The sequence below is a fragment of the Nocardia sp. AB354 genome (assembly GCF_049538315.1).
In the GTDB taxonomy this organism is placed as follows: domain Bacteria; phylum Actinomycetota; class Actinomycetes; order Mycobacteriales; family Mycobacteriaceae; genus Nocardia; species Nocardia nova.
Genome location: NZ_JBMVFU010000002.1, coordinates 1 through 56233, shown reverse-complemented (window position 1 = coordinate 56233; position 56233 = coordinate 1). Strand labels below are relative to the sequence as shown.

Sequence of the window (56233 nt, the reverse complement as noted above, 5' to 3'; positions counted from 1 at the left end):
TTCGGCGGCGAGCGCCGCGAAATCGTCGAATCGGGTTGCGGTGCAATCGGTCCGGCTCGCGAGTGCCGCCGCGATCTGCTCGTCGGAGTATTCCGGGCCGTTCAGCGGTGTCGCGATACCCGCGATCGGGGCGGCCCCCTCGCGCTGGTGGTGCACATACAGCGCCGCACCCAGCGCGGTGCCGTCGTCACCGGCGGCGGATTGGATGAACATGCGCTTGAACTGGCGGCTGCGCAGAATCACGCCGTTGGCCGTGCAGTTGAGCGCGACCCCGCCGGCCATGCACAGATTCTTCGCACCGGTCTGTTTGCGGAAGTACCGCAGCGTGTGCAGCAGGGTCGCCTCGAGCGCCGCCTGCAGGGCGGCGGCGATATCGCGGTGGTGGTCGGTCAACTCGTCGTCGGGGCCGCGGGCCGGGCCGAAGATCTCCTCGATCGCTTTCAGTGTGCCGCGGTAGGTTTCCCGGTCCAGATCGGTTTCGTTGCGGTACAGGATGGGAATCGTGAAAGTACCGTCGGGCCGCAGATGAATGAGATCCATCATCGCCGCGAAGTGTTTGCGGTGGTCACCGTAGGGCGCCAGCCCCATGATCTTGTACTCGTCGAGGCCGAACGCGAAGCCCAGATAGTAGGTGAAGACGCCGTAGAGAATTCCGAGGGAATTCAGTTCCGAGACCGTCGCGATCGGTTCGATGCCCGCATCCGTTCCGAGCGCGACGGTCGCGCTGTGCCGCTCTCCCATGCCGTCGGCGACGAGGATCAGCGCCGAATCGAATCCGCTGGGATAGAACGTGCTGGCCGCGTGGGCAAGGTGATGCGGTACCTGCACCAGCCGGTCGTCCCAGTCGCCGCCGAAGGTCTCGGTGAGTTTGTCCAGCAGCACCTGCCGGGCGAAGACCTCGCGGAACCGCGCGCGTCCGAGTTCGCTGTGTTCGAATTCGGCTCGCAGCGGCTCGTAGGAGAAACCGTGGGCGAGCACGTCGAGCGAATCGACCGAGATTCCGGCTCGTTCACAGCCGAATCGGATGGCGTGTTCGGGAAAGGCGCCGGTCGCCTTCTCGCCGGTGAACCGCTCCTCGGCCACCGCGCTGACCAGCTCGCCGTCGTGCAGCAGTGCCGCCGCGGAATCGAAGCCCTGGGTGATGCGGTAGTCGCGCCACTCCAGCCCCGGGAAGCGGGCCTGCTTGAACGGCACACTGTTGTGCAGACCGCTGATCCCCATGATCGACTTCGGTTGCGCGGCTGGTGTTCTCACCATGGCGGAGGCTCACAATCTTCGTGCCCGCGGACGTTTGCGGGCGAAATACTGGCTGGTCGCATACAGTTCGACGGCGATGTCGGTATCCGGGACGACGCGCTGCAGGAAGGCGCGATGGGCATCGATGGCCGCCGGATCGGCGCCGGCGTGTTCGAGGTAGACCGGCACGCACTGTTCGAATCCCAAGGCGTGCAACATCTTCGCCTCGGGCATCGCCGAGACCGGCTGGAAGCGGTCGCGACGCGCGATGATGAAGCCGGCCTCGGTGAGCAGCTGTGGGGTGCGCTCGTAGATGTCGTGGGCGGCGCCGCGCGCCCGGCCGAGGGCGAACCACCACTCCCGCCACAGATCCGCGGCGGGATCGTCGGCGGGCACGAATCGCAGCGCCCCGACATCGGACATCTCCAGCAGCAGCGCGCCGTCGTCGGCGAGCATGCGCTCCATCGCGGTGAGCGCGGCGGCGGCGTCGGCCACGTGCATCAGCAGAAAGCGGCTGTACACCCAATCGACCGAACCGGGTTCGAGCGGTGCGTCTTCGATGCGCGCGTGCACGTAGCGCACCTGCGGCAGATCGCCCACCAGGCGGCGCGCGATCTCGAGCTGTTCGGCGGAGGCGTCGACGGCGTAGACGACGCCGTCGGGTCCGACCCGCTCGGCCAGCCAGGCCGTCATCGCGCCGTGCCCGCAGCCGATATCGGCCACCGTCGCGCCGGCACAGAGCCCGACCGATTCGAGGAAGGCACGCGAACTCGGGTTGTAATGCTGATCGAGCAGGGCCAGGCGCGCCGCGTCGCGATCGCCGACGGCCATGCTGTAGGTCATCGCTGCAGCCATATCGGATTCGTCTCTCTACGAACGCGCGGCCGGTTCGTGCTCGAGTGTGGAGGCCCACTGCAGGCTGTGCGCCCGCTCGGGGTCGGGCAGCAGATAGCACCCGTCCTGGCGCGGCCGGCGGCCCGGCGTCACCAGACCGACCGGCGGCCCGGCGCCGAAATCCAGCCAGGAGGCGGGGATCCGGGACAGATTGCTGACCAGGAAGCCCGACTGCGGCGGATATCCCCAGACCCGGTCGAGTCCCGCGATGCCGTGCACCTGCAGGAACGCCTCGAGTTCGGCGATCGCGTCGTCGATGCGTCCGGGCGCGGTGGCGATCGCGTCACGCACCCAGCCGGCGATCTCCGGCACCGAGGCGTTGCGGACGCGCTCGGTCTCGACATCGATCAGCACCTGCACGAAGGCGTTGCCGAAATAGGTCGGGCCGAGTTCGCGGACGAAGCGGCGGATGTCGACCGGGCAGGCCAGGGTCACCAGGTCGGTGTCCTTGGTCGCGGCGTAGTCGCGAAACAGGCCCGCCGCCACCAGATCCGCGGTCGACAACCCCGAAACCTCGGCTTGCGCCTCGCATTCGGCTAGATCCAGCCGGCCGGTGTGGACGTCGAGTTCGGGCAGTTCCAGATCCGGCTCGACCGTCACGAATCCCGCCCGGCGCAACGCGTCCGAATCGACGCTGTCGCGGTCGCGTGCCTGCGGGCGGGTGAGCACCTCGCGGTCGCAGCGCGGCGACAGGAAGCGAGCGCCGCGGGCCCGGGCCGCCCAGGCCGCCAGGAAGAAGAACATGCCGTAGCCGTCGGCCAGGCCGTGCGACATCGACAGCCCGACGGCCGTGCGGTCGCCGCGGGTCACCACCCGCCCGCGGGCGAGCACATGCCCCACTCCGATCTCGACCGGATCGAGGCATTCACTCAGCGGCACGGTGGATTCGGCGACCGTGGCCCGGATCGCGGGGCGCGGGTCGTCGACATCCATCGCCAAGGTGCGCTCGTCGAGTTGCACCAGCGCCGCGTCGGCGCCGACGAATTCACGGGCCGTCTCGACATAGGCCTCGACGATCCGATCGGCGTCGAGCACCTCGCCGAACTCCACCACGAACTGCAGCGGACCGGCCATATTCGCCGTCCACATGTGGTCGACGGTCGACAGCGGTACCGGCGCCATCGTCAACTCCTCTCCAGGGCGTCGAATTCGCCCTGCAGCAACTGGTTCCACATCACCCGCCGCCGCGGCTTACCGCTGGTGGTGCGCGCGATGAGTCCCCGGTCGCCGATGAACAACCGCAGCGACGTATCCGTTCCCAGCTGCCCGGCCAGGACCTGCCGCAGCCGCACAGCCTCGACCGGCTTGTCCTCGACCAGCACGGCGACGCGTGCGGCGCCGAAGGCGTTGCCGGCCAGCGCGACCACTCGGTTGGCGGGCACGCCGAAGGCCTCCACCACGGCCGCCTCGATGTCCTCGGCGTAGATCGTGCGGCCCCGCACCTTCACCGCGTCGCCGACCCGGCCGATCGGATACAGCTGCCCACCCACCAGCAGCCCCGCATCACCGGTCGCCAGAGCACCGTCCTCGGCACGCGACAGATCGCGGGTGCCCTCCGCCGTCTGGTATTCCCGGGCGACGCTCGGGCCACCGACGATCAATTCGCCCGGCGCTCCGGCATATTCGTCGGTCGCCGCGGTCCGCACCGTCACTCCGTCCAGCGGCGCGCCACACCCGACCAGCCACCGCCGGCCGTCCTCGAGCGGCGCCGACATCAGCTCGAACGGACCGTCCACGGCGCCGGTTTCGGGTGTCACCGCGGCGGCCTGCACCGGCTCCGACGGCCGTAGGCCGGAGACCGCGAGCGTGCCCTCGGCCAGCCCGTAGGCGGGACACGGTGTGCGCGAATCGAATCCGTAGGGCGCCAATCGCTCGGCGAATCCGCGCAGAATCGCCGGATCGATCCGTTCGGCGCCCACGATCATCACTCGCCAGGGATCGAAATCCATTCCGGCCAAGGCCTCGTCGGTCATCTTCCGCAGCAGATACGCCAGCGCGAAGTTCGGCGTCGCGGTGATCGTCGCGCCGTCGCGGCCGAAACAGGACAGCCACGACAACGGATCCCGAATGAAATCGATCGGCGTCATAGCCTGAATGTCCAGATTCAGAATGGTCGGCGTGATGATGCAGCCGATCAGGCCCATATCGTGATACGGCGGCAGCCAGGTGGCGATCCGGTCAGTCGGGCGAAACTCCAGCCACCGGTCGATCGCGGCGCAATTGGCCTCCAGATTCGCCACCGATACCCGGACCGCTTTGGGCGAACCACTACTGCCGGAGGTGAATTGGAGCAAACCGATGCGGTTCGGCGCACACCCCGGCAGTTCGGTCACGGCGGGAGTCGCATTCGACGTGCCGACAATCGTGACCCCGCCCACGGATTCGAGCACCGGATGAACCACTCCGGCGAGTTCCTCCGCCACGATGATCGCCGAGGGAGCGGCCGCGGCCAGCAATGCGGACAGTTGCTGCCGATACGCCGACTCGTTCTGCAGTGGTAGTGGCGGCGCCAGCGGATTGGGAGTGGCTCCCGCGGCCAGCACGCCGAAGAAATTCGTCATGAATCGTTCCGGGGCAGATTCCACGATGGAAACCACCGCACCCGGACGTACCCCGGCCTCGATACAGGCCGCGGCCACCCGCCGCACCTGTTCACTCAACCGGGGATAGGCGACGCGGCGCCAGTCGCCGTTGTCGGCGATGGTCCAGCCTCGTTCCTCGCCGTCGTAGGCCAGCCAGTCGAGCAATTCGGTCATGGCTGTTTCGCCCGCAGCGCGTCACACACCATCTGCTCGATATCGCCGACGGTCACCACATTCGTCGCACCGGAATCGCCGCCGGCGTCGATGCCGAAACGCACCTGCAGGCCGAGCGCGAGTTCGATCAGGGCCAGCGAGTCGTAGCCCAGCTGTTCGGCCAGCACATCATCGGAGGCCAATTCCGCCGAAGGCTGGGGGGCGTGCCGACGGACCAGTTCCCGTACCTGGTCGCGCACTTCATTTTCGTCCACGAAATGCTCCCGAGTTGTTTTTTTCATCGAACGAGGTACGTGATGGGATGTGATTCACCGTGCAGATCGGCATATTCTCCCGCGGCTGCCGCACAGGATTCCCGCCAATTCTCCGTGAGTTCCGAAATGGTGTCCGAAGGAATTCCGATCGACGTCATTCTCCGGCCGAGAGAACTCTCCGCGAATTCCCATTGCTCCTGAAGTATTTCGGCGCGTTTCCGCAACACCGGCACCAATCGCGGAAATGGATCACGCGTTTCCGGATCGACCAATGTTCGGGCGGCCGCCGGAATATGTTTGCGAATCATCGCGACAATATGGTCGCGCTGTCCGCCGCGCACTCCGTTGCGCAATGCCAGCACACCGAAGGAAATATGCCGCGATTCGTCGCGGGCGACATTCGTGATACCGGTCCGCAGAATGTCGAAGCGTGGCAGCGCCCGCACGGTTCCCAGCACGGTGTGCAGACCGGTCATCGCCACCGCACCCTCGACCAGCAGGTGGTAGACCACCACGCCCTCGTACCAGGCGGCGATGTCGCCCGGGTCCGCCCGCACCCGCTCGACCGCGTCCACGAGCGCCTTCTCGAACAGGTCACCCACCCGATCGACGCCACTGACCTGCGATAACTCCTCGTTGCCGAGGGTTTCCGAGAGAAAGGCGAGGTAGCGCCGGAAGAAGACGGTGTGGCGCGCCTCGTCGGCCAGCTGGGTGGCCAGGTACATCTTGTAGTCGACCTCGGGCGCGGCGTAGGCCAGCGGCGCCAAGGTCTCGGTCACGGTCGTCTCGCCGACCAGGAAGCGGGCCAGGGTGGCCAGCAGCGGCAACCGCGCGAAGGACGGCAGCCGGGTCCAGCCCTCGGCATCACGCTCGTATTCCAAGCTCTGCGCCTGCCATTGCTGCATTTCCCAGCGGCGATAGAGATCGAGCGCGGTTACCCGTTCGGCAAGATCGATCTCGATCTCGTCGATGACCGTTGAATTGTTCATCGCGATTTCTCGATCTGTTACGCGAGCAGGCCGGTGAAAATCGATAGCAGAGTGCTTTCATACACGTCGATCAACCCTTCCAACCGCCCAGCTACCCCACGCGCAGCGTCCTCACCTGCTGCGGCGTGTCAATACCCGTGACCACGCATCCGTACCGGAAGGATTAAATCCTTCGATCTTGTGGACAGCGATTCTGCACGGTGCCCGAGCTTACTCCGGAAATAGCTCGCGAGCCACTCGTAACGGGGAGATCACAGCGACAAAAGGTTACCTATGAATTTGCCGCCTTCTCGGCACTCCCGGTGAGTGGACACGGACGTTTCACATTCCGGCTGACAGCCCACCACACCCCACCTCCCCTATGCGATGCGGAGAGTTAGCCACGAGCGCCGATTCGTCCGGCCACAGCCGCGAAAAAACGCCAGGGCACACCGAAACGGCCGCCGCTCGCAGCTCCTGGCTACGATGCGGCGGCCGTCGACAACCGGCTCCCCGGCTCCTATTCGCCTGCGGCGCGGCGGATTTCACCACCCGCGGCCCGGTTCCGGGTGGCCCGGGCAGCGGCGGCGTCGAAGTGTTCCAGATGGTCGAACAGCGGGTCCTCGTCGTCGACGTCGAGCACCACCGCGCGCCGGCGCAGCGCGCGGGCGGCATCGCGATCCATCCCCGGACGACGCTCGGCCCGGACCCTTTCCTGCGCAACGGCTTCGGCGTTCTCGGCGGGGCGCTGCCGTGCTCCGGGCAGCCGTGCCGCGCGGCGGCGGCGGATGTCCTCCTCGAAGCGCACCTGCCGCCGCAGGTAGGCCAGATAGCCCCCGAAGGCCACCACCGAAAGCGCACACCCCCACCACAGGGTCGCGCTCACGGCGATCGCGAAGGCGCCGAAAAGCAGTGTGCTCAGGATCAATCCGAGTGCGGTGCGCTGCCGGAAGCGATACCGGGCCGCGCGCGCGATGGCGTCGGCCTCCGGATCGAACCCGCCGCGGCCACGCCGGGAGGGGACGAAATCGCGTACGGCCGATCCGGGTTCGCCGTCGGCGCCCTCGTCGAGATCATCGAGCTCGTCGTCCGGATCCACATCGCCGCGCCGGGCCGGAACAGCCGCGTTCGGTGCGGGTGGGATGCGGGCCATGCTCGCCTGCGGGCGATCCTCGGTCTCGGCGGCGGCCGGGACGTCGTCGGCCTCTCCACCTTCCTCGGCATCGTCCGGATCGTCGGCGCGAGCGTCTCCGGCGAGATCGCCGTCGCCGTCGCCGTCGCCGTCGACTTCGCCGAAGTCGTCGTGCTCGTCGCCCGGCTCGGCATCGACGGCGTCGCCGGGGGTTTCACGGGCGTGCTCCTCGCCCCCGTGGGCGCGACCGGGCGGATCACCGGCGCTCCGGTGTGCCCGCGTCACCTCCGATTCGGCGCGCTCGGGTGCGTTCCGGTCGTCCTCGATGACGGGCTCATCGGCCGATGTCGTCATCCGGTCCTCCGCATCATCGCCGTGGGAAAGCCTTTTCTGCCGAGGGGTCGGCACCCAGTCCGGATCGGTCTCATGCCCGGTGGCCGGCCCTTTCTTCGCACGTCGTCTGGTACCACCTCGATGCAGCACCCGGGTTGCCAGGGCCACGTCCGTGGTGCGGCGGATCCGCGGATGCCGATCGGCCAGCATCGGGAACAGCACGAAGACCCAGAGCACGACGAGCGCGATCCACAAGATCGAATTCGGCATCGCGCTCCCACCTCCGTCCCCGCCTGACCACTGTCCCTTCTCGACCGCTGGGCAGGTTCTCGCCACCTGTTTCGTCCTGGCACCGGACGCACCACCGACGTCCGTAGGTTAATGCGGCGTCACAGGAATATCCCGCAGGCGCGCCGCCCACACCTGCCCCACCCGTCACAAGGCGGTCATCACCAGGCCCGGGCGCGTCGCCGCCGGAAACGCCGCGCGACCGGGCCGCTCAGGGCGGCGTGGCACGACCCGAGCGGATGAGGCGATCGACGACCGTGCCGGACACCTCCTCGACGGTCATCGCGACCAGCAGATGGTCGCGCCACGCGCCGTCGACGTCCAGGTAACGCCGCAACGTGCCCTCCTCGCGGAAGCCCACATTGCGCAGTACCGCCTGGCTGGCCAGATTCTCCGGCCGCACCGTCGCCTCCACCCGGTGCAGGCCCACGGGCCCGAAGCAGTGGTCCAGTCCCATCGCCAGCGCGGCGGTGGCGACACCCTGGCCGCCGACGTCCTTGGCGACCCAGTAGCCGATCCAGGCCGAACGCAACGCACCCCGCACGATGTTGCCGATGGTCAGCTGGCCGCCGAAGGATCCGTCCACCTCGATCACCAACGGCACCATCGCCCCCCGGCGCGCCTCGGCCTTCAGGCTCGACCACAGCGAGGGCCAGTTGGAGGCGTGATTGCGCGCCTCCCAGCTACCCCGGCCGGTCGGCTCCCACGGCTCCAGATGTTCGCGGTCGCGCAGGCGGATTCGCGACCAGGCCGCCGCGTCCCGCAGCCGGATCGGGCGCAGGGTCACTCGCCCACCCGCGACTCGAACCGGACCGAGATGTGCGGGCCAGCCCGGATGCTGGGCGGCCCGGAATACGTTCATGTCCACAGATCACCCGCGCTGTGCGAGAAATGCGACCTGGACCTCGTCACCGGTGCGAATATCGGTGACCTCCGGGTCGATGACGATCAGGCTGTTGGCCTCGGCCAGGGTCGAGAGCAGATGCGACGAGCCGTTCACACCCAGCGGCTGCACCAGGTATTCACCGGTCTGCTCGTCGCGCATCAGTTGGGCGCGCAGGTAACCGCGGCGGCCCTCCATCGAGGTGATCGGCATGATCGTGCGGGCCCGCACCACGCGGCGCATCGGATGCCGGCGGCCCAGCGCGATCCGGATCAGCGGCCGCACCATGATCTCGAAAACGACCAGGGCGCCAACGGGATTCGACGGGAGGAGGAAGGTCGGCACCTCGTCGCGGCCGAGCCGGCCGAAGCCCTGTACCGAGCCCGGATGCATGGCCACCCGGTCGATCGTCAGTTCACCCAGCCCCTCCAGGGCCTCGCGGATCTGCTCGGAGGCCCAGCCGCCGACCGCACCCGCGATCACGACGACCTCCGAACGCACGAGCTGTCCCTCGACAACATCGCGCAGGCGCTTGGGATCGGCGCTGACGATGCCGACCCGATTCACGTCGGCGCCGGCGTCGCGGGCGGCGGCGGCGAGCGCGTAGGAGTTCACGTCGTAGACCTGTCCCGGGCCGGGCGTGCGATCGATGTCGACCAGCTCGCCACCGATCGAGATCACCGACAGCCGCGGCCGGGGATGCACCAGCACCTTGTCTCGGCCGACCGCCGCCAGCAGGCCGACCTGCGCCGCACCGATGATGGTGCCCGCCCGGACCGCGATATCGCCGGGTTGCACGTCGTCACCGATGCGCCGCACGTAATCACCGGAGCGAACCGGCTCGTAGATCTTGATCCGGGCCCGGCCACCGTCGGTGAAATCCAGCGGCAGCACGGCGTCGGCGAGGGTCGGCAGCGGCGCGCCGGTATCGATGCGCACCGATTGCCGCGGCTGCAGTCGGATCGGCTGGCGCGAACCGGCCGCGACCTCGCCGACCACCGGCAGCGTCAGCTCGATGGGATCGCCGTCCTCGGTGCGGATGTCGGCGCCGGCGCCCTGCACGTCCACGCTGCGCACGGCATAACCGTCGATGGCGGCCTGATCGAATCCGGGCAGCGGACGCTCGGTGACCACGTCCTCGGCACACAGCAGACCCTGAGCCTCGGAGATCGCGACCCGGACCGGCCGCGGGGCCACGGCCGCCGCGGTCACCTTGATCTGCTGGTCCTCAACCGAGCGCATGCCGCCCTTCCCCTTTACTCCGACTGATCACCCGGTCCCGCGGTGACGGGACCCGGCCGACCCCGTCGTCACGACGAGATCAGCTGCGGGTTCCAATCCGGAGCAAGCCGACGCTGCAACCACTCGCGCAAGGCGGGGCCGTATTCGTCTCGCTCCAAAGCGAAATCGACCGCAGCACGAAGATAACCGCCAGGGTTGCCGAGGTCGTGGCGCGACCCACGGTGGACAACGACATGTACCGGATGTCCCTCCGCGATCAGCAGCGATACGGCGTCGGTGAGCTGCAGCTCACCGCCCGCACCCGGCTCGATGCGGCGCAATGCGTCGAAGATCGCGCGATCGAGCAGATACCGGCCCGCGGCGGTGAAGGTCGACGGCGCCGCCTCGAGCGCCGGCTTCTCCACCATGCCGACCACACGCAGCACGTCGGGGTTCGTACTGTCGGTCACCGGCTCCACGTCGAAGACGCCGTAGGCGCTGACCTCCTGCTTCGGGACGTCGATCGCGCACAGCACCGTGCCGCCGCGTTTGCGGCGGACACGGCTCATCACGTCGAGGACGCCGCAGGGCAGCACCAGATCGTCGGGCAGCAGCACCGCGATGGCGTCCTCGTCGGGGTCGAGCGCCTGCTCGGCCTGGGCGACGGCATGGCCCAGCCCGAGGGGCTCGTCCTGCACCACCGAGGTCACATCGAGCAGGCCCGGAGCCTTGCGCACCTTCTCCAGCAGCTGGAACTTCCCGCGCTCGGCGAGCGTGCTCTCCAGCACCAGGTCCTCGACGAAGTGGGCGACGACCCCGTCCTTACCGGGCGAGGTCACGATGACCAGCCGCTCGGCGCCCGATCCGGCGGCCTCGGCGGCCACCAACTCGATACCGGGCGTGTCCACCACCGGCAGCAGCTCTTTCGGCACGGTCTTGGTCGCGGGCAGGAACCGTGTCCCGAGTCCGGCCGCGGGGACCACCGCGGTACGGAAGCAGGAACTCACGGCCTGCGTCGCGTCCGATCCGGCGTCAGCTGTCATAAGTGCACACCCTATCCATCGCTCTTGTCGTCGGACCGGCTCACCACCGGCACGGCATCTGGGAAGCCTAGGCGGCCGCGGCGGCGCCGTCGCACCGAAACGGTGCGGCAGCAACCCTGCCGAGGTCCGCCGCCGACCCCCGCTACTACCCGTCGGGGAACCGGCCGCAACCATGGTTTCACTGCGTTACCAGCGTGTTCGCGATACCGCGTCGGGTCAGCGATTCCCCGCCGAGGGCACCTGGAAACACGGGAGCGGGCAAACTCACCGTTCGCCCACCTAGGGTGAGCCTGTGGAGATCGCCGGTCAGCGGGACAAGGGGCGGTGGCGAGCGGAATTGCTGGCCGCCCGGGCGGCGGTGCCGCCGGAGGTCAGGGCCGCGGAGGCCGACGCCCTGGCCCGTTCCGTGACGCGGGTACTTGACATCGACCGGTCGCGTATCGATGGGTCCGGTGGCGAGCGGCGCCGCCCGGCGGGCGGATCCGGCTCTGGCGCTCCGGGCTCGGTGTGGGTGGCCGGGTATCTCCCGGTCGCGGGTGAACCCGGTTCGGTGGCGATGCTCGACGCGCTGCGGGCCGCGGGGGCTCGGGTGATGGTCCCCGTGACCGGACCGCCCGGACCACTGGACTGGGCGGAGTACACCGGAATCGAAGGGCTGCGGCGCGCCCGCTACGGCCTGCTCGAGCCCGAGGGACCGCCGCTGGGCGTGGCGGCGATCGAGTGGCCGGAGGTGATCGTGATACCCGCGCTCGCCGTCGATCGGCGCGGCGTGCGGCTGGGACGAGGCGCCGGCTACTACGACCGGACACTGCCCGCGGCACGACCGGACGCACGCCTGGTGGCCGTCGTCCGGGACTCGGAACTGCTGGATGTGTTGCCGGAGGAACCCCACGATCGGCGCATGGGCTGGGCTCTGCTGCCGGAGGCCGGGCTGTGCACGCTCGACGCGGACGATCGCCGGATCGACGTCCGCCCGGTGCCACGGTGAGAGCGAGACCACCGCACCGGCGCCCGACCGCACCGGCACCATGGGAATCAATACCGGATTGGCACTGTTGGCACTGTCGGCTGTAGAGTGCTAAAAGACGAAAACCGTGGAGGTTCGCAGGTGCCTACTTACTCGTATCAGTGCACGCAGTGTGGCGACAAGTTCGACATCGTGCAGTCGTTCTCCGATGACGCCCTGACCACCTGCGAGAAGTGCAACGGCAAGCTGCGCAAGCTGTTCAACTCGGTCGGCATCGTCTTCAAGGGCAGCGGCTTCTACCGCACCGACAGCCGCAACGGCTCCTCGTCGGCCAGCGAGCCCGCCGCGAAGTCGAGCGAATCCAAGTCGAGCGATTCGTCCGCCTCGAGCAGCTCGGCCGGCTCGTCGAGCAGCTCGGGTTCGTCGTCGAGCTCCTCGTCGACCAGCACCGCCGTCGCCTGACCCGGCCCACACCGGACGGCCACGGACCGCCCGGTCGGCCATTGTCTTCTGTTCGCGCCGGTCTCCGGTTGTCCACAGCCTCTTCGTTATCCACAGAGAAGTTTTGACCTGCTCTTTTCCGGGATGACCGAGCTGCTGCGGCCCCTACGGTGGCCGGTATGCGGACCTTGCGATTCGATCGTCTACGCCCCCTCGACGCCGATCTCGGCCGTGCTCGCGGCACCGAATTCCTGTCCCGGATACGGCCACCCTGGCTCGACGTGACGCTGATACGGCGACTGTCGGCGGTCGGACTGGCCGCCGCCGCGGCCGTCGTCGCCCTGCGCGGCGACCCCGCCGGGCATCGCACGCCGGTCGTCGTCGCGGCGCGGGATGTGGCGCCCGGACAGGTGCTGTCCCCCGAGGATCTGCGCCGCGCGAACCTGCCACCCGGCGCGATACCGGACGGCGCCGTCACCGATCCCGCGAAACTGCTCGGCGCGACCTCCACGGGCGCCGTGCACGCCGGGGAAATACTGACCGATCTCCGGATCGTCGGCCCGCGGCTGGCAGCCGCGGCGACCGGTGTGCCGAATGCCCGGATCGTGCCGATGCGATTGGCGGACAACGCCATTGCCGATATTCTTCGGCCCGGCGACCGGGTGGACGTGGTCGCCGCGGAAGAGACCGGCGGCCACGGCGATCCGGATACGGTTGCGCCACGGGGGCGTTCACCGTCCGCGCACACCCTCGCCACCGATGCCGCGGTCGTCTTGATCTCCGGCGCCGCCGACGCGGGCTCCCGGACCCGCGCCGCCCCCGAACGAATCGTGCTGCTGGCACTCGATCCGGGCCATGCAACCACCGTCGCGGCCGCCTCGTTGCAGACGGCGCTGACCGTGGTGTTTCACTGATGTTCGCTGTGTTCGCCAAGCATTTGCCGTAACTGTCCGTTAGCATCCCGAGTACCTCATTCGATAGCGGAAAGCGATCGCATCGGATGCCACGACCAGACCGAACGGCGAGGCGGGGGCACGCCGGATGAGACAGGAGCCGCAATGCTGAAGGGTTTCAGGGATTTCCTGCTCCGTGGGAACGTGATCGATCTGGCGGTTGCGGTGGTCATCGGTACCGCGTTCACCGCGGTCGTCACCGCCATCGTGAACGGAATCGTCAATCCCCTCTTGGAATTGTTCGGCGGCGCGAACGAACACGGCTGGGGCTTCTATCTGGATTCCAGTAAGCCGTCCACGTTCATCGCACTCGGCCCGATCGTCACCGCCGTGGTCAACTTCATTCTGATCGCGGCGATCTTGTACTTCATCCTGATCCTGCCGGCGGGCCGCCTGATGAAGCGATTCGGCACCGAGAAGGAAGCGGTGATGACCGAGGTCGCACTGCTCGCCGAGATCCGCGATCTGCTCTCGGAGAGCAGCAAGAGCGCCGGCGGCCGGCACGAGTTCTGAGATCGAATCCGCAGGCCGCCAGGGGTATCCGGCTCGGGCTCAGCCCAGGCTGAACGGCTCGCCCCACAGCGTCACCCATGAGATGACGTTGTCGGTCTCGACCTCGACGCTGACGAATGCGCGCGCCTGCGCGTCACCGCCACATCCGGTCAGGCCGATGGTTTCGTCGGACCAGGCCACCGAACCGCTGTCACCCCGGAACTTGTTGCGGGGCTTGTGCACATCCTGGCCGACGTCGTCCTTCTCCTCGATGTCGAGGACATAGAACGACTTCGCCTGGCCCGGCGCGAGAATCAGGTTGCCGCCGACATTTCCGCCGGCATCCGGCTTGGCGTTCTCGCCGTCGCTCCAGTCCATGCTCGCGCCGGGACCGCCGTCGACGCCGACACCGGAGATGTCGACCTGGCAGCCCACGGTGTACCCGGGGTAGATGCTGCCGCCCACGACGGTCGTGTCGCCGGACAGTTCGACACGGGCGTTACCCGAGACCCGGGCAGTGCGGTGCACCGCCGGGACAACGATCGCCGGATCGATGGTCGCGGATTCGCCGTCCAGCCGGACATGCACCACGGTGCCGTCGGACAGCGTCTTGGACAGGTCGCCGCCGGGCAGCGGGACGAAGGTGCCGGCGTTGGCGGCGCCGGTGGAGAACAGGCCGAGCGCGGCGGTCGCCACGGCACCGATGCCGGCGATGCGCGCACCCCAGACCCGACCGTTCGTATTCATATTTCTCTCATCAGCTTCTTGCGGTCGGCCGCGATGAACGTCGAGATTCACGGCTGCCGACAGGGGACGGTGACATGCCTCGGCATCCGAGACACCGCAAAGTCCGATTATCCGTGATGTGGCGGGACCTGCGCGCGCAGCCAGTCGTCCCCGGAGCGGGGCAACTCACCGTCGGGGGCGCGCTCGTCGCTGCTGGTGCGCGGCAGCGCCTCGCCGAAGATCCGCGCCAGGCGCGCGGACTCGGCGGCCGAGCGGGTGCGCCCCTTCGCCGGGCGTTCCGCCGATTGCGAATCGTCCGGGCGCTGCGCCCCCGCCGGCCGGTCGGTCATACCGCGATTATTCCGCCAATCCGGACAGTTCGTCGACGACCCGGCTCACGAGCGGACCGAGCGTGGCCATGCCGTCGCGAACGGCGTCGCGCGTGCCGGGCAGGTTGACGACCAGGGTGCTGCCCGAGACGCCGGCCAGACCACGGGACAGACCGGCGTCGAGCGAACCGGCCGCGAGTCCGGAGGCGCGCAGGGCCTCGCTGATTCCGGGCAGTTCGCGATCGAGCACCTCCAGGGTCGCCTCCGGGGTGACATCCCGCGGCGACATACCGGTGCCGCCCACGGAGATCACCAGGTCGACCCCGCCGATGACGGCGGTGTTGAGGGCATTGCGAATCTCGATCTCGTCACCCGCCACCGACACCGTGGCATCCACGAGGAAGCCGAATTCGGTGAGCAATTCGGTCACCAGCGGGCCCAGCGAGTCCACTCCGCCGTGCGCGGTTCGATCGTCGACGACCACAACAAGTGCCCGGCCCGCCACGGGAGCATCGATTTCCATATTGCTCACCGTAGCGTCCGTGGGCGACAACCACTCCGGTCCCCCGGGCTCGTCGGCGTCGGGTGTCGGAAGCACTGTCAAAGGACGCGGTTCACGGATCATCGGCCACCCTCCGCCGGTGCGGCGCCGAGGGTCACCTCGACGGTTTTCGGATTCTGTCCCTGTGGATCGGTGTAGGTGACCTTTACCTTGTCACCTGGTTGGTGCGACCGCACGGCGGCGATCAGCGAATTGCCCGAGTCGATGACCTGATCGTCGACGCGGGTGACGATCGCGCCCGACGGGATGCCCGCCTTGGCGGCCGGACCGTCGGGTGTCACGTCCAGGACCCGGGCGCCGTTGACGTCGTCCTGCGCGCGCACCGAGATCCCGATCTGAGCATAGGTGGCGTGACCGGACTTGGTCAGTTCGTCGGCCACGCGACGGGCCTGATCGACCGGAATCGCGAAGCCCAGGCCGATCGATCCGCTCTGCGAACCGGGCATCTCGGAGGCGCCGAGTGTGGCGATCGCGGTGTTGATGCCGATCAGCTTGCCGTTCGTATCGACCAGCGCGCCACCGGAATTACCGGGGTTGATCGCGGCGTCGGTCTGGATCGCGGAGATGACCGTGCCCTGTGAGCCGGCCTCACCACTGGTCGACACCGGGCGGCTGAGCGCCGACACGATCCCGGTGGTGACGGTTCCGGCCAGGCCCAGCGGCGAGCCGACCGCCACCACGGGCTGGCCGACCATCAAATTGCGCGAGGTGCCCAGTTCGATCGGCGTCAGGTTGGTCTTACCTGCCGCCTTGATGACAGCCAGATCCGACACCGGGTCGACACCGACGACCGAAGCATTGGCGGTACTGCCGTCCTGGAAGGCGACCTCCATCTTCGCGTTGGGACCGGCACCGCTGGCGACATGGTTGTTGGTGAGGATCAGCCCGTCCGAGGACAGCACCACACCCGAGCCCTCGCCCTCCGCGCGGGCGCCCGCGACGCGGATCATCACCACGCTGGGGAGGACCTTCTGCGCGACCGCGGGGACGGATCCGGGCGGCGCGCTCGCCGAGGCCGGATCGACCGGAGCGGGCGCGTTCAGGGCATTGTTGACCGGCGCGTTGTTGTCCGAGCGCGTGGCGAGGGTGCCGACCGCACCGCCGATACCACCCGCGACGAGCGCCAGCACGACGGCGCCGGCGAGCAGCCCCGCCCGGCCGCGGCGGCGAGGTGTCCCGGCGTGGACACCGGTGGGACCGGCACCGGGGGGATACGGTTCACCCGCACGATATTCGCCGGTGGCGGCATAGGGCGTACCGGAGGGGTACGAGCCGGGCTGCTGATAGCCCTGGCCCGAGGTGTGGCCCGGCGCGGCGTACGGGTTGTACGGCGGCATCGGCGCGGTGTGCGCGGGCTGTTCCTGCGGTCCCCCACTCGGACCCGCCGGTCCCGGCGACTGCGCACCGGCTTCGGCACCACCGGCCTGCGACGACGGCCCTGCCCACTGTGACGGTTGCCCCCACCCGCGCGACGCGTTTCCGGCATCGCCCTCCGGCGAAGCGGGCTCCGCCCCACTCGACGGCGACGTCGGCTCGGGCCCTCCCGACTGGGGAGTCGAACCGGTCGGCTCGTCGCGCCTGTCCCTCGAATCCTCGGTCATATTTCTCGTTTCTCCTCGAGTCTGTCGCCCAGCCTGGTGACAGCGACTGAGAGCGGACTGAGACCGTGCTTTCAGTTCTCCGTGACTCCCTGCCGTATCCGGCCGCCGCAGCCGGGTTTCCGCGGGACGGTACGCATGCGTGCCAGTTTATGGGGCCGCCCCACGCGCGCCCATCGATTCCGGATCGCCGCTGATCACTCCCGGCGGTCGGCGGCGGTCGGCGGTTCGCCGGGAAGGACGATGCGCACCAGCGTGCCACCGCGTTCGGAGGTGTCCACGGTGATCGTGCCGCCGTGCTTGGACACCACCTGCTTCACGATGGCCAGCCCCAGTCCGGATCCGGGCATCGATCGCGACGCCGTGGTGCGGTAGAAGCGTTCGAAGACCAGTTCCCGTTCCTCCGGCGGAATGCCCGGCCCGGCATCGTCGATCGCGATTTCCATGAGCCCCGGCCCGGTTTCGCGCATGGTCAGGACGACCTGCGCCTCCGGCGGACTCCACTTCGCCGCGTTGTCGAGCACGTTGAGGATGGCCCGCTCGAGTCCGGCGTCGTGGCCGTAGACGAACCACGGCCGCAGCTGCGCCGAGAATTCGACGTCCACCCGCCGCCGCCGCACCCGTTCCAGCGCGCGCTCGGCGACTTCGCCGAGATCGACCCGCTCGTAGACGGTTTCGGGCGCATCCTCGCGAGCCAGGTCCACCAGGTCACCGACCAGCGTGGACAACTCCTCGATCTGGGCGATCACATCCGCGCGCAGGCCGGCCATATCCTCCTCGGGAATCGGCGGTGCGTCCGGGCGCGAGGAGGCGATGAGCAGTTCCATATTGGTGCGCAGCGAGGTCAGCGGCGTACGCAGTTCGTGTCCGGCGTCGGCGACCAGCCGCCGTTGCCGGTCGCGAGATTCGGCGAGCGCCCGCAACATCAGATTGAAACTCTCGGTGAGCCGCGCCAGTTCGTCGTCACCGGTGACCGGAATCGGCGCCAGATCGTCGGTGCGCGCGACGCGTTCGGTGGCCGCGGTCAATCGCGCGATGGGCCGCAGCCCCGTCCGCCCGACCGTCGCACCGGCGGCCCCGGCGACCAGCACGCCGCAGCCGCCGATCGTGAACAGCAGCCACGCGAGCCGGTCGAGCACTTCGCGGGTGGGCTCCAGCGACCGCGAAATAACCAGTGTCGCACCGGATTTCGTGCGCCGGGCGAGTACGCGCTGATTGTTCGCGGTCCGCAGCGAGACATCGGCCTTTCCGTGCGCCACCGCCATCTCGGCCGGGCCGATCGGCGGATCCATCGGTTGCGGCGGGGCATAGGGCACATCGACGTCGGGATAGATCAGCGCGATGCCGATATCGTTGGAGTACAGGCTGCTGAACATGATGATCGCCTGGAAGCCCTGTAGGTCGATGTTGTTCTTGACCATCACCTCCGAGCGGCTGCGCAACTGACTGTCCACATCGGCGTACAGGGCGCGGGCGACCAGTGCGTAGGCGGCGATCGAGGTCACCGCGACGGCGATCGCCACCACCGAGGCGGCCAGCAGGGTCACCCGCCAGCGCAGCGACACCGAGCGGGTCAGCGGCATCGGCGGGCGCATCTCGTGCGGATCGGGGCGCGGCCCCAGCCGAGCCACACGATCGGGGCGGCCGCCGTGCCCGGGATGAGCTCTTGCCACGACGACCCGGCCTACGGAGGAGTCTCGCGCAGCACGTAACCCACCCCGCGCACGGTGTGGATCAATCGCGGCTCCCCCTCGGCCTCGGTTTTGCGGCGCAGATAGCCGATATAGACCTCGAGCGCATTACCGGAGGTCGGAAAGTCGTAGCCCCAGACCTCTTCCAGAATGCGGCTGCGCGTCAGCACCCGGCGCGGATTCGCCATCAGCATTTCCAGCAGCGAGAATTCGGTGCGGGTCAGGCTGATGGCGCGCTCCCCGCGCGATACCTCGCGCGTCACCGGATCCAGGGACAGATCCGCGAAACGCATCGTCTCCGAGGAATCGGTGGCCGCGTCGGGGGCGGTGCGGCGCAACAGCGCGCGCAAACGCGCCAGCAATTCCTCGAGCGCGAACGGTTTGGGCAGATAGTCGTCGGCGCCGGCGTCGAGGCCGGCCACTCGCTCCGATACCGAATCCCGGGCGGTCAGCACGAGAATCGGCAGATCGTCACCGGTGCTGCGCAGGCGGCGGCATACCTCCAGGCCGTCCAGCCGCGGCATCATCACATCGAGCACCAATGCATCGGGCCGGGACGCGCTGACCTTCTCCAAGGCGTCGACGCCGTCGACCGCCAGCTCGACGGAATATCCATTGAAGGTGAGCGACCGGCGCAGCGACTCGCGCACCGCGCGATCATCGTCGACTACCAGAATGCGCATGGCCTCCAGTTTGACCGGATCGACTGAGAGCCGACTGAGAACCGACCATTCGACACGCCGCGCATCCACAACAGGTGACCTGCGGAATCATCGAAAATAGTTCCGAGAAGTATCTGTTGCACACGAAAGTTGTTGCGCCGAGCCGTTTTAGACCGTTGTCGCCGGACCCCTCCAAATTGCCGCGAACGTGTTCTCGCGGTATGTTGCCTGCGGTAAAAGTAAACCTCTAGTTGGTTCTCAACCCGTTGGACCCGAACGGCCAGACGCGGGCGGCGGCCGGAACCCGGGGCACGTGCGCGAGCGGAGGCGACGGAAGCGGGATGGGCACTGCACCGCGGCCATGGCAGAGGAGTCTGTCCAATCTGTCCGTGACTAGCAAGGTCGGCATCGTGCTACTGCTGCCGGTCGTGCTGGCATCGGCATTCGCCGTTCTTCGAATCAAGGACGAACTCGGCACCATCTCACAGCTGAACACGGCCAGTGAGCAGGCGCGGATCATTCGGCCGACCCTCGACTTCGGTTCGGCGGCCAACAATCTCGCCGTGACCCTCGGCAACGGCGAACACGTTCCGCAGTCGGCGCTGGACCAGGCCGCGGCCCGGTTCGACCAGGCCGCGGCGGATCTGCAGACGGCGCTGCAGAATTCGGCGACCGACAAGCGGGTCGCCACCGAACTCACCGAGGCGCTGGCGGCCGGGCGCACGTTGCGCAACAGCCTGCACGGCGGCGCGCCGCAGGAGGTCGTCAAACAGGCGAGCGAGGTGAACGGCCACGTCAGCAACGCCGTCTCGTCCCTGGCGACGCCGAAGGAGACGACCCTCGAGCGCTATTACGTGCAGATGGGTGTCATCGCCATCGCCCGCCAGATGTTCACGCAGCAGCAGCTGGCCCTCGAGAGCGGTGAGATCGGCAACAACCCGGCCGTACTGGCCCAGGTCCTGACCGCCACCGGCGCCGAACTCACCATGATCAACCAGTACGCGGTCGTGCAGCCGGAATCGGCGCTGAAGCCGGATGTGCTGCTGGGCGCGCTGCAGACGCGTATCGCGGCGATGAGTCAGAACGCGGTCGAGCCGATCAACGTGCCCGGTGTCGTGCAGTCGATGCAGACCAGTACCGACACCTACAATGAGGCCACCAACCATCTGGTCGACCTGATCGACTCCGGACTGTCGGACCGCTCGGTCGACGCGCGCGGCACGGTCCTGCGCGATGTGGCGCTGGTGGTCGTGACCCTGCTGGCCGGTCTGGCCCTGGCGCTGGCGGTCGCCCGCTCGCTGGTCGTCCCGATTCGCCGCCTGCGCCGCGATTCGCTGCAGGTCGCGCATACCGACCTGCCCGCCGAGCTCGCGGTCGTGCGCGGCGGCGGCGCGACTCCGGAGATCGTCCCGGTCGACGTGCAGACCACCGAGGAGATCGGTCAGCTGGCCCGAGCGGTCGACGACATGCACCGCCAGGCGCTGTTCCTCGCCGCCGAACAGGCCCGCCTGCGCCTGCAGATCAGCAACATGTTCGAAACGCTCTCGCGGCGTAGCCAATCGCTGGTCGAACAGCAGCTGTCGCTGATCGAGGATCTGGAACGCGACGAGGACGACTCCGATCGGCTGCAGAGCCTGTTCCGCCTCGACCACCTCGCCACCCGCATGCGCCGAAACGGCGACAACCTGCTGGTGCTCGCCGGTACCGCGTTGCGCCGCGGCCATCTGCCGCCGGTACCGCTGTCGGACATGCTGTGGAGTGCGGTCTCCCAGGTCGAGGACTATCAGCGCGTCGAAATCGGTTCGGTGCCCGACGGTATCGTCGCCGGTGAGCCCGCCGTCGACATCGAGCATCTGCTGGCCGAGCTGATCGACAACTCGCTGCGCTACTCGCCGCCGAACACGCCGGTGGCGGTCTCGGTGTCGCGCGCGGTGGACGGCGGATATCTGATCGAGATCACCGACCGCGGCCTCGGCATGTCCGCCGAGGATATGCGCGCGATCAACGAGCGCCTGGCCTCCGGTGGTGAGGTCACCATCGAAACCGCGCGCCGCATGGGTCTTTTCGTGGTCGGACGGCTGGCGGCACGGCACACCATCACGGTCGGCCTGCGCCGCACCTCCACGATGGCACAGCAGCCGGGCATCACGGCCAGCGTGCATCTACCGGGTGCGCTGGTCTCGCCCGCGGAGGCCGTGGTCCCGCCGGCCATCTCGACCTTCACCACGCCGATCGCGGACTTCCCCTCCCCGGTCACCGAGTTCCCCGCTCCGGGCCGCACTCTCACCGCGGTGCCGAATCCGCCGGAGCGGTTCGGGGACAGTTCGGAGCCGGCCCGATTCACCAGCGCCGGACTGCCGCAGCGACGCCCGGCCGGTCAGTCGGACTCCGAAACCGCGGCCCCGGTCACCCGGCTCACCCCGCTGCCCGATGTCGCGGAGACCGACAACCGAGCGGCGGAACCCGTCGACGACGGCGTACTACGCGGTGCCGAGACCGGACGTGAGGACGTTTTCCACGACGACCGCGCCGAGGAGCCTCCCCGCGACGAGCGCGCTGAGGCCGAGGAGCCCGAAACCGCGGGCCGCGGCGAAAGTTTCGCTCCGGCCTCCGATCCGTGGAACCCGGTGACCGACCGCGACCTGGAACAGATCGCGCCGCCCCGGCGTCCCGCCCCGGCCGATCCGCGGCCGCAGCCGCAGCCGCAGCCCATCGATATCTGGGCCGAAACGGCGATCATGGCCCCGGCGCAGCGCGCTCCGGACCGCGAACCGGTGCCGCTGTCCCGCCACGGCGCGACCCTCGCGCCACCCCGGCCCGACGCCTACCAGCACGATGCCCACCAGCAGGATGCTCAGGCGCCGGCCAAACCGGAATCCCCCACGCCGATCTATCAGCGCATGGTGTCGGAATGGCTGGTCGAACCGTCCTCGAACGCGCCGACCGGCGCCTGGTCGTCTCCCGCCGACGAGGGCTGGGCGGCGGCAGCGGACGCCAGCAGCCCGACCGCGACCACCCGTACCTCGGGTGGCCTGCCCATCCGCCGGCCCGGTGCGCAGCTGGTGCCCGGCGGACTGACGCAGGAGGATGTCGTCGAGGCTCGGGATCCGGAGGAAATCCGCAACAACTTGTCCAGGCATTTGAGCGGCGTCCGCAGCGGCCGCGTCAGCGTCCGAGACAACACGGCCCAGTACGACCCGGCCGATACGGCCGGCTACGACCCGGCCGGGCGGAACAACGCTCAGCAGAACGACGGAGGCTTTGCATGACCGACACTGCGCAGAACACCACAGACGAGAATATGAACTGGCTCGTCACCCGCTTCACCAGAGAGGTGCCTGGAGTCTCGCACGCGGTGCTCGTGTCGGCCGACGGCCTGCTCCAGGCGACCAGCCCGCATCTCCCGTCCGATCGCGCCGAACAGCTCTCCGCGGTGACCGCCGGTCTGGCGAGTCTGTCGGCGGGGGCGGCGCAATTGTTCAACGGCGGCAAGGTGATGCAGTCGATCGTCGACATGCAGCGCGGCTACCTGCTGGTGATGAGCGTCGGCAACGGCTCGCACCTGGCGGTGCTGGCCAACAAGCAGCACGACATCGGCCGCATCGGTTACGAGATGGCCCTGCTCGTCGATCGAGTCGGATCGGTCGTGCAAGCCACGGCCCGTTCGGCGGTCTGACGATTGCGATGTCCAGCTCGTTCGGAGCCGGGTCCGGCCGGCCAACCACACGCGTCCGTCCTTATGCGCTGACCGCTGGGCGTACCGAGCCCGCGGTCGAACTGCCCCTCGAGGCCGTCGTGGAAACACTGCCCTACGCCAATCAATTCGATTGGCCCGCAGGCGATATTCGAACAGATATTCTGCGTCTGGGCGCGGGTCGGCTCTCGGTCGCCGAAATCGCCGCCCATCTGCAACGTCCCCTGGGCATGATCCGGGTGGTGATCGGCGACCTCGTGGTGGCCGGAACCCTCCGGGTGCACACCACGCTCAGCGAGGACGCCAGTTTCGACGAGCGGCGATCCCTGATGGAGAGGACCCTGCGTGGACTCCGTGCCCTTTGACACCGCGGCACCGCCCCAGAACGCCGCGGCGCCCTCGACTGCCGAGCGTTATCCGCCGCTACCGCAGACGAATTCTTCGCAGATCGCTCAGCCCGGAGCCAATTCCCCCGGCTCACACCCACAACCGCCGCTTCCATACCAGAATCCCCCCATGCACTTTCAGAACTCGACGGCTCCGACGCCGCCCCACCCGGAGCTCGACAGCCGCACCGCCTCGACCAAGATCGTGGTCGCGGGCGGGTTCGGCGCCGGGAAGACCACCTTCGTCGGTGCGGTCTCGGAGATCGTGCCGCTGCGCACCGAGGCCATGGTGACCGGCGTATCCGACGGTATCGACGACCTGTCCGCCACCCCGGGCAAGGAAACCACCACGGTGGCCATGGATTTCGGCCGCATCATCCTGCCCGGCAATCTGACGCTGTACCTGTTCGGCACGCCCGGACAGCGCCGATTCTGGTTCATGTGGGACGACCTGATCCGCGGTGCGATCGGCGCCGTCGTGCTGGTCGACACGCGCCGGATCGAGGACAGCTTCGCCGCGGTCGACTTCTTCGAGGCGCGCGGGCTCCCGTTCCTGGTGGCCGTCAACAGATTTCCGAGCGCACCGCGTTTCCCGGTCGCCGAACTGCGTGAGGCGCTGTCGATCCGCGAGGGTGTGCCGGTGGTCGACATCGACGCCCGTGACGCCGGGGAGGTGCGGCGGGCGCTCGCCGCGGTCACCGAATACGCGATTCAGCGGTTGACCGCCACCCACGCGACGGTGGGACAGAGCTGAGCGGTGCGAGCGGAGGGGAAGCGATGAACTACTTCACCATGGGGTACTGGGTGCTGGGCCTGGCACTCGGGGTTTCCGCGGCCGGCGCGGTCGTAGGACTGGCGTGTGTTCGCCAGTCGACGCTCTCGGTCACCGCGCGGTTCCGGATGGTGTGGCTCACCGCGGCGGCAGTGTCCATCGGCGGCGTCGGCACCTGGCTCGCGGTCTACGTCACCATGCTCGGCATCGGGGTGTCGACCGGTGAGATCCGTTACGACATCGCCCGGATGGTCGTAGCGACGGTCGTCGCGGTGGCGGGGGTCCTGGCGGGACTGGTGATCACGGGCAAGGTGAGCACGATCGTGCGGGTGATCACCGGCGGCGTGGTGATGGGCCTCGGCATCGGGATCATGCATCTGCTCGCCATGGGCGCCATCCGAGTGCAGGGATCGGTCGACGTGAACATCTGGATGTCGCTGGCGGCGGGAGCGCTGGCCATCGTGGCCTCGATCGGTTTGCTCTGGGCCACCACGCGTTTCGCCGCGATGCTGCCCCTGGCCGGTGCGGCCGTGCTGTACGCGGTGGCGGTCACCGCTGTGCACTACCTCGGTCAGGCCGGGGTACACGTCCATCTCGACACCGCGGTCGGCCAGCCCGGCGGCGACGATCTGTTCACCCTCTTCGTCCCGGTCTTCGTGGTGGGCACGCTGTCGCTCGCGGTACCGATCACCGCGGTCCTGGTCGCACCCGACCGCACCGGCACCACCCGCTCGCGGCAGCTGGCTCAGGCGGCGAATTCCACTGCCGGGCAGACCGCGTCGCCGGCCGCCAAGGCGCGGCCCGCGGGACGGACGCCGCAACCGGTGGGCTGAACCCCTCCACGCCGGCCGGCCGGACGGGGCCGAGCCGCACACAGACGAGAATCGGGGCGGGCCGTAGGGCCCGCCCCGATTGCGTTGCGCTGTCCGAGATTACGATTCGGCGGGCGCGTTGATCCGGTTGAAGTACTCGATCGCGACCAGCACGCCGGAGATGCCGCCGACGCCGACCAGACCGGCCGCGGCACCCAGCGGGGCGCCCAGAGCGGCACCGGTCAGGCAGCCGCCGATCCAGCCCGGAACGACCAGGAACGGGGTGCCGAGGACAGCGCCGAGCACGCAGCCGCCGGCCAGGCCGATCGCGGTGCCGACGAGGGTGCCGATGCTGGTGGCGATACCGAGCTCGTTGATCGCGCTCTGGTTGGCCGCGTCGAGATCCGAACGGCTGGCCACGTCGTGCAGCATCTGCGCCGGGTGGGCGGCAGCGCGGTCGGTGCTCGGGACCAGCGTGGCCTGATTGCCGTCGATCTGCGCGGCGATCGGGTACTCCAGACCGTCGTGCTGATAGCTCAGCGGAAATCCGGCTACTACCTTGCCCTGGTTGTCGCGAACCTGGAACTCGTTGCCTTCGGTCGTCAGCGATCCGGCGTCGGTCTTCACCACGACGGATTTGTCGACAACGTTTGCCGTGTAATGAATATCGGGGTTGGCGGCCGGAGCGGGAGCTGCGAATGCGGTGCCTGTGGAGATCCCAAGAGCAGCGATGACCAGAGCCGATGTTGCGGCGAACTTCCTGAGCTTCATTCCCTCATACACTTTCTTCAGCAGTTTGCGGCGCCGATACCCTGGCGCCTGAGCTCGAAATCGAAACCCTTAGACAGGCTGTCGTGACCCCATTACGAACACGTAACAAAGGCCGTTAATAAGCCGCCAAGAAGATGCCAGGAATGTTAAGAAGCTGAAAATTCGGACATTTTCGGGCCGATGAGCACCAGTTGGCAAATGTGCAGCCGCCCGCGAACCGGCCTCTTCCACTTCCGAATCGCGGCGGCGTCCGCACCCCTCACGGCCACGCCGGAACCGTCGCCCCACGGCGTGGGCGCCCCGGTCTCGATGCACGGGAGGGGTTCCGCGAATTACAGTGTGGAGCAGGCAATTCGGCCCGCCGCGGAAGCGATGAGAGAGGTACCGGATGTGACTCCGGAGCAGGAAGCGATGTTGCGCGATGTACAGGTTCAGCTGCGTGGCCCCGGTTTGGCGGGCTGGCCCCAGCTGGGCGACGACGATGGCTCGGACGGCGGCGCCATTTCGGAGCGGACGGTCGTCGAGGCGCTGGGTGCCGCGCTACGGCAGATCGGCGAGCTGCGCACCGAGATCGCCGACCTGGAGACGACGGTGCTGGAGCTGACCGGACAGACGCCGCCGCCGGCCGAATTGCCGTGGCCGCTGTCGCTGGTGGCCGCCCTGCTGGAGAATCCGGCGGCGGTGATCGGCGAGCAGATCGCGCGCTGGGAGTCACTGCTCGACGCGCTGCGGCCGAAGCCGGACGAGGCGCCACAGCCCGGGCAACGAGCCCTGGAAGCGCCGCCCTCCTCCGCGCGACGAGGGTGAAAGGCCCCGAAAGTGGCGATGAGCGGGTTCTCCTGTCACCAGGAGAACCCGCCCTCAGCCACGAGGGTACCGGCATCGGCCTCGGAAGGCAGCGTTTCCACCGGACTTTTTCCGACGCCAAAAACCAACCAGCAGTTGCCGATTCACGCTCCAGCTACCACATCGCAAGCCCAGTGGCGGCGATATCCCAGCTGACTCCGGTTTGTTCGATAACCAAGTGATCGCTCGATTCAGGCAAACGACACAAACCATCGATTGATCGGAACGTGTGTCCTACAGCCGGTTCGGGTCGACCAGCCCACGCCGGACGGCCGCGACCAACCGGCGCGGGACCTTGTGGACGACACCCCCGACACTCACCGGCACCAGGTCGGGAGCAGTCGCCTTCCAATTCGAACGCCGGCTGTGGGTATTGGCGCGCGACAGGCGTCGCTTCGGGACCGCCATATCAGTTCTCCCCGCGCACCGAGCCGGGACGCGGTGTGCGCCTGCCGTATTTGCGTTCGAATTTCTCCACCCGGCCCTGGGTGTCGAGGACGCGGTGCGCGCCGGTCCAGAACGGGTGGGAATCCGCGGTGACATCGACGGTGATCAGCGGATAGCTGTTGCCGTCGGACCATTCGACGGTGCGGACGCTCGTCGCCGTCGAACGAGTGAGGAAGCGTGTGCCGGTGCTCACATCCTCGAAGACCACCGGGTGGTACTCCGGGTGAATCCCTGATTTCATCGCCCTACCTTTCATTCGGCCGGGAATCGACACCGCGGCCGCCCGAGTTGTCGGATTGTGTTGTCTCGCAAGGATCCTCGTGGAATTCGCCGAACGGATCGGCCCAGTGCGCGACCAGATCCGGCGCATTGCGCAGCAGGATCATCTCGCCCTCGTCGAGCAAGGCCCAGTGCAGCGCGGTACGGATCTCGTCCGCATCGGCGCCGCAGGTGAGGATCACCAGCGAGATGTCGCGGTCCCCGAAATCCTCGTCCCAGCGCAGTGCCGCCAGCGCGCGCCGATCGGGGTCGACACACGCCAGTTCCGCGGGACTCATCGCCGCGAGCCACCGTCCCGCATCGCCGACCCGCAATCCGCCACCGGCGGATTCCAGCCACACCACACGCTCGGGCTGAGTCGCCAGCCATACCCGCCCACGCGCGGTGATCACACCCTCGAACAGCACATCCAGCGCTTCGTGCAGGCGGGTCGGATGAAATGGGCGAGCGGTGGCGAATTCGATCAACGCCACACCGTGTTCGGCCACCAGCGGCGGCCGGCCACGCAACAGCGGCGCATGTGCGTCGAAGACGCGGCCGCGCCGGGAATCGGCGGGAATGCGGTCGAGTAGCATCTCGATGCGCGCCGCGGCGATGTCGCGCCCGTCACCGGCCCAGATCGACGGAGCCCGGGGCACCAGCCGATCCACGACCGCCCGCACCACGTCGCGCTCCGCGTCGCTCACCTGATCGGCCGCGAAAACCACCAGCGCATCGGCGAATTCGACCTGTCCGACGGCGAGCTGCGCCACGGTTCGATCGTCGTCCCCAGGCCCTCCCGCCCGTTCGTCGACGGTCTCGTCACTCAGCGCGTCCGTCGGCCAGCTGCGCGCATCGAGGCCGGTGACCACCGCCTCGATCCGCACATCGCGACCGGCAAGGCCGTCCACGCGGCCCACCAGGCCGACCACGGGTACGGTGTCGATCGCGTGGCATACGGCTTCCGCCTCGAAGGCCGGGTCGAGCGCGATCACGATGCGGCGCACCGAATCCCGGGCCGCCAACCGGCACAGCAGCGGCAGCAGATCGGCGCGCAGGGTGCAGGAGACGCAGCCGTGCGCGAGTTCGTGCACGCTCGCGGTCTCCCGGCCGTCGAGGCGCACCCGGCGACGCACGACGCCTTCGCGCAGCGAACTCAGATCGTGTCGCACGACGACCGTGCCGGGCGCCGCGCCCAGCAGTCGCGCGATGTGGTCCATGCCGTCCGCGACCGGCCCCTGGAAGCCCGCCAGCAGCACGACGGGCGTGCGGCGGTCGGGATGTGACAGCACCGGAACCCCTTTCGATAACGATTTTCATTTGCTACAGCCTCACGGTACAGTCTGCGGCGACCGTTGTCGAAAATCATTTTCAGAAAGGAGCCCCATGTCGGCCCATTGCCAGGTCACCGGCCGCAAGCCGGGCTTCGGTAAGTCCGTCTCGCACTCCCACGTTCGGACCAACCGGCGCTGGGATCCGAACATCCAGCGCAAGACCTACTTCCTGCCCAGCGAGGGCCGCCGCATCACGTTGCGGGTCTCGGCCAAGGGCATCAAGACCATCGACCGCGACGGGATCGAAGCGGTCGTGGCCCGGGTCCGGGGTCGCGGGGAAAAGGTCTGATGGCGCGCAACAACGAGATCCGTCCCATCGTGAAACTGCGGTCGATGGCCGGCACCGGGTACACCTACGTCACCCGCAAGAACCGCCGCAACGACCCCGACCGCATGGTGCTGCGCAAATACGATCCGCTGCTGCGCCGGCACGTCGAATTCCGCGAGGAGCGGTGATGGCGAAGAAATCCAAGATCGCGCGCAACGAGCAACGCCGCGACATCGTGGCCCGCTACGCCGAACGCCGCGCCGAGCTCAAGGAGCTGATCCGCGATCCGGCCACCGACGACGATCGCCGGGCCGCAGCGCAGCTCGCGCTGCAGCGGCTGCCGCGCGACGCCAGTCCGGTACGATTGCGCAATCGGGACGCCACCGATGGCCGCCCCCGCGGTCATCTCCGCAAGTTCGGACTATCCCGGGTACGTGTGCGCGAGCTGGCCCACCGGGGGGAGCTGCCCGGTGTACACAAATCGAGTTGGTAGACCATCGCAGATCTCGTCGGAAGGAACCGGCAGGAGCGGTCGGGGCGCCCGCGCGACAGCGTAGGACCAGAGCTCACGCCGAGAAAGGATGGCCCACATGGCAGTCAAGCGAGCACCGTCGAAGCGGATCCGCGCCGAACAGGCCCGGCGGCCCAAGAAGAACCCGCTGATCGCGGCCGGCGTCGAAACCGTCGACTACAAGGATGTGAACCTGCTGCGCACGTTCATCTCCGACCGCGGCAAGATCCGTAGCCGCCGCGTCACCGGACTCACCCCGCAGCAGCAGCGGCAGGTGGCGGTCGCGGTGAAGAACGCGCGCGAGATGGCGCTGCTGCCGTTCACCAGCAGGTAGCGAACGGACAAACGAGCGCCCCCGATACCGCGGCATCGGGGGCGCTCGGTCGTTTCCCGGTCAGGGAATGGTCAGCAGCTGACCCTCGTTGATGACATCCGGATTCTCGATGCCGCTCGCCCCGGCGATCTCCAGGTAGCGGTTGCCGTCGCCGTAGAACCGTTCCGCGATGGCCCACAGCGTGTCACCGGACTCCACGGTGTAGGTGCGGGGTTCCGGCGCCGCCGGCGGCGGAGGCACCTGCTCGGCGGCCGGAGCGGCGACCGGCTCCTCGACCACGATCGGGCTGTCGGTGTTGGTACCCGACGCCCACAGCGAGGCGCCGTCCCGGCCGTACAGGACGAGGTTGCGGTCCGATTGCAGGACCAGATGATCGGCGGCCTGCCCGTTGGTGTCGGTGGCCCAGACGGGCCCGCTGCCGGAGTACAGCACAAAGTTGCCGTCCTCCTGCAGAACGGCGCGCTCGACGCCCCGCTCATGGGTCATGGTCGCCCACACCACGGTGCCGTCGGGCTCGGAAAGCACCAAGTTGCCGTCATTTTGGAGAGCCAGCGTGTACGCGCCGCCCTGAAGGGCCTGACCCAGGCCGAGTTCCTCGCCTACCTGCAACGTGTCGCCCACGCGGTGGATCCTTTCGAGAAGAGGTCGTGTCGATCGGTGATTCGATGGCGCAGAACCGCATTCGCTCATCGTTTGCGAACACTACTTGGCGCGCCCCGGATTTCGCAGCAGTTACGCGCCGGCGTTCGCAGAATGTTCACTGGGACGTGGCTCACAGCCACCTCGCCCCCGCCGATAGGGTGACTCCATGGACTCCATCCCCGGACGACGCCGCATCGCAGCGGCGGCACTCGCGCTCCTCGCACTACCGGCCCTCCTGGTCACCGCCTGCGGGAACTCCGACAACGGTGGGGCACAAGCGAATACGACGACAGCCGCGGTGAGCACTCCCACCGAGCAGAATCCACCGCAGCCCGGCCGGATGTTCACCGCCAACTCGACGATCACCAATCCGCACCCGCTGCCGTTCGACAGTTGGAGCCGGGTGGCCCCGGACCGGATCGCGGTGAATTTCCAGATCGGCTCACCGGAGTGTTACGGCGTGGACGCGACCACCACCGAAACCGACAGCACCGTCACCGTCGCCCTGAAGGCCGGCACCCTGCCCGAGGCGGCCGGGCGCATGTGCACCATGATCGCCGTCTTCGGCACCCTGGAGATTCCGCTGAAGAAGCCGCTGGGCGACCGGAAAGTGTTGAGCGCGAACTGATTCGCCCGGGTCAGCGAACGGCACCGTCGAACGACGTCGCCGCCCGCCGGAGACTCCGGCGGGCGGCGACGTTCGTGTTCACCGATCAGTGCGCGAAGTGACGCGCCCCGGTGAGGTACATCGTGACTCCGGCCTCTCGGCACGCATCGATGGTCAGCTGATCGCGCACCGAACCACCCGGCTGCACAATGGCTTTCACGCCCGCGGCGATCAGCTGCTGCGGACCGTCGGGGAACGGGAAGTAGGCGTCGGAGGCCGCCACCGAACCCTTGGCGCGGTCACCGGCGCGCAGCACCGCCAGATGGACGGCGTCGACCCGGTTGACCTGCCCCATGCCGACCCCGACCGAGGCGCCGTCGTGGGCCAGCAGAATCGCATTCGATTTCACGGCTCGGCATGCGCGCCAGGCGAATTCGAGGTCGGCGAGAGTTTCGGCATCGGCTGCTTCGCCGGTGGCGAGCGTCCAGTTGGCGGGGTCGTCACCGTCCGCGTCGACGATATCGGTCTGCTGCAGCAGCGCGCCGCCACTGATCGGCCGCAGTTCGACGCCACCGCGCCGGGGCTCGTCGGCGATCAGGATGCGCACGTTCTTCTTGCGCTGCAGCACCTCCACCGCGCCGTCGGCGTAGCCCGGAGCCACGATGACCTCGGTGAAGATCTCGGCCACCTGTTCGGCCATCTCGACGGTGACCTCGCGGTTGGCCGCGATCACGCCGCCGAACGCACTCACCGGATCGCAGGCATGCGCCTTGCGGTGCGCTTCGGCGATATCGGCACCGACCGCAATGCCGCACGGATTGGCGTGCTTCACGATGGCCACCGCGGGTTCGGCGTGGTCCCAGGCGGCCCGCCAGGCGGCATCGGCATCGGTGTAGTTGTTGTACGACATCTCCTTGCCGTGCACCTGCTTCGCCTGCGCCAGCCCGGCCGGGCCGGAGTCGTTGCGATACAGCGCCGCCGCCTGATGCGGATTCTCGCCGTAGCGCAGCACCGCGTCGCGGGTCCACACACCGCCCATCCAGGACGGGAACCGGCTGTCCGCGTCGGAGTCCGCGGAATCGTCGGCGGTCGGCACGTTGGTCATCCAGCTCGCGACCGCGACGTCGTAACTCGCGGTGTGCTGGAAAGCCTTGGCCGCCAGCGTGGTTCGCTCGGCGAGGGTGAAACCGCCACCGCGCACCGCCGCCAGCACGTCGTCGTAGTCACCGGTGTCGACCACGACCGCGACCGAGGGGTGGTTCTTCGCGGCCGCTCGCACCATCGACGGACCGCCGATATCGATCTGCTCGACGCATTCGTCGGGTGTGGCGCCACTGGCGACGGTCTGTGTGAACGGATACAGGTTCACCACCACCAGCTGGAATGCCTCGACGCCCAGCTCCACCAGCTGATCGAGGTGTTCCTGCTTGCGGGTGTCGGCGAGGATGCCGGCGTGCACGCGGGGATGCAGCGTCTTCACCCGGCCGTCGAGGGTTTCGGGGAAACCGGTGAGGTCTTCGACCTTGGTCACCGGAATTCCGGCATCGGCGATGCGGGCGGCGGTCGAACCGGTCGACACCAGCTCGACACCGGCCTCGTTCAGTCCGGTGGCCAGCTCGATGAGCCCGGTTTTGTCATAGACGCTCACCAACGCCCTGCGGATCGCCCTGCGTGCACTAACCGGGGCCTCACTCATCTGGAATTACTGCCTTTCGTCCGTCGCAGACAATGCCTCGCGTGGCGACGGCGGCGACGGTCTCCGCCAGCAGCCGACGCTCCACAACTTTGATGCGCTCGTGCAGACTCGCCTCGTCGTCACCGGGCAGCACCGCGACCGGCTCCTGAGCGAGGATCGGTCCGGTGTCGACGCCCGCGTCGACCAGATGCACGGTCGAACCCGTCACCCGCACTCCGTATGCCAACGCATCGCGCACCCCGTGCGCGCCCGGGAAGGCCGGCAGCAGCGCGGGATGAGTGTTGATGATCCGGCCCTCGAATCGCTCCAGGAATTTCGGACCGAACAGGCGCATGAATCCCGCGGACACCACCAGGTCGGGGGCGTAGGCGGCAACCGCGTCGGTGAGCGCGATATCCCAGGCGGACCGATCGGGATGGTCGGCGGGGGCGACACGGAAAGCCGGGATGCCGGCCCGCACCGCATGGTCGGTCGCCGCGCAGATCCGGTCCACGCCCACGGCGGCGATGCGCGCCGGGTAATCCGGGCGCTCGGTGGCCGTGATCAGCGATTGCAGCAGCGATCCCGTGCCCGAGGCGAGTACGACAAGGGTCGCAGGCGCGGTCGGAGGGACCAGCTGGGCGGGCGGGGTGGTCAGCGCTCTACTCCCTGTGCGTCGGGGCTGCCGGAGGGCGGCGAACCCGAGGTCCGCCGGGTTAGAGCCTAACGACCGCCCCTGCCGGGACTCTCCGGCAGGTCACCCTCTACCACTTCGGCGTCGACGATGTCGGAGTTCCCGGCGTCGAATTCGTCGTCCGGATCGGCGTGCGCGGGCGCGAGGTCGTCGTCGAGCAGTTCGCCGTCGACCGCCACCACCTCGACGGAGCCGGTGCGGCGGTAAGCCGGTCGTGGATAGTCGTCCTCGACGGCGATACCGTCGACATCGTCCTCGAATTCGTATTCGACATAGCGCGGGTCGTCGTACAGCTGGTCGATGTAGCCCGGCTCGGCGCGGTCGTCGTAGTCGTCGTCACGGTCGAAGTCCGGGTCGTAGCCGTGATCCCGGTGCTCGTGGTCGTACCCGTCCCTGTCGTACTCGTCCCCGTCGTTCTCGTCAATGTCGTACTCGTCTCGCGAGTAGTCAGTAGGCAGGTACCGGCCGCGGTGGCCGGAACGCCCGCCGAACCCCAGCTCGACCACAGCGGGCGGAATTCCGAGAATCCTTCTCCCGCACAGCAATCCGAGATATCCGGCCACGGTCAGCCAGGCGAAGGTCAATCCCGCGGTGACCAGCACGCCGGGACCGATCTCGCCGAACGACCCGACCGCGCCGCCCGCCGGAAGTCCCAGCAGCACCATGGCGAGCGCCGCGAGCGCCGCCGAGAACACCGTCGCCCACGGACTGCGCACCTCGTCGGCGGAGTCGCGCGCGCAGTCCAGCCCGCCACGCACGCCGACCGCCGCCGGAACCAGCAGCAACACCGGCCACCAGGCGGCCGCGGGCCCGCTCGGCACCGCCGCGAGTACCGGCAGCGCGGGCACCGGCGCCCCGGCGACCGAGAAGACGCTCAGCGCCCCGGCGCCGATGTGCACGTCCGCACCGATCAGAACGCTGGTCGCTGCGATCACGACGTTCGGCAGATAGGCCAGCGACAGCACGGTCAACCCGACGACACCCGCGAAATTCCCTGCGGCCGCATAGGTATCGCCGATCACCGACCAGTGCAGCACGAACGACACCAGCGTGAGGATCGCCCCGCCGAGCAGCAGCCGCCACAGCGCCCGCGCCGCCGCCCGCGCCCCGGCGAAAACCCAGTCCGGCAGATAAGAGGCGATCCGGTCGCGTAGCGCATTGGGCCGGGTCGCGATCCCGGTGGCCGCCGCGAGCAGATGTAAACCCCCGACACAGCAGAAGGCGGTGAGCGTATCGGGCGACTGCAGGGGCACGGCCGTCGCGGCGTCCTCGGCTACGGCCAGGCAGACGGCGGTGACCAGCAGCGGGCCCGCGAGCGCGGCGCCGACGATCCAGCCCAGATCGGCCCGCGAGGAGCGCGGCGAGACGGCATGCGCGCAGTCGCGCATGGTCAGCCACAACACCACCGCGGTCGGCAGCAGCGGCAGCAGGCCGAGTGAGGTCTTGCCGACCACGACCGGGACCTGATGCACGGCCAGCCATCCGGCCGCGATCGCGCCGGACGCGCCGGTCATACCGCTGCCCGCGGCCATCAGCGTGACCAGCACGATCGCCACGATGGCGACCACGGTGAAACTCGACGCGCGAGCCGCGATGATGAGCAGCACCTTGGCCCGCTCGGGACTCAGTGAGAGGAATACCGGATCCTCGGGTCCGTCCGCGCCCGGGCCGTGACCGCTCCGCTGCTGCGGCGCATCGCCGTGCGAGTGAGCCTGCGCCGGTCTCGCGCCGGCCCGCTGTTCGCGAAGGTCGGCCCATCGGACCAGTGCGGACTTCATAGAACTACCTCGCGGGATCCTGGTTGACTCGTCCGGTTGACTCGCCGAAGCACGACACGACCACCGACATGTCAGGGTGTCAGCTGGAAACGGATCGGCGAGTCAGGCGCGCCGTGAAGAGCGCCTGACTCGCCGATCGTCGCGTCGGAGCGGATCTACTTCTGGTCGTCCTCGGGACGGAAGGCCTTGGTGGCGTCGGCGGCCGGGTTGCCGGTCTGCTCGCCACCGAACGGCTGGGCGCCGGGCTGACCGGTCTGCCCCGCCTGGCCCTGCTGGCCCTGCTGACCGAAGTTCAGCGAACCGTACTGCTGGCCGGGCTGGCCGGGCTGCTGGCCCGCGGCGCCGAAGTGCTGGGTCGCGGCCTCGTCACCACCGGTCTGCGGGCGCTGACCGTAGGGCGACTGGGCAGCCTGCTGGCCGTAACCCTGCTGGCCCGGCTGACCGTAGGGCTGCTGGCCGGGCTGGCCGTACGGCGAGGGCTGCTGGCCGTACTGCCCCTGGGCGTACTGCTGGCCGTACTGCCCGTAGCCGGCCTGCTGCTGACCTGCCTGCTGCTGGGCCTGACTCTGCGCCTGGCCGTACTGCTGGCCGTACTGGCCGTAAGCGGCCTGCTGGCCGGCCTGGGCCTGACCGTAGGACTGCTGCTGGGCAGGCTGGCTCTGGCCGTAGGAGGACTGCTGGCCGTAGGCGCTCGACCCGCCGGCGCCGGGAGCGGCGGCCGCCGGCTTGGCCTCGGGCGCGGAGAGGATTCCGGTCTCGAACAGCAGCGCGACCACGGCGGCGGCGAGCTGCACGAGCGCCAGGAAGACCAGGACCCAGGCGGTGCCGGCGGTCTTGTACAGCGTCGGCGTCACGAACGCCTGGAACAGGACGCCGAGGAAGCCGGCCGCCGAAGCCGCCGCGACCACCCCGTTCTTGGCTTCCTGCTTGGGCAGCAAGGCGATACCGGCCACGAGACCCGCGAACAGCAGCAGCAACAGCGGGGCCGTGCCGCCCTCCTGGAACAGGCTCATGCCCTTGTCGGGCTCCTTGGAGCTGTTCATCGCGCCCTCGTCGAAGGTCGAGAAATCGAGGAAGCCCAGGAAGAAGTTGATTACGCCCAGCGCGGCGATTCCGACGGTCAGGTAGAACGTCAGACCCTTGCCGCTCAACGCCGAAAGCCCCGAGCCGCCGCCGGTACTACCTGTCGGCTGCTGGCCGAAGCTCGGGGCGGACGAGGGTGTGGGCCCGGGCGTCTGATTGGGCGCGTTGTACCCGGATCCCCCGGTCGGGTAGGACATGTGGTCGTCTCCTATCGAGTCCTTCATCGGCTTTCAGGCTGAATGCCCTTGACGCTACTGCACTCGAGCGCGCCGGTCACGGCCACGACGCCACTGGCGGCAAGCTCGAGAATTCACTATGAACCGCATACCCGTCTCGATCGTGTTGTCACCGAAGACGATCGGAGGTATCGGATGGACGTTTCGGAAATGTTCTGCACGGTGGTGCGGACGCTGGGCCTGTGCCACCTGCTCCCGGCACCCTGAACGACGGTTGTTCCCTGCCCACGACAACCGCTGCCGACCTGCCCACTGCCCGGCAGCACGTCGTTCACCTGCCGAGATGAAAGAAGGCCGCCTTGTCGCAACAAGGCGGCCTTCGCAGTACCTGCGATCAGGCGGTGATCGAGGCCTTCTCCAGGATCTCGCGCGCCAGGGCGGCGGTCTCGGACGGGGTCTTGCCGACCTTCACGCCCGCGGCCTCGAGGGCCTCCTTCTTCGCGGCCGCGGTACCCGAGGAACCGGACACGATGGCGCCGGCGTGGCCCATGGTCTTGCCCTCCGGCGCGGTGAAGCCCGCGACGTAGCCGACGACCGGCTTGGTCACGTTCTCCTTGATGTAGGCCGCGGCCCGCTCCTCGGCGTCGCCGCCGATCTCGCCGATCATGACGATGAGCTTGGTCTCCGGGTCCTTCTCGAAAGCCTCGATGGCGTCGATGTGGGTGGTGCCGATGACCGGGTCGCCACCGATGCCGATGGAGGTCGAGAAGCCGAAGTCACGCAGCTCGTACATCATCTGGTAGGTCAGGGTGCCCGACTTCGACACCAGGCCGATCGGACCCTTGCCGGTGATGTTGGCCGGGGTGATGCCCACCAGCGACTCGCCCGGGGTGATGATGCCGGGGCAGTTGGGGCCGATGATCCGGGTCTTGTTGCCCTTCTCCACGTTGTAGGCCCACGCGTAGGCGGTGTCCTGCACCGGGATGCCCTCGGTGATGACCACCAGCAGCGGGATCTCCGCATCGATGGCCTCGATGATGGCGTCCTTGGCGAACTTCGGCGGCACGAAGGCGATCGACACATCGGCGCCGGTCTCCTTGATGGCCTCGGCGACGGTGCCGAACACCGGCAGCTCGACGGACGAGCCGTCCTTGGCGGTGTGTGACACGGTTGTGCCGGCCTTGCGGGCGTTGACGCCGCCGACGACCTGGGTGCCCGCCTTCAGCATCAGCGCGGTGTGCTTGGTGCCCTCACCGCCGGTGATGCCCTGGACGATGACCTTGGAGTCCTTGTTCAGGAAGATAGACATGTTCTCTTGTCCTTACTTGGCCGTGCCGTTGGAAGACGCCGCCAGTTCGGCTGCTTTATCTGCGCCTTCGTCCATGGTCTGGGCGAGGGTGACCAGCGGGTGGTTGGCATCGACGAGGATCTTGCGACCCTCCTCGACCTTGTTGCCGTCGAGACGGACGACCAGCGGCTTGTTCGCCTCCGACCCCAGGATCTCCAGGGCCTTGACGATGCCGTTGGCCACCGCGTCACACGCGGTGATGCCGCCGAACACGTTCACGAACACGCTCTTGACCTGCGCGTCGTTGAGGATCACGTCGAGACCGTTGGCCATCACCTCGGCCGAGGCACCACCACCGATGTCGAGGAAGTTGGCCGGCTTCACGCCGTTGTGCTTCTCACCGGCGTAGGCGACGACGTCCAGGGTCGACATGACCAGGCCGGCGCCGTTGCCGATGATGCCGACCTCACCGTCGAGCTTGACGTAGTTGAGGTCGTTCTCCTTGGCCTTGAGCTCCAGCGGATCGGTGGCGTCACGATCGGCGAACTCGGCGTGGTCGGGGTGGCGGAAGTCGGCGTTCTCGTCCAGGGTGACCTTGCCGTCCAGCGCCAGGATCTCGTTCTCCGGCGTGCGGACCAGCGGGTTCACCTCGACCAGGGTCGCGTCTTCGGCGACGAAGACCTCCCACAGCTTCTGAATGGTCACCGCGGCGGCGTCCAGCACGTCGGCGGGCAGGTGGCCCTGCTCGGCGATGGAGCGCGCGAAGGCCAGGTCCACACCCTTGACGGCGTCGACCGGCACCTTGGCCAGGCGGTCGGGCTTGGTGGCGGCGACCTCTTCGATCTCCATACCGCCCTCGACCGAGCACATGGCCAGGTAGGTGCGGTTGGCGCGATCGAGCAGGAAGGAGATGTAGTACTCCTCCGCGATGTCCTTGGCCTCGGCGACCAGGATCTTCTTGGTCACGTGGCCCTTGATGTCCAGGCCCAGGATGTTGGAGGCGTGGGTGAAGGCGTCGTCCGGGGTGGCGGCGTACTTCACACCACCGGCCTTACCGCGGCCACCGACCTTGACCTGCGACTTGATCATCACAGGCTTGCCGATTTCGGTCGCGATGGCACGGGCGTCCTCGGCCGAGTCCGTGACGCGGCCCTCCGACGAAGGCACTCCGTGCTTCACGAAGAGTTCCTTCGCCTGATATTCGAAGAGATCCATGTACTCACCGTCTCGTCTGCGTTGTTGTGACAACGACTTTGTTGGCGGCCCGTCGTCGGAAGCGGGTCGAGTCGGACTCTAATCAGTTCGATGTCGCCGAAATCAGCCGCATACAGCCTAAGTGGCGCAGGTCACGAGCGGTCATCCGCCCGGGCAAAACCGCTGGCCAAGGCTACTGGCGAGTAGCTTGCTGACACGCCGCCAGGTAGGGCGGACGATGGTCCGAATTGCCACATTGGCTACTACATAGTGTAGTTGCCTGTTCTCACTCGCGTGCCCAGCGGGATGTGAGATATTCCGAGAGCCAGACGTGATCAATCTCACAAGTACCCCCTTATCGAGCGGAGCGCTTGCCCACCTGCAATCGTTTCGTTACCGTCGATGCGGTCGATGTCACAGCCAGATCACAGGCGTGGCGGGAATACTCATCACTCGGTCGGAAGACCCAGCTGGTAGAACACCTGGTACAAGACATCGGCGAACCCACCCGGATGAGGCCGCGTACACCGCACCGATCAGGAGGACGGCAGGCTTGTTGCAGCACAGTGCTCCGCAGGTAGCGAGCCGTTGTACCGGCGCAGCGCGTCCCGCGTCATCCGGCTCCCCCGCGTTATCCGGTCTCGGAGTCCGCCGATGAGTCACGGTCGCCTACAACCCGGGCATCGGCCGCAGTCCGCTCGCCGTTACCGCGCCGACGGTGAATCCCTCGACCAGCATCCATACTTCGGTGGTAACCAATCCTTCGGCGGTTACACCGGTTCCCGTTCCGAGGAGCCCGCGGCCGCGCCCGTGCGCAGTATGCCGGGGCGTGCCGACAGCTGGATGCCGTCCGGTGGCGCGGCCGTCGTCGGTCTCACCGCGACCACCGCACACTCGACCGAGAACACCTGGGGCGCAACCGGTTCGGACGATTCCGGGCAGTGGCAGCCGTGGGGCGCCCAGGCCCGGCCCGACGGTGACTGGACCGCCGATCCGCAGTGGCCGCGGACCGATGAATGGGCCGCCGCCGATCCCGGTTACGACGACAGCCGGGGCGTGCACTACCCCGAGGACGAGGCCGACTACGAGGCCGCCGACGGCTACGACGAGCCCGTCGGCAACGAACCGTTCAACCTGGCCCGGCTGCGCAGCCCCTGGAAGCGTGACGGCGCCGAGGCCGAAGAGGCCGGCGCCACCGCGGAGGGCCCGAAGCGGTTCAGCGGCGCACACCGGGTGCCGACCCCACCGGCCGCGCTCAAGGGCCGGGCCGCCGTGGTGGCGGTCGCCGCCGGCGCGGTGGTCGCCGCCGGACAGGCCGGAATGGAGTCCGGCAGCCAGCACCACAATGCGACCGCCGACTACGACGCCGCCGGTCAGGTTCACGAGATCGCGGCCCAGGCGGTCAGCACCCAGGCGGGTAATCCGCAATCGCCGCAGGTTCTCAATGTCGCGCCGGTCGCGGATCTCAGTCAGTTCCAGGACATCCTGCAGCACGGTCAGGAATTCGCCGCCGGACTCGCGGCCCAGGAATCGGCGAAGCTGCGCCCCCTGTTCTCCAAATTCGCCAACGGCACCTTCACCTCCGGCTTCGGTAGCCGCTGGGGTGTGCAGCACCTGGGTGTCGACATCGCCGCCCCGATCGGTACCCCGATCTACGCGGTTGAGGACGGCGAGGTGATCAGCGCCGGCCCGGCCTCCGGTTTCGGCATGTGGGTCCGCCTGCGGCACGCCGACGGCACCATCACGGTCTACGGCCACGTCGACACCGCCACCGTCTCGGAAGGCCAACACGTGCTGGCCGGCGACCAGATCGCCACCGTCGGCAACCGCGGCTTCTCCACCGGCCCGCACTGCCATTTCGAGGTGTGGCTCAACGGCCAGGACAAGATCGACCCGCTCCCCTGGCTCGCCTCCCGCGGCATCTCCCTCGGCCCCGAACGCGACTAGGTTCGGGCGGCGGTCATTCCGGCGTCATGATCGAAATCAGGGTGGTCGGCGCTGAGGACTGGCGCATCTGGCGCCGAGTTCGGCTGGCAGCACTGGCGGGGGCACCGCGGGCGTACCGGACCCGGCTGGCGGAATGGCAGGGCGACGGCGATCGCGAGCACCGCTGGCGCGCGCGGTTGGATATCCCGGGAGCCCGCGATCTGCTGGCGTTGCACCACGGCGAACCGGTGGGAATAGCCAGCGGGGTGCCCGGCCCGGAAGATACTGCGGCCAGGGTGATTTCGATGTGGGTCGACCCGTCCGCGCGGGGTTTGGGCGTCGGCGATCTGCTGCTGACGACTGTCGAGCGCTGGGCTGCCGAATGCGGCTACACCACGCTCCGGCTCGGTGTCTTCGCCGACAACGAGCCCGCCATCGCGCTGTACCGCCGTAACGGATTCGAATTCGAGACCGGGCCCGGCGAAGACGCCGAACGGTTCCAGCGCACCGATCTCGACTCGGACGACCGCGTGGAACTCGTCATGGTCAAGGCCGTGGTCCCGGCGCGCCGCTGAGCGCGAGCCCGCCGGAACCGCCGCTCAGAGCTTGACCAGGGTCCGGCTGTACTGCGGGATGAGGCGGATCTTGCCGGCGGTGCCGAAGTCGATGGTGACCGTGGCGAGGGCGCCGAAGCCTTCGGCGGCGACCACTCGGCCGAGGCCGTACTTGTCGTCGCTGACGCGGTCACCCACCGCGAGGACGAGGCCGGAGTTGTTGTGTTTGGCCGCGGGCCGGGCGGGACCGCGGTCGCGCAGGCCGGGGCGCTGCTGGGACCAGCCGTCGCCGCGGGTCCAATCGCGTTCCAGGCCGTCGTCCTCGCCGCGGCGGCGGAAACCACGGCCGCCTGAAGGCGGAGTCGGCTCCAGACGCTGCCAATCCATCAGATGGCCCGGAATCTCCTGCAGGAAGCGGGACTCCGGATTCGACACCGCCTGTCCCCACCCGGACCGCACCACCGCACGGGACAGGTAGAGCCGTTTCCGGGCGCGGGTGATGCCGACGTAGGCCAGGCGGCGTTCCTCGGCCAGTTCGGCCGGATCGCCCAGCGCGCGCATATGCGGGAACTGGCCGTCCTCCCAGCCCGTCACGAACACCACCGGGAACTCCAGCCCCTTCGCGGTGTGCAGGGTCATCAGGGTGACCACGCCGGAGCCCTCGTCCGGGATCTGATCGGTATCGGCCACCAGCGAGACCCGTTCCAGGAACGCCGCCAGAGAACCGGGGTCCGGCTCGCCGTCGGCCGCCTCGGGCAGTAGACCCTCCTCGCGGGCGGCCTCCACATTGTTGCGCGCCTCGGAACTGAATTCCCTTGCCACGCTGACCAATTCGTTCAGATTGTCCAGCCGGGCGCCGTCCTGCGGATCGTCGGAGGCCTCCAGTTCGGCGCGGTAGCCGGTCTTGTCCAGCACCGCCTCGACGACGTTGCCCACATCCGGGAATTCGGTGTCCCCGGTAACGCCCGCGGCGCGGATCTCGTCGAGCAGATCGAGGAAGCCGGCGATCGCACGCTGCGCGCGGGTGTTCAGCAGGGCCACCTTGCCGTCGGCGGCGTCACGCAGCGCGGCCGCGAAGCCGATATCGCGCTGTTCGGCGTGCACCGCCACACAGGCCTCGGCGCGGTCACCGATACCGCGGCGCGGCGTGTTGAGGATGCGACGCAGGCTCACCGCATCGTCGGGGTTCTCCAGCACACGCAGGTAGGCGACCACATCGCGGACCTCCTTGCGCTCGTAGAACCGGACTCCGCCGACCACCTTGTAGGGCAGGCCCATGCGGATGAAGATCTCTTCCAGCGCGCGCGAATTGTTGTTGGTGCGATAGAACACCGCGACATCGCCGTAGTTGTAGTCGCCCTGTTCGACCAGCCGGTCGATCTCGCGCGCGACGAAGGACGCCTCGTCGTGTTCGTTGTCGGCGACGTAGCCGACGATCAGGTCACCCTCGCCGGAATCGGTCCACAACTTCTTGTCGCGCCGATTCTCGTTGCGGGAGATGAGCGCATTGGCCGCCGAGAGAATGTGCTGGGTGGACCGGTAGTTCTGTTCCAGCAGAATCGTTTCCGCGTCCGGAAAATCGCGCTCGAATTCCTCGATATTGCGGATGGTCGCCCCGCGGAACGCGTAGATGGACTGGTCGGCGTCACCGACCACGCACAGTTCGCTGGGCGGCACCACATCGTCGCGGCGCGCCGGTGTGAATTCCGGATCTGCGGCCTCGGCACCCGCGTCGGCGTCGTCGAGTTCGCCGGCCGGCGGTCGCACATGATGGCCGACCAGCTCACGCACCAGTACGTACTGGGCGTGGTTGGTGTCCTGGTACTCGTCGACCAGCACGTGCCGGAAGCGACGGCGGTAGTACTCGGCGACCTGCGGGTGGCTCTGCAGAAGAGCGACCGTCTCGCCGATCAGATCGTCGAAGTCGAAGGCATTGGCCGCGCGTAGCCGCCGCTGGTATTCGGTGTAGACGCGGGCGACGATGCCGGGCAGTTCGGTCTCGTCGGATTCCGCGTCCGCCGTGGCCGTTTCGGGGTCGATGAGCTCGTTCTTGAGATTGGAGATCGCGGTCGCGAGCAGTCGCGGCGAATACTTCTTCGGATCCAGATTCTGGTCGCGAATGATCATCGCCAGCAGGCGGCGTGAGTCGTCGGCGTCGTAGATGGAGAAGTTCGAGTTCAACGCGCCGGGCAGCAGGTTCGCCTGCATGCGCAGGATGCGCACGCAGGAGGAGTGGAAGGTGGACACCCACATGGCGGCGGCACGCGGACCGACCAGGTCGGTCACGCGCTCGCGCATCTCCGCGGCGGCCTTGTTGGTGAACGTGATGGCGAGGATCTGCCCGGGCGTGACGCCGCGTTCGGCCAGCAGATAGGCGATGCGCCGGGTGAGGACCGCGGTCTTCCCGGAGCCGGCGCCGGCCACGATCAGCAGTGGCGAACCCGCGTGCACGACCGCCGCCCGCTGCTGCGGATTCAAGCCCTCGAGCAGGCGCTCCGCCTGCCCATCGGCCCGCGCGGATCCGACCGCGCCTCGCGTTGCCGCCGTACTCACCGTTGCCGTCCCCGCCGCTGTTCCCGCCACCGTCGTCTCCATCGTCCATCCACGCTACCGGCGGCCACCGACATGCTGTAGTCCGGCGCGATCTCAGCGCATTCTCGACCGCGATCTCAACGCATTCTCAACGACGAGAACTTTGCCTCACTTGCCCCACGTGGCAGACTGGCCACATGACCAGCGCGCTCATGACCTCTGCTGTTCAGGCGTACGAAGGTATTCGTGGTCGCCGATTTCGCACGTGAGCGCACACTCGACGGGGGACAATTCAAGGCCGAACAGGTCTGTTTCACGGTGGAGGAACTAGATCGGTAACGGGGCAGGGCCGCACGCCGATCGAAGTTCTGACACGAGGAGAAGAAAGTATGAGCACCTCTACTGAGCCGATTGATCAGCCCGCGACCGGTTCCGATGCGACGTTGCCGAGTAGCGAGGCGGAGATCGAGAAGCTCCGCAAGGAGATCGATCGCCTCGACGCCGAGATTCTCGCGGCCATCAAGCGGCGCACCGAGGTCTCGCGCATCATCGGCCGCACTCGTATGGCCAACGGTGGCCCGCGCCTGGTGCACTCTCGCGAGATGAAGGTGCTGGAGCGCTTCAGCGAACTGGGCCAGGAAGGTCACACGCTGGCCATGCTGCTGCTCCGCTTGGGCCGCGGCCGCCTCGGCCACTGATCTACAGCCGCCTCGGCCACTGACCGGACTGCCGAACAGGCAGCCCTCGAGACCACGCGGCGATCGTCTCGACGAACTCCGCGACCCCAGGCCGCCCCGGGTGCCGATCCCCCGGGGCGGCCGTTTCGTATCCGGGAACCGCCGGATCAGGGCAGGGCGATGTACTTCGTCGACAGATACTCCTCGATTCCCTCGAAGCCGCCCTCCCGGCCGAATCCGGAGGCCTTGACCCCGCCGAACGGCGCCGCCGGATCGGAGATGACGCCGCGGTTGATGCCGACCATTCCACTCTCCAGCCCCTCGGCGATGCGCAGCGCACGATCCAGATCGCGGGTGTACACGTAAGCGACCAGACCGAATTCGGTGTCGTTGGCGGCGGCGAGGCCCTCCTCCTCGGTATCGAATCCGACGATCGGCGCGACCGGGCCGAACACCTCCTCGCTGAGAATGCGGGCCTGCTCGGGTACCTCGCACAGCACGGTCGCCGGGTAGTAGTACCCGGTCCCACCGGGCGCCTTACCGCCGATGCGCACCTCGGCGCCGCGTTCGACCGCGTCCTCGACCAGTTCGCTGACGGTGTCGAGCTGGTCCTGGTTGATCAGCGGGCCGAGGGTGGTCGACGGGTCGTCACCCGGGCCGAGCTTGACCTCCTGCATGGCGGCGACGAGTTTGTCGGTGAACTCCGCGCGGACCGAGTTGTGCACGTGGAACCGGTTGGCGGCGGTACAGGCCTCGCCGCCGTTGCGCAGCTTCGCCAGCATCGCGCCCTGCACCGCGGCATCGATGTCAGCGTCGTCGAAGACCACGAACGGGGCGTTGCCGCCCAGCTCCATCGAGGTGCGCAGCAGGCCGTTGGCGGACTTCTCGACCAGTTTCTTGCCGACCCCGGTCGAGCCGGTGAAGGTGAGTTTGCGCAGCCGCGGATCGTTGATCAGCGGCTCGGTCACCGCGCCCGAGTGGCTGGAGGTGATCACCGACAACACGCCGTCCGGCAGCCCCGCCTCACTGCACAGCTTCGCCAGCAGCAGCATGGTCAGCGGCGTGGCCGAGGCCGGCTTGACGATCATCGTGCAGCCGGCGGCCAGGGCCGGGCCGATCTTGCGGGTACCCATCGCGAGCGGGAAATTCCAGGGGGTGATGGCCAGGCACGGTCCGACCGGCTGCTTGTGGACCACGATGCGACCGGTGCCGGTGGGCGCGGTCTGGTAGCGGCCGTGCACCCGGACCGCCTCCTCGCTGAACCAGCGGAAGAATTCGGCGCCGTAGCGCACCTCGTTGCGGCTCTCCGGCAGCGCCTTACCCATTTCCAGGGTCATCAGCAGTGCGAAGTCCTCGGTGCGCTCGACGATCCGCTCGTAGACCGCGCGCAGGATCTCACCGCGTTCGCGGGCCGGGGTCGCCGCCCAGCTGTCCTGAGCGGCCACGGCCGCGTCGAGGGCCCGCACGGCGTCCTCGGGCGTGGCGTCGGCGACGTGTGTGAGGGGCTCTCCGGTCGCCGGATTCTCGACCGCGAAGGTGGCGCCACCGGTGGCATCCACCGGCCCGCCGATCCAGAGTTGCGTGGGGACGGATTCGAGTAACTCGGTTTGCGACACCATGTGCTCAGGGTAGGCCGCGATGGACGCGGGCGCGGGCAACTGCCGGGTGGGCGGTGACTATCTGCGAGAGAGCCGGCGACATCACTCCCTGCGCATACGGGAACAGGTCTGTAATCTCGCGGGAGTGAGCAGCGACATCACCGCGACGGCGGCCTGGCGGAAACTGCACGATCACTATTCGGCCGTGGCCGACCGGCATCTGCGCGAATTCTTCGCCGAGGATCCGGACCGGGGACGCGAGCTGACCGTCGAGGTCGGCGATCTCCACATCGACTACAGCAAGCACCGCATCACGCGCGAAACTCTGGATCTGCTGCTCGATCTGGCGGAGACGGCGGGTGTGGCGCGGCGCCGCGACGCGATGTTCGCGGGCGAGCACATCAACACCTCCGAGGACCGCGCGGTGGGGCATGTGGCACTGCGCCTGCCGGCCGGCGCGTCGATGATGATCGACGGCGCCGACGCGGGTGCGCAGGTGCACGAAGTCCTGCGCCGGATGGGCGATTTCACCGATGCGGTGCGGTCGGGACAGTGGCGCGGCGCCGGCGGTGAACGCATTTCCACGGTGGTGAACATCGGCATCGGCGGCTCGGATCTGGGTCCCGCCATGCTGTATCAAGCGTTGCGGCACTACGCGGATGCCGGGATCTCGGCACGATTCGTCTCCAATATCGATCCGGCGGATCTGACCGCGAAACTCGACGGCCTCGATCCGGCGCGCACTCTCTTCGTCGTTGCCTCCAAGACGTTTTCGACGCTGGAGACGCTCACCAACGCCACCGCGGCGCGGCGCTGGCTGGTCGCGGCGCTCGGCGAGGACGCGGTCGCCAAACATTTCGTGGCGGTGTCCACCCACGCGCAGCGGGTGGCCGATTTCGGTATCGATACCGCGAATATGTTCGAGTTCTGGGATTGGGTCGGCGGCCGTTATTCGGTGGATTCCGCGATCGGGCTGTCGATGATGGCGGTGATCGGGAAGGAGCGGTTCGCCGAATTCCTGGCCGGAATGCACGGTGTCGACGAACATTTCGTCTCCGCGCCGCCGGAGCGCAATGCGCCGATCCTGCTCGGCCTGCTCGGGGTCTGGTACTCGAATTTCTTCGGTGCCCAGTCGCGCGCGGTGCTGCCGTACTCCAACGATCTGGCGCGCTTCCCGGCCTATCTGCAGCAGCTGACCATGGAGTCGAACGGCAAATCGGTACGGCTGGACGGCAGTCCGGTGACGACCTCGACCGGCGAGATCTTCTGGGGTGAGCCCGGAACGAACGGGCAGCACGCCTTCTACCAGCTGCTGCATCAGGGCACCCGGCTGGTGCCGGCCGATTTCATCGGATTCGCCCGTCCCACCGACGATCTCGCGACGCGCGACGGCTCCGGAAGCATGCACGACATTCTGATGAGCAATCTGTTCGCGCAGACGAAGGTGCTGGCCTTCGGGCGCACGGCGGCGGAGATCGAGGCCGAGGACGGCGGAACTCCGGGGTTCGATCCGGCCCTGGTGCCGCATCGCGTGATGCCCGGTAACCGCCCCTCCACCACGATCCTGGCCCCGCAACTCACCCCGTCGGTCGTCGGGCAGTTGATCGCGCTCTACGAACATCAGGTCTTCGTCGAGGGCACCATCTGGGGAATCGACAGTTTCGACCAGTGGGGCGTGGAGCTGGGCAAACAGCAGGCGCTCGCCCTGGAGCCGCTGCTCACCTCCGCGGAAGATCCGGCACCGCAATCGGATTCGTCGACCGATGCGCTGATTCGGTGGTATCGCGGCCACCGCTGACCCGCCACCACGGAAAATCCCCCGCCCGGATGCGTAATTGATCTCATGCCGGGAATGTGAGCAGGGCACTGCCATGGCCCGATGCCCCGTTGTAACGTCCGGAATATGACCTCGGTTGCACAACATCTGCTGTGGTTCCTGCCGATGCTGTGGCTCGGCATGGTGCTGGCCATCTCCTTCCTGGAGGCGCCGCTGAAGTTCCGCGCGCCGGGAGTGACGCTCGCCCTCGGGCTGGGTATAGGTCGGCTGGTGTTCAAGGCGCTCAACATCACCGAGGCCGTCTTGGCGGTGCTGTTGCTGATTTCGGCAGCCGTAGTAGGCCCGAGCGGGGCGACCTGGGGATGGCTGATCGGCGCGGCGGTCGTGCTGGCGATACAGGTGGTGGCGGTCCGGCCGCCGCTGACCCGGCGTTCGAACCGGGTCCTGGCCGGTGAGGACGGACCCCGCTCGACGGCGCACTACTGGTACATCGGGCTCGAGTTGCTGAAGGTGGTCGCGCTGATCGGCCTGGCCATCGCCGCCGCGCCCTGACATCGGTAACGACCAACGGCGCCGTATCTTCGCCTGCTTGCTCACCGGACCCGTTGACTTATGCAGGTAAATGCCTGCATAATTTTCCCGTGCAACCCGAACCGGATTTGGACGTGGTCTTCAAGGCATTGGCCGACCCGACGCGGCGGCTGGTGCTGGATCGGCTTCGCGCGCAGAACGGGCAGACTCTGCGCGAACTGTGCGAGCGGGTGGAGATGGCGCGCCAGTCACTGACTCAGCATCTCGACATCCTGGTGCGAGCGGGACTGGTCACCGTGCTGCGACGCGGGCGGGAACGGGTGCACTACATCAATCCGGCACCTATCCACGACATCGAACAACGATGGATCTCCGTCTTCGACAGGCCGCGACTGGATGCGATCCGGGCCATCAAAAACCAGGCTGAGGAGTACGCCATGAGCACCACCGTGCCCAACTACGTCTACGTCACCTATATCCATGCCAGCGCCGACCAGGTGTGGAAGGCACTGACCGACGCCGATCTCACCGCCCGATACTGGGGACACGCGAATGTGTCGGACTGGCAACCGGGTTCGAGCTGGGAACACCGTCGCGTCGACGGCTCGGGGGCCGTCGACGTCGTCGGCGAGGTGATCGAATCGGATCCGCCGCACCGCCTCGTGGTGACCTTCGAGGATATGCCCGACGCCGACCGCTCGCCGTCGCTGGTCACCTTCCTCGTCGAACCGCACCGCGATATCGTCCGGCTCACCGTCACGCACGAGAATCTGCCGAATCAGGAGATGCTGCAAGGCATTTCGAGCGGCTGGCCGGCCGTGCTGGCCAACCTCAAGTCCCTGCTCGAGACCGGCGACGTACTGCCGCAGGCCCCGTGGGAGATGTCGAGCGAACCGGTGGGCTGAGCCGGATCGGGCGAATCCGGATCAGCCGAATTCGGATCAGACGAAGGCGCGCTGCAGGATCGCCTCGGTATCCACTCCCACCGGGAGGGTGCCGAAGGCGATTCCCCAGTCGCCACCGAATCGGCTGGCGCAGAAGGCATCCGCCACGGCGGCATGGCCGTGGCGCACCAGCTGCGCGCCCTGCAACACCAACGCCATCAGTTCGATCACCCGCCGGGCGCGGAACTCGATATCACTGAGGTCGGTGAGCTCCTTGCCGATCCGGTCGATCGCGTCGTCGAGGTGGTGGTTGGCGCCGCGGGCCAGTGAGACCTCGTTGAAGTAGGCCTCGACCGTCTCCGGCTGCCGGCCCATGGCGCGCAGGGCGTCCAACGCCGCCACATTGCCCGAGCCCTCCCAGATCGACATCAGCGGCGCCTCCCGATAGAGCCGCGGCATACCGGATTCCTCGACATAGCCGTTGCCGCCGAAGCATTCCAGCGCCTCGGCCGCGTGTGCGGGGGCACGCTTGCAGACCCAATACTTGGTCACCGCCAATGCGATTCGACGCAGCGCCGCCTCGGCGGGATCGGTCGCGGCGCGGTCGGTGGCACCGGCCAGCCGCAGCATCACCGTCGTCGCGGCATCGGATTCGATGACCAAGTCGGCCAGCACATTGCGCATGGCGGGCTGGTCGACGAGCTTGGCGCCGAACGCTTCCCGATGCCGGGTGTGGTGAGCGGCGTAGACCACGCCGGTGCGCATGCCGGTCGCGGAGCCGATCACACAGTCGAGACGGGTCATGTTCACCATCTCGATGATGGTCTTCACACCCGCGCCCTCGGCGCCGACCAGCCAGCCTGTCGCGTTCTCGTACTCGATTTCCGAGGACGCGTTGGACTTGTTGCCCAGCTTGTCCTTCAGGCGCTGCAGCCGCAGCGCGTTACGGGTGCCGTCGGGCAGCACACGCGGCAGCAGGAAGCAGGACAGGCCGCCGGGCGCTTGCGCCAGCGTCAGGAACATATCCGACATCGGCGCGGAGGTGAACCACTTGTGCCCGACGATGCGATAGGTACCGTCGGATTGCGGTGTGGCCGTGGTGGTGTTGGCCCGCACGTCGGAGCCGCCCTGCTTCTCCGTCATCGACATCCCGGCGATCAGACCGGCCTTCGTCGAGGGCTCACGCAGGCCGAAATCGTAGGTGCGCGAACCGAGTAGCGGCTCGAAGCGAGCGGCCAGTTCGGGATTGTGGCGCAGTGCCGGAACCGCGGCGTAGGTCATGGAGATGGGACACATGTGTCCGGCGTCGGCGACGCCCCAGGTGTAGAACTTCGCGGCGCGGGCGACGTGCGCGCCGGGCCGATCGTCGAGCCAGGGGCTGCCGTGCAGGCCGTGCCGTACGGCGACGTCCATCAGGTTGTGCCAGTAGGGGTGGAATTCCACCTCGTCCACCCGATTGCCGTAGCGGTCGTGGGTGTGCAGCACCGGCGGGTACTCGTTGGCCAGCCGGCCCCACTCCTGCGCCTCGAAACTTCCCGCCAGCGCGCCCAATTCGCGCACCTCGGCTTCGGCCCAGCCCGCACCCTCCCGGTGCAGGCCCTCGATCAGGGCCGGGTTGCGGGAGAAGTCGAATGGGGTGATCGGCGGGACCTGGTTGAATACTTCGTGGGTGGCCATATGAGTTCTCCTATTCGTGCGCGCCGAGCGCGCGCAGCGCGAAGGCGACGAGTTCGGGCACCACGGATTCGCTCTGCAGCTGCTCGGCCAACGGTCCGACCAGCACCTCACCGATGGCGCCGACCAGGGCGGTGGCGGCGGTGCGCGGGTCCTGGGGCGGCAGTTGCCCGGCGCCGACACCGTCGGCGATCGCGGACTCGAAGGTTTCGGCGAAGGCCCTGCGGAAGCGCAGGCGTTCGGTATCGACGCTCGCGTCCACGGGTTCGGCGAGCAGGACGTAGGCGAGTTTGGGATTCTTCAGCGCGCGCCCGGCGAAGGTCTCCACCGCGGCGGTGACGCGCTCGACGACGCCGCCCTCCGCCCCGGCCTGTGCGACCGCGGCGACCTCGCGCGTGACGACGTCCCGGAACACAGCGGTGACCAACTCGGCCTTCCCGCTGAAACTCTTGTAGACGGTTCCCGTGGCGACTCCGGCCTCCGCCGCGACGGTGGCCATCGACAGCCCGCCGAAGCCCTGCTCCGAAAGCACCTTCATGGCCGCGTGCACGATCGCACGCGACTGTGCGTCCAGTCGCGCCTGCACGGCGGGGGTTCTGCGGTACGCCACGCAAGAAGTGAATCACAAATTCATTTCTTGACGCAAGGGCCGGGGCGGGCCGTATGGTCGAATTCGTGAGCGTACGAATCGAGCGCAGCGGGCCGGTCTTCACGGTGATCCTGGATCGCCCCGAGGCACGCAATGCCGTCGACGGACCGACCGCACAGGCGCTGGCCGCCGCGTTCCGCGAATTCGATGCCGACGACACCGCGGCGGTCGCGGTGCTCTGGGGCGCGGGCGGCACCTTCTGCGCCGGGGCGGATCTGAAATCGCTGGGCACCGAGAAGTCCAACCGGGCGGCCGAGGACGGCGACGGCCCCATGGGCCCCACCCGCATGACGCTGTCCAAGCCGGTGATCGCCGCCGTCTCCGGCTATGCCGTAGCCGGCGGGCTGGAACTGGCGCTGTGGTGCGATATGCGGATCGCCGAGCAGGACAGCACATTCGGTGTGTTCTGCCGCCGCTGGGGCGTCCCGCTGATCGACGGTGGCACGGTGCGCCTACCGCGCATCGTCGGCGCGGGCCGGGCGATGGACATGATTCTCACCGGCCGAGCCGTCGCCGCACCCGAGGCTTTGCAGATCGGACTGGTCAACCGCGTCGTCGGCCCCGGTGAATCCCGTTCCGCCGCAGAGCGACTCGCCGCCGAGCTGGCCGCCCTGCCGCAGACCTGCCTGCGTTCGGACCGGATGTCGGCGCTGGAGCAGTGGGGGCTGGACGAATCGGAGGCGATGGCCCGCGAGTTCCGCTACGACTTCACCGCGCTGGCCGACGGTGCGCTCGAGGGCGCGCAGCGGTTCGCCGGCGGAGCGGGCCGCCACGGATCGTCGGCCTGAACGGCGATGGGCCGGCTCAGCGTCGTCGACGAGATCTTCCTGCGCGCCCATCGCGGTCTGGGCACTCCCAGTGCGCTGCAGGGATTGTGGCGCACCGCCGACCCGATCGACAGGCGGCTGCTGGAACAGATCCACGCCGCCCTGCGCGTCGGCCCCCTCGGCCGCCGCGTCGTCCGCCCCCGAGTTCCGGGTGCGCGGCCGTACTGGCGGCGCAACGACGGCGCCCATCCGTTGCGCATCGCCGGCGGCGGCATCGCCACCGCCGACCTGCTGAGCTGGGCCGACGAACAGGGCTACGATCTGGATCCGGAATTCGGGCCGGGGTGGCGGCTGTCCGCGGCGGCGCTGCGCGAGGGCGGTTCGGTGGTGGCACTGACCTGTTCGCATGCCCTCGCCGATGGACGCGGCCTGGCGCTGGCCGTCGACCACGCGCTGTCCGGCTCGCCGCTCACGGATTATGCGGCACCGCAGTCGGATTGGTCCGATGCGGCCAGGCAGTGGAGCACCGTGTTGTCCGGCAGTGCGCGCGCCCTGCGACACGGGGTGCCACGGGAACCCGGTGACGGAGCGTGCCGCAGCGCCGAGACGGCGACGACAACCGATGCGGTCCTGCAATTTCCGGCGGCGGACTGGGAGCTCGCCGCGGCGGGGCGGGGCGGAACGGCGAACAGCCTGTTCCTCCACGTCGTCGCGAAGATGCTGTGGGACAGCGGTTTTCTCGACTCGCCGATAACCGCCGCCGTTCCCGTCGATACCCGCGACGATCGCCGCGTCAACAACGACATGGCCATGACCGAAGTGGTGGTCGAGCGCACCGATACTCCCGCGACCCTGCGTGAGAAGTGCCGTGCCGCATACGAATACCGGATGTCCGGTCCCCCGGGCATGCCCGCGGAACTGCTGCAGGTGCTGCCCGCGCGCGTCGCGCACCGGCTCTCCCGGGGTGCGGGCGAACGTGACATTCTGTGCTCGAACATCGGCACCCTCCCGGCCTCGCTGGCACAGCTGGGCCCGCATCGCTGCACCGGCGTCGCCGCCCGGGCCATCCATCCCGGACTGCAACCGACGGCGCTCCCCCGCACCCGCCTCGCGGCCTACCTGTGCCGGATCGGGCACACGTACACCCTCGCTCTGGTGGGCCTGGATCAGGAGCGGATCGAATCCTCCGATGCGCTGGTCGATTTCGCACGGAAGGCGATCGAACGATTCGAGGTACCGGTCACCGCGTGGTGAGGATCCGCGTCGTCACGTGGTCCGGGACGGCGCCCGGGCGTACCAGGTCCGGCGCCGGGATCGGAGTGCCGAAGACCTGACGGACCGGGAGCAGGCCCGCCCAGGCGTCGCTGTTCAGGTCGGCGGGATCGTCGGAGGGATCGCCGGTTCGGGTCTTCACCGAGGCCTCGGTGAGGTCGAGGGCCAGGACCAGGGTGGCCGCCAGCTCCTTCTTGTCGGGCGCGCGCACGGTATCCCAGGCGCCGGGGGCGGAATGGTCGACGATGACGCGCAACGCGCGTAGCCGCTCCTCGGGGTCGGTGACTTCGACCGGGCGCCCGTGGATCACGGCGGAGCGGTAATTCATCGAAAAGTGCATGGCCGCACGGGCGTACACGATCGCATCGACCAGACTCACCGCGACACAGATGTCCCCGGTGAGGGCGGCGCGCAGGTTGCCGGCGCCGGTGGATCCGTGCAGGTACAGCGTGTCCGCGCTGCGGCCGTAGACCGTCGGCAGCACGACGGGCGCGCCGTGCAGGGTCACCCCGATATGGCAGATCAGTCCGGCGTCGAGCACCTCGTCCAGGGCCGAGCGGTCGGTGGCGGCGCGGTCCCGATAGCGGGTGACGGTGCTGCGCGGGGTCGGCGAGAGCTTCGGGCGCGTGGGTGTTCCTGGCATATGACCAGGGTCTACGATCGGGTGGCATCGCCATATGGCCAATCAGGAGCTATTTCGGAAGTCCACTTGTGCGGACGCCGCGCGATCGTCCCAGTGGGGCATTCGAGCCGAAGGGAGCATCGTGGAGGACCTCCCGCTGTCGATCGATCGCGATGCACCACGCCCGCTGTCGGTCCAGGTGGCCGACGAACTGCGCGCCGCGGCGACGGCCGGCCGGCTGCGAGGCGGCGAGCGACTCCCTTCGTCCCGCGCTCTGGCCGAACGCCTGGGCGTCAGCCGCACGGTGGTCACCGCCGCCTACGACCAATTACATGCCGAGGGCTGGATCTCGGGACGGCACGGCTCGGGCACCTACCTCACCGCCGCACCGGCATCGGTACCGGAACCCGTTGCGGCGAGCGCTCTTTCGGATGTCGTCGGCGAACTGCTCGACCTGGCCCCGGGCGCACCCTGCGTGGCGGCGATAGACCGCGCGGCCTGGCGTCGCGCCTGGCGCGCCGCGAGTGACCGGCTGCCGTCGGCGCGCAAGGACCGCGGCGGCGAACCGGATTACCTCGCCATGATCACCGAACATCTGCTCCGCCATCGCGGCCTCGCTCCCGGCAGCGACAGTGTCGTCCTCGCCACCTCCGGCACCAGTTCGGCGGTCGGCGAACTCGCCCACGCCGTGCTGCGCCGTGGCGACACCGTGGCCGTCGAAGATCCCGGCTACCTCCGCGCGGTCGGCGCCTTCCGCGCCGCGGGTATCGAGGTACTGCCGATACCGTTGGACGACAAGGGCATTCGAGTGGACAGAATTCCCGCCGGTGTGCGCGCCGTCTACTGCACCCCGGCCCATCAGTTCCCGCTCGGCGCCCGGATGCCCGCCGCCCGCCGCGTCGAACTGATCGACTTCGCCCGGCGTACCGGCGCGCTGATCATCGAGGACGACTACGACGGCGAATTGCGTTACGACAGTGCCCCTTTGCCATTGCTGGCGAGCCTCGACCCGAGTCGGGTCATCCATCTCGGCACCACCTCCAAAATCCTGTCCACCACGCTCGGCGTCGGCTGGCTCGTCGCCTCCCGGGCTGTCACGGACGCCGTGACGGCCCACCGGGAAAGCACCGGCACCTGTCCGGCTCCCGCCGGTCAGCTGGTGTTCGCCGAGCTCGCCCGGCACGGCGACCTGGCCCGTCATCTGCGCCGCCTGCGCCGTGAGATGCCGCCGCGCCGGGCACTCGTGGTTGCCGAACTTCGCGCCCGCGGGCTCGATGTCGTCGGCGACCATGCCGGATCACATGTGCTCGTCCCGCTCGAATCCGCCGCGGTCGAGGAAGCCGCGATCGCCCACGCCCGTGATCGCGGGGTACGGCTCGACGGCCTCGCCCGCCATCACGCCGATCGACCGCACACCTTCGGCGCCCCGATCGGCTACGCGGCGCTGCCCTCCGCCGAACTGCGCGCCGCGATCACCATCGCCGCCGAATGCCTCGCGGCCGCGTCATACGCCGGCCCGATGCGGCCCCCTTTCCACGGGTGGCAATAGCAGCTCGGTTGCGTGCTGGCCTCGGGGTACGAAATTCTCGAACCGAGTACGACCCTGACGAGCGATAGATCGAGGCGGTTGTGGAAATTGCTTCTGCTCCTCCCGAGGTCGAGGCGCGCAGCTGCGAGCGTGGTCGCGTATCGACGGTTCGTGGATCGGGGAGTGTGTGGTGAGCGGTTCCGGGGGTGAGGATCTCGCGGACGTGGTGGACCGGATCACCGC

The 56233-nt window shown here is 68.3% G+C and carries 56 protein-coding genes (1 of these 56 cut by a window edge); 24 read left to right on the top strand and 32 right to left on the bottom strand.

The annotated features are described in order from the left end of the window. From ACPCUW_RS02795 to ACPCUW_RS02750, 10 genes are all read right to left on the bottom strand, one after another. Positions 1-1257: the 5' portion of a carbamoyltransferase gene (locus ACPCUW_RS02795; protein WP_423423575.1), read on the bottom strand. Its footprint begins 540 nt before the window's first position; 1257 of the gene's 1797 nt are visible here — the first part of the coding sequence; it begins with the start codon at positions 1255-1257; the stop codon falls past the left edge of the window. A 9-nt stretch (positions 1258-1266) separates the two neighbouring features. Continuing rightward, on the bottom strand, positions 1267-2091 hold the full coding sequence (locus ACPCUW_RS02790; protein ID WP_423423574.1) for a class I SAM-dependent methyltransferase: 825 nt from the start codon (positions 2089-2091) through the stop codon (positions 1267-1269). 15 nt (positions 2092-2106) lie between these two features. Then, positions 2107-3252 (bottom strand): acyltransferase, encoded by a 1146-nt coding sequence (locus ACPCUW_RS02785; protein WP_423423573.1) that lies wholly within the window; start codon positions 3250-3252, stop codon positions 2107-2109. A 2-nt stretch (positions 3253-3254) separates the two neighbouring features. Then, on the bottom strand, positions 3255-4886 hold the full coding sequence (locus tag ACPCUW_RS02780; protein ID WP_423423572.1) for an AMP-binding protein: 1632 nt from the start codon (positions 4884-4886) through the stop codon (positions 3255-3257). Then, positions 4883-5140, bottom strand: a complete 258-nt coding sequence (locus tag ACPCUW_RS02775) for an acyl carrier protein (RefSeq protein WP_030515113.1) — start codon at positions 5138-5140, stop codon at positions 4883-4885. The genes ACPCUW_RS02780 and ACPCUW_RS02775 overlap by 4 nt, the downstream gene beginning before the upstream one ends. 23 nt (positions 5141-5163) lie before the next feature. Continuing rightward, complete coding sequence (locus ACPCUW_RS02770; protein ID WP_423423571.1) at positions 5164-6129, bottom strand: hypothetical protein; 966 nt, start codon at positions 6127-6129, stop codon at positions 5164-5166. A 499-nt stretch (positions 6130-6628) separates the two neighbouring features. Next, positions 6629-7843 carry a gephyrin-like molybdotransferase receptor GlpR gene (gene glpR / locus ACPCUW_RS02765; RefSeq protein ID WP_423423570.1) on the bottom strand — a complete coding sequence of 405 codons (1215 nt, stop codon included), beginning with the start codon at positions 7841-7843 and terminating at the stop codon, positions 6629-6631. A gap of 229 nt (positions 7844-8072) precedes the next feature. Continuing rightward, a complete protein-coding gene (locus ACPCUW_RS02760; protein WP_030515110.1) occupies positions 8073-8723 on the bottom strand; it encodes a GNAT family N-acetyltransferase in 651 nt (216 codons plus the stop codon). A gap of 9 nt (positions 8724-8732) precedes the next feature. After that, the gene (glp, locus tag ACPCUW_RS02755) at positions 8733-9986 is read right to left on the bottom strand and encodes a gephyrin-like molybdotransferase Glp (RefSeq protein ID WP_030515109.1); all 1254 of its coding nucleotides are present in this window, start codon (positions 9984-9986) and stop codon (positions 8733-8735) included. Between the two features lie 68 nt (positions 9987-10054). Next, the gene (locus tag ACPCUW_RS02750) at positions 10055-11008 is read right to left on the bottom strand and encodes a UTP--glucose-1-phosphate uridylyltransferase (protein WP_423423569.1); all 954 of its coding nucleotides are present in this window, start codon (positions 11006-11008) and stop codon (positions 10055-10057) included. Positions 11009-11300: 292 nt separating this feature from the next. On the opposite strand from ACPCUW_RS02750, the gene ACPCUW_RS02745 reads away from it, so the two are divergent. The 4 genes from ACPCUW_RS02745 to mscL all read left to right on the top strand — a co-directional run bounded on the left by ACPCUW_RS02745 (position 11301) and on the right by mscL (position 13882). Next, positions 11301-11996, top strand: coding sequence for a 5-formyltetrahydrofolate cyclo-ligase (locus tag ACPCUW_RS02745; RefSeq protein ID WP_423423568.1), 696 nt, complete (start codon positions 11301-11303; stop codon positions 11994-11996). A 120-nt stretch (positions 11997-12116) separates the two neighbouring features. After that, positions 12117-12437 carry an FmdB family zinc ribbon protein gene (locus ACPCUW_RS02740; RefSeq protein WP_081879444.1) on the top strand — a complete coding sequence of 107 codons (321 nt, stop codon included), beginning with the start codon at positions 12117-12119 and terminating at the stop codon, positions 12435-12437. 158 nt (positions 12438-12595) lie between these two features. Further along, positions 12596-13330, top strand: a complete 735-nt coding sequence (gene cpaB / locus ACPCUW_RS02735; RefSeq protein ID WP_423423567.1) for a Flp pilus assembly protein CpaB — start codon at positions 12596-12598, stop codon at positions 13328-13330. A gap of 144 nt (positions 13331-13474) precedes the next feature. Then, positions 13475-13882: a large conductance mechanosensitive channel protein MscL gene (gene mscL / locus ACPCUW_RS02730; RefSeq protein WP_063023710.1), complete on the top strand. Its 408-nt coding sequence runs from the start codon at positions 13475-13477 to the stop codon at positions 13880-13882. A 39-nt stretch (positions 13883-13921) separates the two neighbouring features. On the opposite strand, the gene ACPCUW_RS02725 is transcribed toward mscL, so the two are convergent. The 6 genes from ACPCUW_RS02725 to ACPCUW_RS02700 form a co-directional block, all read right to left on the bottom strand. Next, positions 13922-14608, bottom strand: coding sequence for an MspA family porin (locus tag ACPCUW_RS02725; RefSeq protein WP_423423566.1), 687 nt, complete (start codon positions 14606-14608; stop codon positions 13922-13924). A gap of 107 nt (positions 14609-14715) precedes the next feature. After that, positions 14716-14937 (bottom strand): hypothetical protein, encoded by a 222-nt coding sequence (locus tag ACPCUW_RS02720; RefSeq protein ID WP_030515103.1) that lies wholly within the window; start codon positions 14935-14937, stop codon positions 14716-14718. A 7-nt stretch (positions 14938-14944) separates the two neighbouring features. Continuing rightward, on the bottom strand, positions 14945-15439 hold the full coding sequence (locus ACPCUW_RS02715; RefSeq protein WP_081879443.1) for a MogA/MoaB family molybdenum cofactor biosynthesis protein: 495 nt from the start codon (positions 15437-15439) through the stop codon (positions 14945-14947). A gap of 98 nt (positions 15440-15537) precedes the next feature. Beyond that, positions 15538-16815, bottom strand: coding sequence for a S1C family serine protease (locus tag ACPCUW_RS02710; RefSeq protein ID WP_423423565.1), 1278 nt, complete (start codon positions 16813-16815; stop codon positions 15538-15540). Between the two features lie 458 nt (positions 16816-17273). Beyond that, the gene (locus tag ACPCUW_RS02705; protein ID WP_082857009.1) at positions 17274-18671 is read right to left on the bottom strand and encodes a sensor histidine kinase; all 1398 of its coding nucleotides are present in this window, start codon (positions 18669-18671) and stop codon (positions 17274-17276) included. An 89-nt stretch (positions 18672-18760) separates the two neighbouring features. Continuing rightward, entirely contained in the window at positions 18761-19450 is a 690-nt protein-coding gene (locus ACPCUW_RS02700) for a response regulator transcription factor (RefSeq protein ID WP_030515099.1), read from the bottom strand. A gap of 368 nt (positions 19451-19818) precedes the next feature. Between ACPCUW_RS02700 and ACPCUW_RS02695 the strand changes: the two genes are divergently transcribed. The 5 genes from ACPCUW_RS02695 to ACPCUW_RS02675 all read left to right on the top strand — a co-directional run bounded on the left by ACPCUW_RS02695 (position 19819) and on the right by ACPCUW_RS02675 (position 25114). Beyond that, positions 19819-22698 (top strand): ATP-binding protein, encoded by a 2880-nt coding sequence (locus tag ACPCUW_RS02695; RefSeq protein ID WP_423423564.1) that lies wholly within the window; start codon positions 19819-19821, stop codon positions 22696-22698. Next, positions 22695-23105: a roadblock/LC7 domain-containing protein gene (locus tag ACPCUW_RS02690; protein ID WP_174554973.1), complete on the top strand. Its 411-nt coding sequence runs from the start codon at positions 22695-22697 to the stop codon at positions 23103-23105. The genes ACPCUW_RS02695 and ACPCUW_RS02690 overlap by 4 nt, the downstream gene beginning before the upstream one ends. An 8-nt stretch (positions 23106-23113) precedes the next feature. Continuing rightward, positions 23114-23488 (top strand): DUF742 domain-containing protein, encoded by a 375-nt coding sequence (locus ACPCUW_RS02685; protein ID WP_030515096.1) that lies wholly within the window; start codon positions 23114-23116, stop codon positions 23486-23488. A 151-nt stretch (positions 23489-23639) separates the two neighbouring features. Continuing rightward, a complete protein-coding gene (locus ACPCUW_RS02680) occupies positions 23640-24263 on the top strand; it encodes a GTP-binding protein (RefSeq protein ID WP_051755848.1) in 624 nt (207 codons plus the stop codon). A 23-nt stretch (positions 24264-24286) separates the two neighbouring features. Next, a complete protein-coding gene (locus ACPCUW_RS02675; RefSeq protein ID WP_064905827.1) occupies positions 24287-25114 on the top strand; it encodes an MHYT domain-containing protein in 828 nt (275 codons plus the stop codon). Positions 25115-25213: 99 nt separating this feature from the next. Here ACPCUW_RS02675 and ACPCUW_RS02670 read toward each other — a convergent pair whose 3' ends face one another. Further along, the gene (locus ACPCUW_RS02670; protein WP_227462778.1) at positions 25214-25723 is read right to left on the bottom strand and encodes a hypothetical protein; all 510 of its coding nucleotides are present in this window, start codon (positions 25721-25723) and stop codon (positions 25214-25216) included. 531 nt (positions 25724-26254) lie between these two features. Between ACPCUW_RS02670 and ACPCUW_RS02665 the strand changes: the two genes are divergently transcribed. After that, on the top strand, positions 26255-26671 hold the full coding sequence (locus ACPCUW_RS02665; protein ID WP_423423563.1) for a hypothetical protein: 417 nt from the start codon (positions 26255-26257) through the stop codon (positions 26669-26671). 273 nt (positions 26672-26944) lie between these two features. On the opposite strand, the gene rpmF is transcribed toward ACPCUW_RS02665, so the two are convergent. From rpmF to mrf, 3 genes are read right to left on the bottom strand one after another with little or no spacing between them, the layout of a single operon-like run. After that, on the bottom strand, positions 26945-27118 hold the full coding sequence (gene rpmF / locus ACPCUW_RS02660) for a 50S ribosomal protein L32 (RefSeq protein ID WP_104407252.1): 174 nt from the start codon (positions 27116-27118) through the stop codon (positions 26945-26947). Between the two features lies 1 nt (position 27119). Beyond that, positions 27120-27398, bottom strand: coding sequence for a type B 50S ribosomal protein L31 (locus ACPCUW_RS02655; protein ID WP_104407251.1), 279 nt, complete (start codon positions 27396-27398; stop codon positions 27120-27122). A gap of 4 nt (positions 27399-27402) precedes the next feature. Next, positions 27403-28707: a ribosome hibernation factor-recruiting GTPase MRF gene (gene mrf, locus ACPCUW_RS02650; RefSeq protein ID WP_423423562.1), complete on the bottom strand. Its 1305-nt coding sequence runs from the start codon at positions 28705-28707 to the stop codon at positions 27403-27405. A 94-nt stretch (positions 28708-28801) separates the two neighbouring features. On the opposite strand from mrf, the gene rpmB reads away from it, so the two are divergent. From rpmB to rpsR, 4 genes are all read left to right on the top strand, one after another. Next, positions 28802-29038 (top strand): 50S ribosomal protein L28, encoded by a 237-nt coding sequence (gene rpmB, locus ACPCUW_RS02645; protein ID WP_423423561.1) that lies wholly within the window; start codon positions 28802-28804, stop codon positions 29036-29038. Then, the gene (rpmG, locus tag ACPCUW_RS02640) at positions 29038-29205 is read left to right on the top strand and encodes a 50S ribosomal protein L33 (protein WP_423423560.1); all 168 of its coding nucleotides are present in this window, start codon (positions 29038-29040) and stop codon (positions 29203-29205) included. The genes rpmB and rpmG overlap by 1 nt, the downstream gene beginning before the upstream one ends. Then, positions 29205-29510, top strand: a complete 306-nt coding sequence (gene rpsN, locus ACPCUW_RS02635; protein WP_030515086.1) for a 30S ribosomal protein S14 — start codon at positions 29205-29207, stop codon at positions 29508-29510. Before rpmG ends, rpsN begins: the two co-directional genes overlap by 1 nt. A gap of 97 nt (positions 29511-29607) precedes the next feature. Beyond that, complete coding sequence (gene rpsR, locus ACPCUW_RS02630; protein ID WP_040722001.1) at positions 29608-29862, top strand: 30S ribosomal protein S18; 255 nt, start codon at positions 29608-29610, stop codon at positions 29860-29862. A 60-nt stretch (positions 29863-29922) separates the two neighbouring features. Here rpsR and ACPCUW_RS02625 read toward each other — a convergent pair whose 3' ends face one another. After that, positions 29923-30483 (bottom strand): LysM peptidoglycan-binding domain-containing protein, encoded by a 561-nt coding sequence (locus ACPCUW_RS02625; protein WP_423423559.1) that lies wholly within the window; start codon positions 30481-30483, stop codon positions 29923-29925. A gap of 187 nt (positions 30484-30670) precedes the next feature. Between ACPCUW_RS02625 and ACPCUW_RS02620 the strand changes: the two genes are divergently transcribed. After that, the gene (locus ACPCUW_RS02620) at positions 30671-31132 is read left to right on the top strand and encodes a hypothetical protein (protein ID WP_051755844.1); all 462 of its coding nucleotides are present in this window, start codon (positions 30671-30673) and stop codon (positions 31130-31132) included. 85 nt (positions 31133-31217) lie between these two features. Here ACPCUW_RS02620 and purH read toward each other — a convergent pair whose 3' ends face one another. The 6 genes from purH to sucC form a co-directional block, all read right to left on the bottom strand. Next, entirely contained in the window at positions 31218-32807 is a 1590-nt protein-coding gene (gene purH, locus ACPCUW_RS02615; RefSeq protein ID WP_423423558.1) for a bifunctional phosphoribosylaminoimidazolecarboxamide formyltransferase/IMP cyclohydrolase, read from the bottom strand. Next, positions 32800-33444 (bottom strand): phosphoribosylglycinamide formyltransferase, encoded by a 645-nt coding sequence (gene purN / locus ACPCUW_RS02610; RefSeq protein ID WP_174554974.1) that lies wholly within the window; start codon positions 33442-33444, stop codon positions 32800-32802. The genes purH and purN overlap by 8 nt, the downstream gene beginning before the upstream one ends. Before the next feature lie 65 nt (positions 33445-33509). Beyond that, entirely contained in the window at positions 33510-35258 is a 1749-nt protein-coding gene (locus tag ACPCUW_RS02605; protein WP_423423557.1) for a DUF6350 family protein, read from the bottom strand. Positions 35259-35413: 155 nt separating this feature from the next. Then, entirely contained in the window at positions 35414-36565 is a 1152-nt protein-coding gene (locus ACPCUW_RS02600; RefSeq protein ID WP_423423556.1) for a DUF5336 domain-containing protein, read from the bottom strand. Positions 36566-36911: 346 nt separating this feature from the next. Beyond that, positions 36912-37826, bottom strand: coding sequence for a succinate--CoA ligase subunit alpha (gene sucD / locus ACPCUW_RS02595; protein ID WP_423423555.1), 915 nt, complete (start codon positions 37824-37826; stop codon positions 36912-36914). Between the two features lie 12 nt (positions 37827-37838). After that, the gene (gene sucC / locus ACPCUW_RS02590; RefSeq protein WP_423423554.1) at positions 37839-39020 is read right to left on the bottom strand and encodes an ADP-forming succinate--CoA ligase subunit beta; all 1182 of its coding nucleotides are present in this window, start codon (positions 39018-39020) and stop codon (positions 37839-37841) included. Between the two features lie 633 nt (positions 39021-39653). Here sucC and ACPCUW_RS02585 point away from each other — a divergent pair. Both ACPCUW_RS02585 and ACPCUW_RS02580 read left to right on the top strand, forming a co-directional pair. Continuing rightward, entirely contained in the window at positions 39654-40946 is a 1293-nt protein-coding gene (locus ACPCUW_RS02585) for a M23 family metallopeptidase (RefSeq protein WP_423423553.1), read from the top strand. 26 nt (positions 40947-40972) lie between these two features. Then, positions 40973-41500, top strand: a complete 528-nt coding sequence (locus ACPCUW_RS02580; protein ID WP_305780613.1) for a GNAT family N-acetyltransferase — start codon at positions 40973-40975, stop codon at positions 41498-41500. 24 nt (positions 41501-41524) lie between these two features. On the opposite strand, the gene pcrA is transcribed toward ACPCUW_RS02580, so the two are convergent. Continuing rightward, positions 41525-44074 (bottom strand): DNA helicase PcrA, encoded by a 2550-nt coding sequence (gene pcrA, locus ACPCUW_RS02575; RefSeq protein WP_423423552.1) that lies wholly within the window; start codon positions 44072-44074, stop codon positions 41525-41527. A gap of 326 nt (positions 44075-44400) precedes the next feature. On the opposite strand from pcrA, the gene ACPCUW_RS02570 reads away from it, so the two are divergent. After that, on the top strand, positions 44401-44709 hold the full coding sequence (locus ACPCUW_RS02570) for a chorismate mutase (protein ID WP_036505489.1): 309 nt from the start codon (positions 44401-44403) through the stop codon (positions 44707-44709). Positions 44710-44855: 146 nt separating this feature from the next. Here the strand turns inward: ACPCUW_RS02570 and ACPCUW_RS02565 are convergent, their stop codons facing one another. After that, the gene (locus ACPCUW_RS02565) at positions 44856-46307 is read right to left on the bottom strand and encodes an NAD-dependent succinate-semialdehyde dehydrogenase (RefSeq protein WP_305780615.1); all 1452 of its coding nucleotides are present in this window, start codon (positions 46305-46307) and stop codon (positions 44856-44858) included. 124 nt (positions 46308-46431) lie between these two features. On the opposite strand from ACPCUW_RS02565, the gene pgi reads away from it, so the two are divergent. The 3 genes from pgi (at position 46432) to ACPCUW_RS02550 (ending at position 49499) form a co-directional block, all read left to right on the top strand. After that, a complete protein-coding gene (pgi, locus tag ACPCUW_RS02560) occupies positions 46432-48084 on the top strand; it encodes a glucose-6-phosphate isomerase (RefSeq protein ID WP_423423551.1) in 1653 nt (550 codons plus the stop codon). A gap of 105 nt (positions 48085-48189) precedes the next feature. Then, a complete protein-coding gene (locus ACPCUW_RS02555) occupies positions 48190-48615 on the top strand; it encodes a hypothetical protein (protein ID WP_063014237.1) in 426 nt (141 codons plus the stop codon). A gap of 113 nt (positions 48616-48728) precedes the next feature. Then, the gene (locus ACPCUW_RS02550) at positions 48729-49499 is read left to right on the top strand and encodes an ArsR/SmtB family transcription factor (RefSeq protein WP_305780654.1); all 771 of its coding nucleotides are present in this window, start codon (positions 48729-48731) and stop codon (positions 49497-49499) included. A gap of 36 nt (positions 49500-49535) precedes the next feature. Here the strand turns inward: ACPCUW_RS02550 and ACPCUW_RS02545 are convergent, their stop codons facing one another. Then, positions 49536-51155: an acyl-CoA dehydrogenase family protein gene (locus ACPCUW_RS02545; protein ID WP_305780617.1), complete on the bottom strand. Its 1620-nt coding sequence runs from the start codon at positions 51153-51155 to the stop codon at positions 49536-49538. A 10-nt stretch (positions 51156-51165) separates the two neighbouring features. Further along, on the bottom strand, positions 51166-51762 hold the full coding sequence (locus tag ACPCUW_RS02540) for a TetR/AcrR family transcriptional regulator (RefSeq protein WP_305780618.1): 597 nt from the start codon (positions 51760-51762) through the stop codon (positions 51166-51168). A 53-nt stretch (positions 51763-51815) separates the two neighbouring features. Between ACPCUW_RS02540 and ACPCUW_RS02535 the strand changes: the two genes are divergently transcribed. Together ACPCUW_RS02535 and ACPCUW_RS02530 are read left to right on the top strand one after the other, a co-directional pair. Then, positions 51816-52589, top strand: a complete 774-nt coding sequence (locus ACPCUW_RS02535; protein WP_423423550.1) for a crotonase/enoyl-CoA hydratase family protein — start codon at positions 51816-51818, stop codon at positions 52587-52589. Between the two features lie 6 nt (positions 52590-52595). Next, complete coding sequence (locus ACPCUW_RS02530) at positions 52596-53822, top strand: hypothetical protein (protein WP_423423549.1); 1227 nt, start codon at positions 52596-52598, stop codon at positions 53820-53822. On the opposite strand, the gene ACPCUW_RS02525 is transcribed toward ACPCUW_RS02530, so the two are convergent. After that, entirely contained in the window at positions 53809-54483 is a 675-nt protein-coding gene (locus ACPCUW_RS02525) for a pyridoxamine 5'-phosphate oxidase family protein (RefSeq protein ID WP_305780620.1), read from the bottom strand. The two genes, ACPCUW_RS02530 and ACPCUW_RS02525, sit on opposite strands and share 14 nt — an antisense overlap. 121 nt (positions 54484-54604) lie before the next feature. Here ACPCUW_RS02525 and ACPCUW_RS02520 point away from each other — a divergent pair, with 121 nt between their 5' ends. Then, complete coding sequence (locus tag ACPCUW_RS02520; protein ID WP_423423548.1) at positions 54605-56011, top strand: PLP-dependent aminotransferase family protein; 1407 nt, start codon at positions 54605-54607, stop codon at positions 56009-56011. Positions 56012-56233: the final 222 nt, after the last annotated feature.

Coding starts and splice junctions, on each gene's coding strand:
- ACPCUW_RS02790 (WP_423423574.1), bottom strand. CDS start 2,091: ATGGCTGCAGCGATGACCTACAGCATGGCCGTCGGCGATCGCGACGCG.
- ACPCUW_RS02785 (WP_423423573.1), bottom strand. CDS start 3,252: ATGGCGCCGGTACCGCTGTCGACCGTCGACCACATGTGGACGGCGAAT.
- ACPCUW_RS02780 (WP_423423572.1), bottom strand. CDS start 4,886: ATGACCGAATTGCTCGACTGGCTGGCCTACGACGGCGAGGAACGAGGC.
- ACPCUW_RS02770 (WP_423423571.1), bottom strand. CDS start 6,129: ATGAACAATTCAACGGTCATCGACGAGATCGAGATCGATCTTGCCGAA.
- glpR (WP_423423570.1), bottom strand. CDS start 7,843: ATGCCGAATTCGATCTTGTGGATCGCGCTCGTCGTGCTCTGGGTCTTC.
- ACPCUW_RS02760 (WP_030515110.1), bottom strand. CDS start 8,723: ATGAACGTATTCCGGGCCGCCCAGCATCCGGGCTGGCCCGCACATCTC.
- glp (WP_030515109.1), bottom strand. CDS start 9,986: ATGCGCTCGGTTGAGGACCAGCAGATCAAGGTGACCGCGGCGGCCGTG.
- ACPCUW_RS02750 (WP_423423569.1), bottom strand. CDS start 11,008: ATGACAGCTGACGCCGGATCGGACGCGACGCAGGCCGTGAGTTCCTGC.
- cpaB (WP_423423567.1), top strand. CDS start 12,596: ATGCGGACCTTGCGATTCGATCGTCTACGCCCCCTCGACGCCGATCTC.
- mscL (WP_063023710.1), top strand. CDS start 13,475: ATGCTGAAGGGTTTCAGGGATTTCCTGCTCCGTGGGAACGTGATCGAT.
- ACPCUW_RS02725 (WP_423423566.1), bottom strand. CDS start 14,608: ATGAATACGAACGGTCGGGTCTGGGGTGCGCGCATCGCCGGCATCGGT.
- ACPCUW_RS02720 (WP_030515103.1), bottom strand. CDS start 14,937: ATGACCGACCGGCCGGCGGGGGCGCAGCGCCCGGACGATTCGCAATCG.
- ACPCUW_RS02715 (WP_081879443.1), bottom strand. CDS start 15,439: ATGGAAATCGATGCTCCCGTGGCGGGCCGGGCACTTGTTGTGGTCGTC.
- ACPCUW_RS02710 (WP_423423565.1), bottom strand. CDS start 16,815: ATGCCGCCGTACAACCCGTACGCCGCGCCGGGCCACACCTCGGGCCAG.
- ACPCUW_RS02705 (WP_082857009.1), bottom strand. CDS start 18,671: ATGCGCCCGCCGATGCCGCTGACCCGCTCGGTGTCGCTGCGCTGGCGG.
- ACPCUW_RS02700 (WP_030515099.1), bottom strand. CDS start 19,450: ATGCGCATTCTGGTAGTCGACGATGATCGCGCGGTGCGCGAGTCGCTG.
- ACPCUW_RS02690 (WP_174554973.1), top strand. CDS start 22,695: ATGACCGACACTGCGCAGAACACCACAGACGAGAATATGAACTGGCTC.
- ACPCUW_RS02685 (WP_030515096.1), top strand. CDS start 23,114: ATGTCCAGCTCGTTCGGAGCCGGGTCCGGCCGGCCAACCACACGCGTC.
- ACPCUW_RS02680 (WP_051755848.1), top strand. CDS start 23,640: ATGCACTTTCAGAACTCGACGGCTCCGACGCCGCCCCACCCGGAGCTC.
- ACPCUW_RS02675 (WP_064905827.1), top strand. CDS start 24,287: ATGAACTACTTCACCATGGGGTACTGGGTGCTGGGCCTGGCACTCGGG.
- rpmF (WP_104407252.1), bottom strand. CDS start 27,118: ATGGCGGTCCCGAAGCGACGCCTGTCGCGCGCCAATACCCACAGCCGG.
- ACPCUW_RS02655 (WP_104407251.1), bottom strand. CDS start 27,398: ATGAAATCAGGGATTCACCCGGAGTACCACCCGGTGGTCTTCGAGGAT.
- rpmB (WP_423423561.1), top strand. CDS start 28,802: ATGTCGGCCCATTGCCAGGTCACCGGCCGCAAGCCGGGCTTCGGTAAG.
- rpmG (WP_423423560.1), top strand. CDS start 29,038: ATGGCGCGCAACAACGAGATCCGTCCCATCGTGAAACTGCGGTCGATG.
- rpsN (WP_030515086.1), top strand. CDS start 29,205: ATGGCGAAGAAATCCAAGATCGCGCGCAACGAGCAACGCCGCGACATC.
- rpsR (WP_040722001.1), top strand. CDS start 29,608: ATGGCAGTCAAGCGAGCACCGTCGAAGCGGATCCGCGCCGAACAGGCC.
- ACPCUW_RS02620 (WP_051755844.1), top strand. CDS start 30,671: ATGGACTCCATCCCCGGACGACGCCGCATCGCAGCGGCGGCACTCGCG.
- purH (WP_423423558.1), bottom strand. CDS start 32,807: ATGAGTGAGGCCCCGGTTAGTGCACGCAGGGCGATCCGCAGGGCGTTG.
- ACPCUW_RS02605 (WP_423423557.1), bottom strand. CDS start 35,258: ATGAAGTCCGCACTGGTCCGATGGGCCGACCTTCGCGAACAGCGGGCC.
- ACPCUW_RS02600 (WP_423423556.1), bottom strand. CDS start 36,565: ATGAAGGACTCGATAGGAGACGACCACATGTCCTACCCGACCGGGGGA.
- sucD (WP_423423555.1), bottom strand. CDS start 37,826: ATGTCTATCTTCCTGAACAAGGACTCCAAGGTCATCGTCCAGGGCATC.
- sucC (WP_423423554.1), bottom strand. CDS start 39,020: ATGGATCTCTTCGAATATCAGGCGAAGGAACTCTTCGTGAAGCACGGA.
- ACPCUW_RS02585 (WP_423423553.1), top strand. CDS start 39,654: ATGAGTCACGGTCGCCTACAACCCGGGCATCGGCCGCAGTCCGCTCGC.
- ACPCUW_RS02580 (WP_305780613.1), top strand. CDS start 40,973: ATGATCGAAATCAGGGTGGTCGGCGCTGAGGACTGGCGCATCTGGCGC.
- pcrA (WP_423423552.1), bottom strand. CDS start 44,074: ATGGAGACGACGGTGGCGGGAACAGCGGCGGGGACGGCAACGGTGAGT.
- ACPCUW_RS02570 (WP_036505489.1), top strand. CDS start 44,401: ATGAGCACCTCTACTGAGCCGATTGATCAGCCCGCGACCGGTTCCGAT.
- ACPCUW_RS02565 (WP_305780615.1), bottom strand. CDS start 46,307: ATGGTGTCGCAAACCGAGTTACTCGAATCCGTCCCCACGCAACTCTGG.
- ACPCUW_RS02555 (WP_063014237.1), top strand. CDS start 48,190: ATGACCTCGGTTGCACAACATCTGCTGTGGTTCCTGCCGATGCTGTGG.
- ACPCUW_RS02545 (WP_305780617.1), bottom strand. CDS start 51,155: ATGGCCACCCACGAAGTATTCAACCAGGTCCCGCCGATCACCCCATTC.
- ACPCUW_RS02535 (WP_423423550.1), top strand. CDS start 51,816: ATGGTCGAATTCGTGAGCGTACGAATCGAGCGCAGCGGGCCGGTCTTC.
- ACPCUW_RS02530 (WP_423423549.1), top strand. CDS start 52,596: ATGGGCCGGCTCAGCGTCGTCGACGAGATCTTCCTGCGCGCCCATCGC.
- ACPCUW_RS02525 (WP_305780620.1), bottom strand. CDS start 54,483: ATGCCAGGAACACCCACGCGCCCGAAGCTCTCGCCGACCCCGCGCAGC.